This window comes from Winogradskyella psychrotolerans (assembly GCF_018860565.1).
GTDB classification, from domain to species: Bacteria; Bacteroidota; Bacteroidia; order Flavobacteriales; family Flavobacteriaceae; genus Winogradskyella; species Winogradskyella damuponensis.
The window spans coordinates 57,672-115,342 of the sequence record NZ_JAHKPS010000013.1 but is presented as its reverse complement, the minus strand read 5'-3'; the positions used below and the strand labels follow the sequence as shown (position 1 = coordinate 115,342).

The 57,671-nt window shown below is 31.7% G+C and carries 60 protein-coding genes and 1 tRNA gene (2 of these 61 cut by a window edge); 30 read left to right on the top strand and 31 right to left on the bottom strand.

The window, feature by feature from the left end:
- Positions 1-2,439, top strand: the 3' end of a protein-coding gene (locus tag KO504_RS05095; protein ID WP_215925250.1) for an immunoglobulin-like domain-containing protein. Its footprint begins 3,438 nt before the window's first position; the window shows 2,439 of its 5,877 coding nt (coding positions 3,439-5,877); the start codon falls outside the window, past its left edge; its stop codon occupies positions 2,437-2,439.
- A gap of 203 nt (positions 2,440-2,642) precedes the next feature.
- On the opposite strand, the gene KO504_RS05090 is transcribed toward KO504_RS05095, so the two are convergent.
- A complete protein-coding gene (locus tag KO504_RS05090; protein ID WP_215925249.1) occupies positions 2,643-3,314 on the bottom strand; it encodes a hypothetical protein in 672 nt (223 codons plus the stop codon).
- Positions 3,315-3,673: 359 nt separating this feature from the next.
- Between KO504_RS05090 and KO504_RS05085 the strand changes: the two genes are divergently transcribed.
- The 23 genes from KO504_RS05085 to KO504_RS04975 all read left to right on the top strand — a co-directional run bounded on the left by KO504_RS05085 (position 3,674) and on the right by KO504_RS04975 (position 26,590).
- Positions 3,674-3,835, top strand: coding sequence for a hypothetical protein (locus KO504_RS05085; protein WP_215925534.1), 162 nt, complete (start codon positions 3,674-3,676; stop codon positions 3,833-3,835).
- A gap of 322 nt (positions 3,836-4,157) precedes the next feature.
- Positions 4,158-4,559, top strand: coding sequence for a TerB family tellurite resistance protein (locus KO504_RS05080; RefSeq protein WP_215925248.1), 402 nt, complete (start codon positions 4,158-4,160; stop codon positions 4,557-4,559).
- Positions 4,560-4,561: 2 nt separating this feature from the next.
- Positions 4,562-5,827 carry an ABC transporter permease gene (locus KO504_RS05075; RefSeq protein WP_215925247.1) on the top strand — a complete coding sequence of 422 codons (1,266 nt, stop codon included), beginning with the start codon at positions 4,562-4,564 and terminating at the stop codon, positions 5,825-5,827.
- Positions 5,828-6,754, top strand: a complete 927-nt coding sequence (locus tag KO504_RS05070; protein ID WP_252723622.1) for a hypothetical protein — start codon at positions 5,828-5,830, stop codon at positions 6,752-6,754.
- Positions 6,755-6,765: 11 nt separating this feature from the next.
- A complete protein-coding gene (locus KO504_RS05065) occupies positions 6,766-7,626 on the top strand; it encodes an endonuclease/exonuclease/phosphatase family protein (RefSeq protein ID WP_252723621.1) in 861 nt (286 codons plus the stop codon).
- Positions 7,627-7,726: 100 nt separating this feature from the next.
- Positions 7,727-8,107 carry a hypothetical protein gene (locus tag KO504_RS05060; RefSeq protein ID WP_215925246.1) on the top strand — a complete coding sequence of 127 codons (381 nt, stop codon included), beginning with the start codon at positions 7,727-7,729 and terminating at the stop codon, positions 8,105-8,107.
- On the top strand, positions 8,100-8,327 hold the full coding sequence (locus KO504_RS05055) for a hypothetical protein (RefSeq protein ID WP_215925245.1): 228 nt from the start codon (positions 8,100-8,102) through the stop codon (positions 8,325-8,327). The genes KO504_RS05060 and KO504_RS05055 overlap by 8 nt, the downstream gene beginning before the upstream one ends.
- A gap of 191 nt (positions 8,328-8,518) precedes the next feature.
- Positions 8,519-8,926, top strand: coding sequence for a hypothetical protein (locus KO504_RS05050; protein ID WP_215925244.1), 408 nt, complete (start codon positions 8,519-8,521; stop codon positions 8,924-8,926).
- 39 nt (positions 8,927-8,965) lie between these two features.
- Positions 8,966-9,343, top strand: coding sequence for a PH domain-containing protein (locus KO504_RS05045; protein ID WP_215925243.1), 378 nt, complete (start codon positions 8,966-8,968; stop codon positions 9,341-9,343).
- A 98-nt stretch (positions 9,344-9,441) separates the two neighbouring features.
- Positions 9,442-11,070 (top strand): DUF4836 family protein, encoded by a 1,629-nt coding sequence (locus KO504_RS05040; protein WP_215925242.1) that lies wholly within the window; start codon positions 9,442-9,444, stop codon positions 11,068-11,070.
- A 42-nt stretch (positions 11,071-11,112) separates the two neighbouring features.
- Positions 11,113-11,706 carry an ATP-binding cassette domain-containing protein gene (locus tag KO504_RS05035; protein ID WP_215925241.1) on the top strand — a complete coding sequence of 198 codons (594 nt, stop codon included), beginning with the start codon at positions 11,113-11,115 and terminating at the stop codon, positions 11,704-11,706.
- 2 nt (positions 11,707-11,708) lie between these two features.
- Positions 11,709-12,899, top strand: a complete 1,191-nt coding sequence (locus KO504_RS05030; protein WP_215925240.1) for an FtsX-like permease family protein — start codon at positions 11,709-11,711, stop codon at positions 12,897-12,899.
- 45 nt (positions 12,900-12,944) lie between these two features.
- Entirely contained in the window at positions 12,945-14,513 is a 1,569-nt protein-coding gene (locus tag KO504_RS05025; protein ID WP_215925239.1) for a type I restriction-modification system subunit M, read from the top strand.
- Positions 14,497-15,780, top strand: a complete 1,284-nt coding sequence (locus tag KO504_RS05020) for a restriction endonuclease subunit S (RefSeq protein WP_215925238.1) — start codon at positions 14,497-14,499, stop codon at positions 15,778-15,780. Before KO504_RS05025 ends, KO504_RS05020 begins: the two co-directional genes overlap by 17 nt.
- Positions 15,781-15,784: 4 nt before the next feature.
- Positions 15,785-16,957, top strand: coding sequence for a toll/interleukin-1 receptor domain-containing protein (locus KO504_RS05015; protein ID WP_215925237.1), 1,173 nt, complete (start codon positions 15,785-15,787; stop codon positions 16,955-16,957).
- Entirely contained in the window at positions 16,939-17,526 is a 588-nt protein-coding gene (locus KO504_RS05010; protein ID WP_215925236.1) for a hypothetical protein, read from the top strand. Before KO504_RS05015 ends, KO504_RS05010 begins: the two co-directional genes overlap by 19 nt.
- A gap of 2 nt (positions 17,527-17,528) precedes the next feature.
- Positions 17,529-18,221 carry a TIR domain-containing protein gene (locus KO504_RS05005; RefSeq protein WP_215925235.1) on the top strand — a complete coding sequence of 231 codons (693 nt, stop codon included), beginning with the start codon at positions 17,529-17,531 and terminating at the stop codon, positions 18,219-18,221.
- 23 nt (positions 18,222-18,244) lie between these two features.
- Positions 18,245-18,766 carry a hypothetical protein gene (locus KO504_RS05000; RefSeq protein WP_215925234.1) on the top strand — a complete coding sequence of 174 codons (522 nt, stop codon included), beginning with the start codon at positions 18,245-18,247 and terminating at the stop codon, positions 18,764-18,766.
- A 5-nt stretch (positions 18,767-18,771) separates the two neighbouring features.
- Complete coding sequence (locus tag KO504_RS04995) at positions 18,772-19,422, top strand: hypothetical protein (protein WP_215925233.1); 651 nt, start codon at positions 18,772-18,774, stop codon at positions 19,420-19,422.
- Positions 19,404-20,567 (top strand): PD-(D/E)XK nuclease family protein, encoded by a 1,164-nt coding sequence (locus KO504_RS04990; protein WP_215925232.1) that lies wholly within the window; start codon positions 19,404-19,406, stop codon positions 20,565-20,567. Before KO504_RS04995 ends, KO504_RS04990 begins: the two co-directional genes overlap by 19 nt.
- A gap of 18 nt (positions 20,568-20,585) precedes the next feature.
- Positions 20,586-22,376 carry a GmrSD restriction endonuclease domain-containing protein gene (locus KO504_RS04985; protein ID WP_215925231.1) on the top strand — a complete coding sequence of 597 codons (1,791 nt, stop codon included), beginning with the start codon at positions 20,586-20,588 and terminating at the stop codon, positions 22,374-22,376.
- A gap of 28 nt (positions 22,377-22,404) precedes the next feature.
- Positions 22,405-23,430, top strand: a complete 1,026-nt coding sequence (locus KO504_RS04980; RefSeq protein ID WP_215925230.1) for a hypothetical protein — start codon at positions 22,405-22,407, stop codon at positions 23,428-23,430.
- Positions 23,431-23,446: 16 nt separating this feature from the next.
- Positions 23,447-26,590, top strand: coding sequence for a type I restriction endonuclease subunit R (locus KO504_RS04975; RefSeq protein WP_215925229.1), 3,144 nt, complete (start codon positions 23,447-23,449; stop codon positions 26,588-26,590).
- On the opposite strand, the gene KO504_RS04970 is transcribed toward KO504_RS04975, so the two are convergent.
- From KO504_RS04970 to KO504_RS04955, 4 genes are all read right to left on the bottom strand, one after another.
- The gene (locus KO504_RS04970; RefSeq protein ID WP_215925228.1) at positions 26,587-27,006 is read right to left on the bottom strand and encodes a hypothetical protein; all 420 of its coding nucleotides are present in this window, start codon (positions 27,004-27,006) and stop codon (positions 26,587-26,589) included. The genes KO504_RS04975 and KO504_RS04970 overlap by 4 nt on opposite strands.
- A gap of 40 nt (positions 27,007-27,046) precedes the next feature.
- Positions 27,047-27,703: a hypothetical protein gene (locus KO504_RS04965; protein WP_215925227.1), complete on the bottom strand. Its 657-nt coding sequence runs from the start codon at positions 27,701-27,703 to the stop codon at positions 27,047-27,049.
- Positions 27,700-29,070 (bottom strand): tyrosine-type recombinase/integrase, encoded by a 1,371-nt coding sequence (locus KO504_RS04960; protein WP_215925226.1) that lies wholly within the window; start codon positions 29,068-29,070, stop codon positions 27,700-27,702. The genes KO504_RS04965 and KO504_RS04960 overlap by 4 nt, the downstream gene beginning before the upstream one ends.
- A gap of 52 nt (positions 29,071-29,122) precedes the next feature.
- Positions 29,123-29,196, bottom strand: a tRNA-Met gene (locus tag KO504_RS04955).
- A gap of 181 nt (positions 29,197-29,377) precedes the next feature.
- Here KO504_RS04955 and KO504_RS04950 point away from each other — a divergent pair.
- Both KO504_RS04950 and KO504_RS04945 read left to right on the top strand, forming a co-directional pair.
- Complete coding sequence (locus KO504_RS04950; protein WP_215925225.1) at positions 29,378-29,770, top strand: START-like domain-containing protein; 393 nt, start codon at positions 29,378-29,380, stop codon at positions 29,768-29,770.
- A 66-nt stretch (positions 29,771-29,836) separates the two neighbouring features.
- Complete coding sequence (locus tag KO504_RS04945) at positions 29,837-30,691, top strand: aminotransferase class IV (protein WP_215925224.1); 855 nt, start codon at positions 29,837-29,839, stop codon at positions 30,689-30,691.
- A gap of 130 nt (positions 30,692-30,821) precedes the next feature.
- On the opposite strand, the gene KO504_RS04940 is transcribed toward KO504_RS04945, so the two are convergent.
- The 5 genes from KO504_RS04940 to KO504_RS04920 form a co-directional block, all read right to left on the bottom strand.
- Complete coding sequence (locus tag KO504_RS04940) at positions 30,822-31,376, bottom strand: YqgE/AlgH family protein (RefSeq protein WP_215925223.1); 555 nt, start codon at positions 31,374-31,376, stop codon at positions 30,822-30,824.
- A 185-nt stretch (positions 31,377-31,561) separates the two neighbouring features.
- Positions 31,562-31,834 carry an HU family DNA-binding protein gene (locus KO504_RS04935; protein ID WP_179006479.1) on the bottom strand — a complete coding sequence of 91 codons (273 nt, stop codon included), beginning with the start codon at positions 31,832-31,834 and terminating at the stop codon, positions 31,562-31,564.
- Between the two features lie 197 nt (positions 31,835-32,031).
- Positions 32,032-32,991 carry a methionyl-tRNA formyltransferase gene (gene fmt, locus KO504_RS04930; RefSeq protein WP_215925222.1) on the bottom strand — a complete coding sequence of 320 codons (960 nt, stop codon included), beginning with the start codon at positions 32,989-32,991 and terminating at the stop codon, positions 32,032-32,034.
- Complete coding sequence (locus KO504_RS04925; protein ID WP_215925221.1) at positions 32,988-34,883, bottom strand: RecQ family ATP-dependent DNA helicase; 1,896 nt, start codon at positions 34,881-34,883, stop codon at positions 32,988-32,990. The genes fmt and KO504_RS04925 overlap by 4 nt, the downstream gene beginning before the upstream one ends.
- Complete coding sequence (locus tag KO504_RS04920) at positions 34,883-35,425, bottom strand: AAA family ATPase (protein WP_215925220.1); 543 nt, start codon at positions 35,423-35,425, stop codon at positions 34,883-34,885. Before KO504_RS04920 ends, KO504_RS04925 begins: the two co-directional genes overlap by 1 nt.
- 168 nt (positions 35,426-35,593) lie before the next feature.
- On the opposite strand from KO504_RS04920, the gene KO504_RS04915 reads away from it, so the two are divergent.
- From KO504_RS04915 to murA, 3 genes are all read left to right on the top strand, one after another.
- Positions 35,594-35,887 carry a DUF493 family protein gene (locus KO504_RS04915; RefSeq protein ID WP_215925219.1) on the top strand — a complete coding sequence of 98 codons (294 nt, stop codon included), beginning with the start codon at positions 35,594-35,596 and terminating at the stop codon, positions 35,885-35,887.
- Between the two features lie 92 nt (positions 35,888-35,979).
- Positions 35,980-36,639: a DUF4290 domain-containing protein gene (locus KO504_RS04910; protein WP_215925218.1), complete on the top strand. Its 660-nt coding sequence runs from the start codon at positions 35,980-35,982 to the stop codon at positions 36,637-36,639.
- A 5-nt stretch (positions 36,640-36,644) separates the two neighbouring features.
- Positions 36,645-37,961: a UDP-N-acetylglucosamine 1-carboxyvinyltransferase gene (gene murA, locus KO504_RS04905; protein ID WP_215925217.1), complete on the top strand. Its 1,317-nt coding sequence runs from the start codon at positions 36,645-36,647 to the stop codon at positions 37,959-37,961.
- A gap of 77 nt (positions 37,962-38,038) precedes the next feature.
- On the opposite strand, the gene KO504_RS04900 is transcribed toward murA, so the two are convergent.
- The 17 genes from KO504_RS04900 to KO504_RS04820 all read right to left on the bottom strand — a co-directional run bounded on the left by KO504_RS04900 (position 38,039) and on the right by KO504_RS04820 (position 49,967).
- Positions 38,039-38,398: a nuclear transport factor 2 family protein gene (locus KO504_RS04900; protein WP_215925216.1), complete on the bottom strand. Its 360-nt coding sequence runs from the start codon at positions 38,396-38,398 to the stop codon at positions 38,039-38,041.
- A gap of 208 nt (positions 38,399-38,606) precedes the next feature.
- Positions 38,607-39,911, bottom strand: coding sequence for a cryptochrome/photolyase family protein (locus KO504_RS04895; RefSeq protein ID WP_215925215.1), 1,305 nt, complete (start codon positions 39,909-39,911; stop codon positions 38,607-38,609).
- A 64-nt stretch (positions 39,912-39,975) separates the two neighbouring features.
- Positions 39,976-40,443 carry an SRPBCC family protein gene (locus KO504_RS04890; protein WP_215925214.1) on the bottom strand — a complete coding sequence of 156 codons (468 nt, stop codon included), beginning with the start codon at positions 40,441-40,443 and terminating at the stop codon, positions 39,976-39,978.
- A gap of 68 nt (positions 40,444-40,511) precedes the next feature.
- The gene (locus KO504_RS04885) at positions 40,512-40,976 is read right to left on the bottom strand and encodes a TspO/MBR family protein (RefSeq protein ID WP_215925213.1); all 465 of its coding nucleotides are present in this window, start codon (positions 40,974-40,976) and stop codon (positions 40,512-40,514) included.
- Positions 40,977-40,983: 7 nt separating this feature from the next.
- A complete protein-coding gene (locus tag KO504_RS04880) occupies positions 40,984-41,148 on the bottom strand; it encodes a Lacal_2735 family protein (RefSeq protein WP_215925212.1) in 165 nt (54 codons plus the stop codon).
- Positions 41,149-41,154: 6 nt separating this feature from the next.
- Complete coding sequence (locus KO504_RS04875; RefSeq protein ID WP_215925211.1) at positions 41,155-41,643, bottom strand: glutathione peroxidase; 489 nt, start codon at positions 41,641-41,643, stop codon at positions 41,155-41,157.
- 31 nt (positions 41,644-41,674) lie between these two features.
- A complete protein-coding gene (locus KO504_RS04870; protein WP_215925210.1) occupies positions 41,675-42,361 on the bottom strand; it encodes an SDR family NAD(P)-dependent oxidoreductase in 687 nt (228 codons plus the stop codon).
- A gap of 8 nt (positions 42,362-42,369) precedes the next feature.
- Positions 42,370-42,603: a hypothetical protein gene (locus KO504_RS04865; protein WP_215925209.1), complete on the bottom strand. Its 234-nt coding sequence runs from the start codon at positions 42,601-42,603 to the stop codon at positions 42,370-42,372.
- A 3-nt stretch (positions 42,604-42,606) separates the two neighbouring features.
- Positions 42,607-43,290 (bottom strand): GTP cyclohydrolase I FolE, encoded by a 684-nt coding sequence (gene folE, locus KO504_RS04860; protein ID WP_215925208.1) that lies wholly within the window; start codon positions 43,288-43,290, stop codon positions 42,607-42,609.
- Positions 43,291-43,345: 55 nt separating this feature from the next.
- Positions 43,346-43,618 (bottom strand): TIGR03643 family protein, encoded by a 273-nt coding sequence (locus KO504_RS04855; protein WP_215925207.1) that lies wholly within the window; start codon positions 43,616-43,618, stop codon positions 43,346-43,348.
- A gap of 318 nt (positions 43,619-43,936) precedes the next feature.
- A complete protein-coding gene (locus KO504_RS04850) occupies positions 43,937-45,358 on the bottom strand; it encodes an SDR family oxidoreductase (protein WP_215925206.1) in 1,422 nt (473 codons plus the stop codon).
- Positions 45,359-45,387: 29 nt separating this feature from the next.
- A complete protein-coding gene (locus KO504_RS04845) occupies positions 45,388-46,698 on the bottom strand; it encodes an ABC1 kinase family protein (protein ID WP_215925205.1) in 1,311 nt (436 codons plus the stop codon).
- Complete coding sequence (locus tag KO504_RS04840) at positions 46,699-47,355, bottom strand: TetR family transcriptional regulator C-terminal domain-containing protein (RefSeq protein ID WP_215925204.1); 657 nt, start codon at positions 47,353-47,355, stop codon at positions 46,699-46,701.
- 97 nt (positions 47,356-47,452) lie between these two features.
- Positions 47,453-48,505: an ACR3 family arsenite efflux transporter gene (gene arsB, locus KO504_RS04835; RefSeq protein WP_215925203.1), complete on the bottom strand. Its 1,053-nt coding sequence runs from the start codon at positions 48,503-48,505 to the stop codon at positions 47,453-47,455.
- Between the two features lie 5 nt (positions 48,506-48,510).
- Complete coding sequence (locus KO504_RS04830; protein ID WP_215925202.1) at positions 48,511-49,125, bottom strand: low molecular weight phosphatase family protein; 615 nt, start codon at positions 49,123-49,125, stop codon at positions 48,511-48,513.
- Between the two features lie 23 nt (positions 49,126-49,148).
- Positions 49,149-49,619, bottom strand: a complete 471-nt coding sequence (locus KO504_RS04825; RefSeq protein ID WP_215925201.1) for a DUF6428 family protein — start codon at positions 49,617-49,619, stop codon at positions 49,149-49,151.
- Positions 49,620-49,634: 15 nt separating this feature from the next.
- Positions 49,635-49,967 carry an ArsR/SmtB family transcription factor gene (locus KO504_RS04820; protein ID WP_215925200.1) on the bottom strand — a complete coding sequence of 111 codons (333 nt, stop codon included), beginning with the start codon at positions 49,965-49,967 and terminating at the stop codon, positions 49,635-49,637.
- 180 nt (positions 49,968-50,147) lie between these two features.
- Here KO504_RS04820 and KO504_RS04815 point away from each other — a divergent pair, with 180 nt between their 5' ends.
- Positions 50,148-50,993: a DUF2911 domain-containing protein gene (locus tag KO504_RS04815; RefSeq protein ID WP_215925199.1), complete on the top strand. Its 846-nt coding sequence runs from the start codon at positions 50,148-50,150 to the stop codon at positions 50,991-50,993.
- A gap of 330 nt (positions 50,994-51,323) precedes the next feature.
- On the opposite strand, the gene KO504_RS04810 is transcribed toward KO504_RS04815, so the two are convergent.
- The 4 genes from KO504_RS04810 to corA all read right to left on the bottom strand — a co-directional run.
- Positions 51,324-53,132: a sodium:solute symporter gene (locus KO504_RS04810; RefSeq protein WP_215925198.1), complete on the bottom strand. Its 1,809-nt coding sequence runs from the start codon at positions 53,130-53,132 to the stop codon at positions 51,324-51,326.
- Between the two features lie 186 nt (positions 53,133-53,318).
- On the bottom strand, positions 53,319-55,838 hold the full coding sequence (locus KO504_RS04805) for a PIG-L family deacetylase (RefSeq protein ID WP_215925197.1): 2,520 nt from the start codon (positions 55,836-55,838) through the stop codon (positions 53,319-53,321).
- A gap of 151 nt (positions 55,839-55,989) precedes the next feature.
- The gene (locus KO504_RS04800) at positions 55,990-57,213 is read right to left on the bottom strand and encodes a DUF4272 domain-containing protein (RefSeq protein ID WP_215925196.1); all 1,224 of its coding nucleotides are present in this window, start codon (positions 57,211-57,213) and stop codon (positions 55,990-55,992) included.
- A 57-nt stretch (positions 57,214-57,270) separates the two neighbouring features.
- Positions 57,271-57,671, bottom strand: partial view of a magnesium/cobalt transporter CorA gene (gene corA, locus KO504_RS04795; RefSeq protein WP_215925195.1) — the final stretch only. It continues 679 nt past the right edge of the window; the window shows 401 of its 1,080 coding nt (coding positions 680-1,080); its start codon lies off the right edge, out of view; its stop codon occupies positions 57,271-57,273.

Genomic DNA, 57,671 nt, shown 5'->3' with positions numbered 1-57,671 from the left:
GCAATTGCGACAGATAATATAGAGGGGGATTTATCAGAAAATATAATTATAGATGCTTCAGGAGTAGATACTAGCATTTTAGGTAGCTACAGCATAACTTATAATGTTTCTGATAATGCAGGTAATACAGCCACAGAGGTAACAAGAATAGTAAATGTGCAAAGTTGTGTTAGTGATTATTTAGGCGTTATAGAAAATCTAGAAGAACTACAAGATTATAATGAAATAAATATAGAACTACCTGATAATTATCTAGTTCAAACTTTTACAGTGCCAGAGGATATAACTGAAGTAGATGGAATTCAGGTTAATATGAAACCTAGTATACATTCTGATTTTGTATTTACTTTAGATCTATACGAAGGTATTGCTGAAGCAATTGTGCCAGTTAACCCTGTTGCTTCTACACATGCTATTTATTTTAATTCAGATGATGGGACTCAACCTATTTCTATTGGTGGTAATGGGCTAGATTTTAAGTTTAGTGATTCAGTAAGCTTAACTCCTGGTAATTCTTATTATTATATAATTACACCATTCGAAAAAAAGAATCATGTATATGTAAGCTATCCAAAAACAGAGAATTATGAGGGTGGATCACTTTCATGGGTTGGTATAAGTGTACCATATCTATACCCATATGAAAATGCTAATCTCAGATTTTCGATTTATAGAAATAATGAAATTCTCGATACTGATGGCGACGGTGTTTGTAATGAGTTTGATGTTTGCGAAGGTTTTGACGACAACATAGACCTTAATGAAAATGGCATCCCAGATGGTTGCGATATCGTAATTGCAGACAACGACCCAAATGAAAACAGCAACTTAGCACTTTTAGATGAAGCTATTTTATCTGGTTCTGTTTCTAACGGTCGTGGTACACCACAGGCTATACTTTATGATCCTTTAATTAATGATTATCATATAATAACCGATTACAATGAATACGGAGTTGGTTTTGGTGAGAATCTAGGGCGTCCAGATGCAGATAATGGTTTTAAATGGCAAGTAGATTGGTCTACTCCAAAAGCGATTAATTATGTTACTTTTGGTGGCGCGTATTATAATCAGCCACAACCCAATGCGATGTGGAGAATAAGTTACCTCAATAATGAGGAATGGATAACGTTAGACGAAGGCCAAGGAGGCTGGATAGATAGTGGTATTTATGAATGGGATGGTACAGCATCACCAGCAATAACAGCAGATGCATTACGTGTGCAGATTTATAGCGATGGAGAAACCGATTTAGTAAGTATTCATCTTAGAGGCCGTGGAGGTATTTCTAATAGAACAAATGATAGTAATACAGCTACAAAGGCAACACTTATTCAGTATTTGGCTCCTGTAGGTACACCAATAGCCAATTTTACGGCTGCTACAGATGCACTTAATGTTACTTTTGATAGTAGTACTACTATAGAAGATGGTAGTATAGTAAATTACCAATGGAATTTTGGTGATGGTAATACTTCTAATTCTGGACCAATAGTAGTGCATAATTATGCATCTCCAGGGATTTATGTAGTAACGTTACAAGTTACAGATAACGATGGTTTAGTAGGTACAATTTCTAAGGAAGTCACGGTAAGTGATGGTACCGCAGTAAATGAACCAGATGAGAGTATCAACTTAGCACTCTTGGAAGATGCAACCGTAACAGGATCAACACCTGATGGCCGTGGCAGACCACAAGCTATTTTATATGATCCGTCTATAGATGATTATTTTATAAGAACAGATTGGAATGAGTATGGTGTAGCATTTGGGCAGAATTTAGGACGTCCAGAGGCAGATAATGGTTTTGTATGGCAAGTAGATTGGACAGTACCAAAAGCCATTAACTATGTTACTTTTGGAGGTACTTATGCTAATCAACCACAACCTAATGCGATGTGGAGAGTGAGTTATTTAAACAATGACGAATGGATCACGATAGAAGAAGGCCAAGGTGGCTGGATTGATAGTGGTATCTACGAATGGGATGGCAGATATGAGTCAACCATAACTGCTGCTGCATTACGAGTACAAGTGTATAGTGATGGAGAAACCGATTTGGTAAGTATTCATCTTAGAGGTCGTGGAGGTATATCTAATTATAGAAATGATAGTGGTACCGAAACTAAAGCCACACTTATACAGTATTTACCAGAGGCATCACAAGTTCCATTAAGACCAGAAAACACTACAGATCTAATGAGGCTCTCGCCAAACCCTACGTCAGGCTATACATTGCTTAGTTTTGAAGTGGTCACAGCGATTGAGTTTATCGAAATTCACGATTTAACAGGAAGATTAATGAGCCGTGTTAAAGGAGGTGAAATAGATAAAGAAGGTAAACAAATTTCTGTTCAAGGCTTGCCTAATGGTATTTATACCGTAAAAGCAATGTCAACTACAGGAACATTATATCAAAAAAAGTTGATAAAAATATAATTTTAAGTAGAGCTTAAATAGTTCTTAAACCTAACAAGTAAGATGTAATATGGTCTTATTTGTTAGGTTTTTTTATACTTACCCGTTATAACATGAGTTTCATAGTAAAAACACAAAAAGAGTCCGGTACTTTCGTACTGGACTTTTACTATTGTAATTAGAACGAGATTTCAACTTGTAAGGGTTTGTCGTTTAATTGATAGTTATGGGCAAGTAATATATTTGTTTATCATATATTGAGTTATTGGTTTTAGTGTTTTGCTAGTCTCAGGATGAAGTCCTAGAGCAGTGAAATATTCTAATTCCTTATCCTTATTTTTTCCATACCATATTAAAACACTTCCATTCTCATTAAAAAAAGAGTAATCACATGTTGGTTCAATTTTTTTAAAATAAAGTATACGTTCTTCTTTGTATATTTTTAGTTGATTAACATTATATTTTTTTACATCGAAATCAACTTCTACATAATGATCATTTTGCCAAACCATCCAGCGCTGTCTTGTTGTGTAATTATAGATAAGCATACTAGAAATTAGTAGTAGGACTACTAGAATTATAACTCTATGCTTTTTTAAAAATGCAAATGCATTTTTTTCAGAAGATGCTTCTTCATGGTTTTTTGTGAATTCATAATAATTGTCATAATCCAAATATTTACTTAAAGCATCCAATACCTCTTTCCTAAGGTTAATATCGCTTTTTGGATCACTATAGATTACTTTATATTTTTCTGTTAAACTCCTTTCTCCATACGTAAATTGATTTATCTCATAAATCTTTTCCGATAAATGTCTTGCTCTCGTAAAAATTTTATCTGAATTCACTTCGCTCTTTGCTTTTTCAAAAGCTTTTAAAAGTAATTTTTCTTGCATGTCATTTATTTTATTTCCCTGTTAAATCTACAAATTAGCAATGGAAATAGCATGGAAATTCTTTTCCAAAAAGTTTCTATGCTATTTCCATACATTCCATTATGAACTTTATTCTTTTGCTTTAGAATTGAATACCACCTTAGGTGTAATAAGGTTTACAAAATTCAATTTTATTAATGGAGAAGCAAAGTGAAATAGTGCTATTCTTTGGGAAGAAATAATTCTGTTTTACTTCTGCTCTCCAATCTTCCCAGCGAAGAGACGTCTCTTCAAAAATTTAGTAAGTGTTGCTAAGCAACTATAGCTCTGAGAATTTCTCGGACAGCAACACTATTGTTTAATTTTTAATCTAATACAAAATGAAAAAAATATATGTAATAGTTTTTACGGTTTTCCTCAGTACAGCATTCTTTTCGTGCAACCCTGAGAGTTTAGTTGATGAAATAGCTCCACAAGCTTGTTGTGATGAAGGAGAGGATATTCCGCCACCACCTCCGCCACCAGATCCAGTAGTTACTTAAAATGTTATTGTTGGCTGATGTTAAATTAATTATGATTTTAGAGGAATGATTTTAACCAAAATATCATTCCTCTTTTTATTATTTACAATTAATCATATCAGCAATATATGAAGACTTTGTTTTTATTATTTGAGAGTGCTTACGGAAAACCGTAAGGTGAATATTGTTATTTCAGTTAGGTTTGTTTACCATGAGAAAAATCATTTAGTATGTGATTACAAATTCTTTAAGGTCATTTTTTTTGATGGATTACGGTTTACCGTAAGGGTTGGTTCTTAGTTTCATATACATTTGATTATTAAACTGAAATTAAAAGAGTATTATGAAGGAAATATCAAATAAATTAAAAAGTCATTTCCTACGGCTTTATCAAATTGCATTTTCTGATGACAATTTTGATATACTTGAATTAAAAATGTTGTACCACTTTGCAGAAGAAAGAGGAGTGTCTGAAGAACAATTGCAGCAAGTTCTGCTAAACCCACTTACAAGTGATGCTCAAATACCTGACACATTAAATCAGAAAATAGAATACCTCAATGATTTAGCTAAAATGATTTGGGCTGATGGTATTGTTACTGAAGATGAGCGTAATACATTGTCTAAATATTGTAAGAGATTTGGGTTTTTGGATGAAAACCTAAAACAATTAGTTGATTTTTTACTAGAATGTGCTAAACAAAATCTGTCAGTTGAAGAAATTCTGTTAAAAATAAACGAGTAATTATGGAAAAATTAAGAAGCCTTTTTGCAGTAAAAAAAGAAAAGTTAGAAGATGAGGATCTAAGTTTTGACACAAAGAATCAAGATAATATAAGAATAACGTATTATCAAAGTGGTTTTGCAGCAGCTCAAAAAGCATCAGGTAAACCTATTGTGTTAAAAGCTTGTTTACAGAATGTTTACAATAGTTTTGAAGATCAATGTAGAAACCAAAAGATAGAGCAAGAAAAACTAAAAAAACCTTATTATGAAGAAATAGAGAGGCACAATTCCGAAATTAAAAAACTAGAAACAGCAAAGGAAATTAATGAAGAAAAGCAAGTTGAGTGTAAAAATCAATTGTCACAAATAAAAGAGGATATTATTGATGTAAGAGTAAATCCAGATAATCATGGACTTATTATAGAGAGAAATCCAAAAGTTAAATTTTATATAGGACTTGCACTTTTGTTGCCTATAACACTTTATTTATTAGTTTTTTACATTTCTGCTTCCTATTCAGTGTTTTTTAAAGAATTTAATGATGATAGCCTATCGTCTGCAATATTCGATGCACAAGCTTTTACAAAAGCGATGCAAGACGGTGCATTAGAGGCAATACTTATAGTAACTATCCCTTTTGTTTTTATGGGATTGGGCTATATCATACATATGATGCAGAAGGTATCTGGGATAGCTAGTAAAATTAAATTGTTTTTACTATTTGTAGTTACTTTTTTATTCGATGGATTACTGGCTTATGTTATTGAAAAAAAGATTTATGAATTTAATAGAACTCCGTCATCCCCAGATTTTGATCTATCTATTGCTGTTAAAGAATCAGAGTTTTGGGTGATAATTTTTGCAGGATTTATAGTTTATATTATTTGGGGGTTAGTATTCGATTTTGTTATGAAGGAGCATGAAAGTTTAGATAAAATTAATGTCTTTATTAATGCGAAAAAGAAAGAGATGGCGAATATAAGAACACAATTAAAAGAGCTTGTTTTGAAAAATGATTCTTTAAAATCAAAAATAACTGAATTTAAAGGAAAAGCTTCTGAAGCTCAAAGTAAAATTGACGGATTTATTTTTCCAATAAAAAAATATCTTCATTACCACCATCAATATGTAGAAGGGTGGTTTCAATCAATTGGAACTGAAATAGCACTACCTAAAAAGCAAAAAGACGAATTATTAGAAGATTGTCAAACGGTTTGCAATGAGCATCTTATAAAACTGAATCTTAATGAGGATTCAACACAAAATACTATTTATTCAAAAAGTTAGATGATGAAAAAACTATTTGTATTTGTAATTACTTCAGGAATACTTCTTGCTTGTGCTTCTGAACCTGAAAATAAAAAGAACCTTGTCAAGGGTAAACCTCATACAACTAATAATCAAAATAAGAAATCGGCTAATTTAAATATTAGTATTCTTCTTGATTTATCAGATAGAATTGATACAATAAAATATAATAATCAAAGTATGCAATTTTATCGAAGAGACGTTGGGTATTTAAAGTCTGTTGCCGAAGCTTTTGGAGATGAGATTAAGTATAAAAAATCCAGACAATTGGATGATAAAATTCAATTGTATTTTGATCCAGAACCTTTAAACCCTAAAATTAATGATTTATCTAATCAGTTAAAATTCCATGTCACTAGAGACAATGGTACAATAGATTTTATAAACGAAATAAGTTCTACCTATGCCTATTTTGGGTTAGAAATTTATAAACAAGCCTTAAAGGATGCAAATCACGATAATGGGTCTGATACTTGGGGCTTTTTTAAAAACAAAGTAAAAGATTACTGTATTGATAAAGACTACAGAAATATTTTAGTAATATTAACCGATGGCTATATTTTCTATGAAGATAGTAATTTGAACGAAGGTAATTTATCTTCATACATTACACCTAAAAAAATAAGACAGAAAAAATTGAATACATCTAATTGGAAAGAAGTAATGGAATCTAATAAACACGGATTTATTCCGGTTGGTCAAGATCTGTCAAATCTCGAGATTTTGGTTTTAGGTGTAAATCCAACTAAGACAAATAATAATGATTATGACTATGATGTACTTAAAAAATATTGGTCTGACTGGTTGTATGGCATGGGGTTAGAAGAAGGTAATTTTGAGTTTAAAATGGCAGATTTACCAGCGAATATGGATAAAATTATTAAAGAATTTATTAAAAAAAAATAGGGGATTAACGGATGAAAAAACTTCTTTTTATAAGTTTATGTTTTACATTAATTAGCTTTTCTAAAACTACAAGTAAGTTAATATCATCAGATAAAAATTCCTTAAAACTTATCACCTGGAACATCCAAGACCTCGGCCAAACTAAAAATGCAGAAGAAATTGCCTTCATAGTAGATGTTTTAAAAGACTTTGATATCGTTGCCATTCAAGAGGTGGTGGCTAAACATCCTGCTGGTGCACAAAAAGTGGCACAAATAGCAGATGAATTAAATAGAAAAGGTGCTAAATGGGATTATAGAATAAGTGATCCCACAAAAAGTCCATCTGTTTATATGAGTGAGCGCTATGCTTATTTATGGAAAACGAGCAAAATAGATATACAAGGACGCGCTTATTTAGATAAGGAGTTAGCCGAAGAAATAGTGAGAGAACCATATATTGCAGAATTTAAGGAAAAAAGCACAGGTTATAAGTTTCATGTTGTTAATTTTCACTCACGGAAGCACGACGATAATCCAGAATTAGAAATCATTCATTTTAAAAATTATCAAGAGCGATTAAATACAGATAAGCTATTAATTGTAGGCGATTTTAACCTTAATGAAAAACATGAGGTATGGAACAACCTATACGTACAAGGTTTTAAATCTGCAGTAATAAACCAAAAAACAACTTTAAAACGAAAATGTGGTTATGGGAGTTATCGGAGTCATGCAATCGATAACATTTACTATTCCAAACAAGTTAAAGCAGTTAACACGGGAGTTGTGGATTATATTCAAAATTGTGAGAACTTAGCTCCAGCAAGAAGGATTTCAGATCACTTGCCGGTTTTTATAGAATTTAATATAGAAAGTAATAATAATGATTAACTTTTAAAAGTATTGGTGTATTAAGAGATATACCGAAAAAGAATAAACTTAATAAATTAATTATTGTTATATGCGACTTTTTAGAAACATATGTCTGCTTTTGCTACCATATATTATAATGGTAGTTGTAAATGAATCTTATCGCTATTCTATAACGGAAAAACCTTATACTGCTTACGGTTTCACGGCGATAAACTCAGATGTTAAGAGTCCTCAAAAGTGTAGTTGGATAGCGCATAACAATACAAGTTACTGTAAACAACATCATGTTAAGTTTTTAAAAGATTACTTTTATATTACTGATAAAATATATTTTGGAGCCATTCAAACTTTACATTCTACAGGAAATTATATGGCTGCTAATATTCTTTTTTTAGTTATACTTTTTCCATTTATTATGTGGTATTCACTGGTGAAAATTATAGACTACACCATAGCAATTAGAAAATTAAAAACCAGCAAAAATCAGCGAAATGAGTAAGATTGATTCATTAATAGATTGGATGATTTATGTAGGTGGTAATTTATATGTCTATTGTACTGATTTCACCATAAATCTGGCGAACCTTACAGGCACTTTATATTACGAAGTGAATTTCTTTTTCTTTTGTATACTATTTCCATTTTTATTGGTTGTTTTACCTATAATGGCAATAGTATTAAGATTTCGACTTCAACAATTGTCTAGGATGTATAAATAAGCAATAAACAATTAGAAAACATTACTGTTAATTGTTAAAAATATCACGTTTATGTTATTAAAATTATTGAATACGGTTTACCGTAATCAAATGATATTTTAATTATTTAGCTTTATAATTTAAAATAAAACTGAATAATTTTACAGAGAAAGTGCTATCATATTTAATTAAACATAAAACCTTTATTTTTCATGAAAAATGTAATCACATTAATAATTTTAATATTTACAACATTAACCGTGAGTGCCCAAATAGGAGTATCTAAATCTAAGATAATTCAAAATAACAGTGACTACATATTAGATGTTACAGAAGATGGAACTGAATATATCACCTATGTTGTAGAATTTGATAATTATGATAGACATGTAGCATGTTATCTTACAAATAAAGAAGATGATGAAGAGCAGATATGCTATCGTGTGGCATATATAGAGCCTAGTTCAGAAACCGATAATTGGGTGAGATACTTTAATAATGAAAATTTTATAAAATTAGAGGGTATGACCTGGAAAGATTACGAGCATTCAATGCTGTACGAAGTTGTAGTGAAAGATGGCAGTTGTTTGGTTATAAAATCTTATGACGAAAAACTTTAACTTTCAATATTAGAGCTTTTAAAAAAACAACCAAAAACTATGGGACTACTTAACAAAATACTTGGTAACGCAAGCCAAGCTTCAACGGAACAATTAACTACAAAATACGGACGCTTATTAACCAATAACGAGCAAATAGAACTTGGTTTTAAACTCTTTAGAGACGTGTTTATGTTTACCAACAAGCGTCTTATTCTTATAGACGTGCAAGGTATTACGGGGAGTAAGGTAGAGTACAAGTCCATGCCGTACAAAAGTATCTCTCGGTTCTCTTTAGAAACTTCTGGGACTTTTGATTTAGATGCCGAACTAAAAATTTGGATTTCAAGCGAGAACATTCCATCGGTAAGCAAAAAGTTTAATAAGAGTATTGATGTATATGAAGTGCAGAAGTATTTGGCAGAAAAGGTGATGTAAGTTCCATTTTCTTATTTAAAATAATTTAGAAAAATTATTATAGCAGCACCGATTTTTTATCTTTAACGCGTAAGCAATTAAAAAAAACAATTTAATACATGAAATTATTACAACCTACCCAATTCATTAAAGTTATTATAGTAAGTTTAGCTCTTATAATGCTTGCTTCATGCAGTAGTAAACCTAGTAGTTTATCTATTATACCAGAGAGCACAAATGTCGTTACAGTTGTTGATGTTTATAGTTTAATTAAAAAAGGAGAATTAAATGAGTTAGAGCAATTTGATTTATTTAAAACCTTTAAAAAAGAAATTAGAAACGAAAACAAAAAAGTGTCACGAATGATGCAAAACGTTATAGATGATCCTACAGAAACGGGATTAGATTTCACCAACGATTTACTCATGTTTTATGTTAACGAGGCTAAAGACGAGCAATATTATGCGATGGCACTGGATCTCAAAAATGAAGAAAAATTCACAGTTTTCATTGAAGATTTATTAGATAAAGGAGGTGTTTCTTTTGATGTGGAAAATGAAAAATCTTACAAATACATCATCGTAAATAAAGATGTCGCTTTTGCTTGGGATAAAAATAAGGTGATTTGTTTGACTTCAAAAAACTATGAAAGTCGAAAAAATTTCGATTTAACCATAAATACACTTTTTGGGTTAAAAGAAAATAATCAAATTACACAAAACAAAGATTTTACTACATTTTACAATAATAAAAAAGATATTAGTCTTTGGTTTTCAACCAACCTCTTAGAAGACAATTACCAATATAAACGTATGATGCGTGAATTAGATTTTGATATTGCAGATAATTATGTGGCTGCTCATCTAAATTTTGAAAACAATAATATGTCTATGCAATGGAAACTATTTCCTAACGATGATGTGAAAAAAATGGTAGAAGAAGATCCAATTCTTAACACTAATTTTAATTCTGATTTATTAAGTTTTTTACCTGAAAATAGTTTGGCAAATGCGAGTGTATCAATGAACCCTATGGCATACTATAATATGCTAAAATCAGAAAATGATTTTGATAAAATGGAAAATAAGTTCGAAAACGAAATGGGTTTTACACTTAAAGAATTTATTGGAAGTTTTAAGGGAAGTGCAGTTTTTAATTTAATAGATATTAAGGAAGTCGAATATACTTATCAAAATTACTACTCTGATACTGTCACTAAAACAGAACCTTTACCAATTATGGGATTAGCTTTTGATATATCTTCTAACACGTATATAAAGCAAATTATTGAAAAACTTCCTGAAAATGATTTACAAAAGCGAAGTGATTATTATGAAATTAAAATTGATAATAGATACGACATGTACTTAGCTTTTAATTCTAATACGTGTTATTTTACTAACGATAAAGCAAGTGTAAAAGCGTTTAAAGATGGCGGATTAAAATCAGGTAGTTTGTTAATGTCAAATCAAGTTTCAAATTTCAAGAATAATGCGTTTTATGCCTCTATGAATTTAGATTTTGATACTTATCCAAATACCATAAAAAAAGAACTTACTAAAGCTCAGAATAGTAGAGAAGGTAGGGTTTTTGATATGTGGAGTGAATTTGCTTCATCTTTAGAGTTAAAACAAATTGATAATTACACGATGCAATTAGATTTAAAAACGAAAGACAATAATAAAAACAGTTTAAATAATATGTTAAGCCTTATAGATAGAAGCTATAATAGTTATATGGGATTATAATTTTTTATGACTATTATTTTAAATAACATAAAACCATCTTATATGTCAGAGGACGAAGTTTCTACCTCTGACATATACATGCAACCTAATGTTGTTTTTAATAGTGGAAAAAACTATTTAATAAAGGCAAATTCGGGTCACGGCAAAACATCTATTTTAAATTTTATTTACGGAAGCAGTACTAATTATGAAGGAAAGATAAACTACAATTCTGATACAGAAATTAACGTGATTAGTTTACGAAAAACAAAACTAAGTTATGTTTTTCAAGATTATAAATTATTTCCTAGTCTTAGCGTATTTCAAAATATAATACTCAAAAATAATTTAACACACCATAAGACTCAAGACCAAATAGATGCGCTTATTAACCATCTTAACCTTGGACATAAAAGAGATAGTTTAGTAGAAAATCTGTCGTTAGGGCAAAAGCAACGTGTTGCTATAATTAGAGCCTTGTGCCAACCATTCCATTTTATATTGTTAGATGAGCCTTTTAGTCATCTCGATCCTACCAACATTAAAATAGTCTCAGCTTTAATTCAAAAAGAAGCCAAACAACAAAATGCAGGTATAATAATGACGGCTCTAGATGAAGTATTTGCCTTTAATTTTGATACAACAATAAATTTGTAATTATGCTCAAAAAATTACAAAAAAAAACGCTCGTAAAAACACAATTGTTTGGTTATATGTTAACCTTACTCATTGGTGTATTTATTATTGTATCTACTATTCAATTATTTATAGATGTTAAACCTTTAATAAACGAAAAAACCGATGTTTTTAATGCCAAAACCGCTGTAATTAGTAAACAGGTTTCGGTATTTAAATCTATTGATAAACAAAAAATATACTTTAAACCGAACGAGTTAGAGGAATTAAAAGCACAACCATTTGTCAAAAATATATCTGTTTTTAATAATGCTAATTTTAAAATAAAAGCATTTTCTAATCAATCGGAAAGTATACCTCTTTTTCAAACCGACTTGTTTTTTGAAAGTATACCAGATGATTATCTAGATGTGAAATCTGAAGATTGGCAATGGAACCAAACAGAAAATTTTGTACCCATAGTTATTCCAGAATCTTATTTAACGCTCTATAATTTCGGATTTGCAGAAAGTCAAGGTTTACCAGTATTATCTAAAAATACAATTTCGCAGATAGCATTTAACCTTAAAGTGTCTGGTAATAGTAACACAGAAGTTTACAGTTCAAAAATTGTGGGATTTTCAAATAAGATAAATTCCATATTAGTGCCCGAAGCATTTTTAAGTTATGCTAATACAAAATTCGGTCGTGCAGATACGTCACGGATTAGTAGAGTTTTAGTTGAATTTAATAATCCTTCAGACGAGAACATACTTCGCTATTTTAATGATAACAATTACGATATAAGTAAAGAGAAGTTAGAATTTAGCAAACTCTCATTCTTTTTTAAATCAGGATTAATATTTATAACTGGTATTGCTTTGGTCATTATAGCATTGTCAATCGCTTTCATTTTATTGAGTTTTAATCTTATAATTCAAAAAAATAAAGACGTCATTGTTAACCTTTATACCATAGGTTACACGTACCAAAGTATTGCTAAATTTTACCAAATTGTTATAAGTGTAACAACTGTAATAGCAGTTGTTTTTGGTATTGCTATTAGTTATTATATACGTTCTGAGTATATTAAAAAATTTAATACATTTTTCGATTTTTCAGAAAGTAATAACCAAATAGTGATAATTGGTTGTGTGCTCGCTATTATTTTAGTGAGTATTTATAATGTTTATATTATTAATAATATAAAAAACACCGTAACAAAAACTAGGTAGAAATAAAGCTTTTAATTAAAGCAATAAAAAATACAAACCCATTAAATGGCTAAAAAAGCAACACCAAAAAAAACAAAATCTATAGAAGAAACCCTTTGGGATTCTGCAAATAAACTTAGAGGAACGGTAGAAAGCTCAGAATACAAACACGTTGTTCTAGGTTTAATATTCTTAAAATTTGCGAGTGATAAATTCCAGAAACGTCGTCAAGAATTGATAGACGATGGCAAAGAGAAGTTTCTAGATATGGTAGAATTTTATGCGCAAGACAATGTATTCTATCTAACCGAAGAATCGCGTTGGAGCTACATAATCGCCAATGCCAAACAAGATGACATTGCTTTAAAAATAGATACTGCTTTATATACCGTAGAAAAAAACAATCCATCGCTTAAAGGCGCATTACCAGACAATTACTTTTCGCGTTTAAATATGGACGTGAGCAAGCTAGCCGCTTTATTAGATACCATAAACAATATAGACACCCTAAAAGACCAACAACAAGATATTGTTGGGCGCGTGTACGAGTATTTTTTAAGCAAGTTTGCTATTGCAGAAGGAAAAGGAAAAGGCGAATTCTACACACCTAAAAGTATTGTAAACCTTATTGCAGAATTAATAGAACCTTATAAAGGGAAGATTTACGATCCTGCTTGTGGTTCTGGTGGTATGTTTGTGCAGTCTATGAAATTTATAGACAGCCACAATGGTAATAAAAAAGACGTTTCTATTTATGGGCAAGAATACACAGCAACCACTTATAAGTTGGCAAAAATGAACTTGGCCATACGTGGTATAGCTGCCAATTTAGGAGATGTACCAGCAGATACCTTTGCCAAAGACCAACACCCAGATTTAAAGGCAGATTATATTATGGCAAATCCACCTTTTAACCAAAAGGATTGGAGAGCCAGTGACGAGTTACTAGACGACCCACGTTGGCGAGGGTATGAGGTACCACAAACAGGAAATGCCAATTATGGTTGGATACTCAATATGGTGTCTAAACTCTCAGACAATGGTGTTGCTGGTTTTATACTAGCCAATGGTGCTTTATCTGGTGGAGGAACCGAATACGACATACGTAAAAAACTCATTGAAAATAAATTAGTAGAAGCCATTTTAATTTTGCCACGTAACTTGTTTTATACCACAGATATTTCGGTAACGCTTTGGATTATAAATAACAATAAAAGAGAGCGTCAAGTTAAACTGAATGATGTAGAAAAAAACTACAGAAACAGAGAAGACGAAATCTTGTTTATGGATTTAAGGCAAACAGGAATTCCGTTTGAAAAAAAATACACACAGTTTTCAGAAGATAATATTAGTGATATAAGTGAAACCTATCACAAATGGCAACAAGTTGAAAGCGATTATAAAGATATTCCAGAATTTTGCTATTCCGCTTCTTTAGAAGAGGTGCGTAAAAAAGATTACTCTTTAATACCAAGTAAATACGTTGAGTTCGTCAACCGAGACGAAAACATCAATTTTGACGAAAAGATGAAAAGTTTACAGACCGAATTTGCGGAACTCTTAAAAGAAGAAGCAGAATCTAAAACCGAATTGCTAAACGTTTTTAAAGAATTAGGTTATGCCATTAAATTATAAACGTTTAGGTGATTACATACAACCGATAAATCAGAGAAACGTTAACCTTGAAGTTCAAACTTTATTAGGTGTAAGTATTAAGAAAGTACTTATGCCATCCATTGCAAATACTGTGGGTACAGATATGTCTCGCTATAAAATTATCAAGAAAAACCAGTTTGCTTATGGACCTGTAACGTCTAGAAATGGAGATAAAATATCTATTGCACTTTTAGAAGAACATGATAAAGCATTAGTGTCTCAAGCTTATACCGTTTTCGAAATTATAGATGATGAAGCATTAAATGCCGAATATTTAATGATGTGGTTTAGACGACCTGAATTTGACCGTTATGCACGTTTTAAATCGCATGGAAGCGCAAGAGAAACGTTTGATTGGGATGAACTAGAGGATACAGAACTACCCATCCCATGCCTAGAAAAACAACGCGAAATAGTAGCAGAATACAACACCATAGTAAACCGTATTAAACTAAACGAAACCCTAAACAAAAAACTAGAAGACACAGCACAAGCCTTATATAAACATTGGTTTGTAGATTTCAACTTTCCAATTACAAAAGAAAGTTGTCCTGAACTGGTTTCGGGATCCCCTGAATTGGAAGGAAAACCTTATAAATCTTCTGGTGGTGAAATGGTTTATAATGAAGAGTTGGATAAGGAGATTCCTGAGGGGTGGGAGGTTAATAAAGTTGGAGAGCTGTTTGAAACTTTAGGTGGAGGAACACCATCAACAACTGTAAAAGAATACTGGGAAAATGGCGATATTTTATGGTATTCACCTACTGACGTAACAGGTGGAAATGGGATTTTTTCAAAAACAACAACAAAAAAGATAACCGAGTTAGGTTTAAATAAAAGTTCGGCAAAATTAATTCCTGCAAATTCTTTATTAATGACAAGTAGGGCTACAGTCGGTAAGTTATTGATTAATGAAACTATAGCTTCTACAAATCAGGGTTTTATATCGATAATTCCAAATGATAAATTTAGTTCATATTATTTGTATGATTGGATTAAAACTCAAATGGAGGAAATATTATCATTAGCTAGTGGGAGTACATTTTTAGAAATTAGTAAGTCAGATTTTAGAAATTTATCATTTACCGAACCAACAGATTTAATCTTATCTAACTATCAGAAAAGAATTGAACCCTTATTCGATTCTATAAAAAATAATATTAGTCAAATCAATTTATTATTAGAGTTGAAAGATTTAGTCCTTGCCAAAATGACAAAAGTTGAAACCAGAACTTCAGTAGTTTAAAATTATGAAATATAAATATCAATTAATTGTTTTAGGAAATCTTGGGAGCTTTTCAGATAAGATAGTGGATTTATTCTATAAAAAAATAGTAGAACTAAAACTAGTACAAGACTATTTTAAGATAATAAATCAAGAAAATTTTAATTCAGAATATAATGGTAATCAGCCAGCATTCGCAATATATTTTGGTGATGAAAATGGAAGTTTTAAAGACTTAACAATAACGGAGACTTTAATAAAAGATGGTACTTTAATACTACCTGTCTATTATACAGAAAACAGCTTCAATGTTGAGATACCTAAAATACTTGAAAATCAAAACGGTCTTTTATATGATGCTACAAAAGATATAAAAATTGTTAATCTAGCATTAGAAGCTTTTGAATTATTGCGGTCTTCTAGAAAAGTATTTGTGAGTTATAAGAGAAGCGAATCTTCATCTGTGGCAATTCAATTATATGAAGCTTTAGAAAGAAATAATTTTGATGTCTTTTTAGATACACATTCTATAAAGCCTGGAGAACCTTTTCAAGAAGAACTTTGGCATAGAATGACAGATTGCGATGTTATTGTGTTGTTAAACACACCAAAATTTTTAGAAAGCTATTGGTGTACAGAAGAAATTGCAGAAGCTAACGCAAAACAAATAGGTATAATTCAATTGGTATGGCCAACCCATAAATTGGAAGCTATGGCTCATGTTTGTCTGCCTATTCAACTTAAAGAGAATAATTTTGAAAATGATGTATTTGATAATGTAAATACATCTAAACTAACGGAAATATTTGTTAATGATTTGGTAAAAGAGGTAGAGTCAATGAGAGCTAGAAACTTAGCCTCTAGACAAGATAGTTTAATTACAGAGTTTACCAATTTTGCATCTAAACATGGTAAAAAAATAAACTTACAACCAGAACGCTTTATTTCTGAAGAATTGCATAATGGAAAAAGAAGAATTTTTATTCCCACTGTAGGAGTCCCGCAATCGGTAAATTGTAATCAGTCAGAAGAAATCATTAAAGAAATAAAGGACTACGAAGTGGATAGTGTTCATTTAATTTATGATGATTTAAAAATTAGAGATAAATGGCTAAATCATTTAGACTGGTTAAATGAATATTTAAAGGTACAGACTATTAAAAAACAAAATTTTGACGAATGGCTAGAGAAGAATTAAAAAACATATTTCTTTCAGCAAGCATACCACTTCCAGAAAGAGACGCAAAGTATTATCAAACAGCAGATATTATTGCTATTCGTGATGCTGTTATTGCGTTATGTACAACAGTATTACCAAATCACAGATTAATTTGGGGAGGACACCCATCAATTACCCCTTTAGTAAACTATGTTTTGCAAAAGATGAATATGGATGTTCAAGACCATGTCACAATGTATCAATCTAAATTTTTTGAGAAATTTTATCCTGAGGATAATAATAAATTCGAAAACGTAATACTTACGCCTACTTTGGAAGATAGAGATAATAGTCTAAGGCTAATGCGAGAATTAATGTTAGGTGGTAAAGAGTTTGCTGCTGGTATTTTTATTGGAGGAATGGACGGTGTGGAAGACGAATATAAAATGTTTAGAGAATTACATCCAGAAGCTCTAATAATTCCACTAGCTAGTACAGGAGCAGCTGCAAAATTTATATATGAAAATAGCATTAATAGAAATGAAAGATTTCAAAATGACTATGCGTTTTCTTCAACATTTCAAGAACTTCTAATTGATAAAATATAGTTATGGGAAGAAAAGTATTTGTGTCGTATAAATATGGAGATACACATGTGCCAGATTTATATAAGGTAGATGAAATTGAGATTTTTGGAAGAACTTATAGAACGGCGAGAGCAACAAGAGTTAGGGATTATGTGGATGAGTTACAAGAAATAATTGGTAAGGATAATATTAATTTAGGTGAAAAAGATGGGGAAAGTCTTCAGCATTTTGCTGATGAAACTATTAAGTCTGCTTTAAAAGATAAAATTTTTAATAGTAGTGTAACAATTGTTATGATTTCAAAAGGAATGAAAGAAACATATAAAGCTGAAAGCGACCAATGGATACCATGGGAGATTTCTTATTCTTTAAGACAAACGACAAGAGCAGATAGAACCAGTAGAATGAATGGAGTTATTGCAGTGGTTTTACCTGATGAAAATAACTCTTATGATTGGTATATTACTCATGATTCAGAATGTAATTGTACTAACTATAATACTTCTAAATTATTTCAAATTATAAAAGCGAATATGTTTAATGAGAAAAAACCGAATAAAAGAGTCTGTAACGGATATTATGTGTATTCAGGTGAATTTTCTTATATATTAAATGTTAAGTGGGAAGATTTTAAAGTAGCCCATAAATCATATATAGAAAGAGCTGTTGAAATTAGAGATAACAAAGAATTATATGATACGCACATAAATATATAGCTTAACGAAATAATAGTTTAACTATGCAGACTGAACAACAACAAGCCTTTTTAATAGAAGAAATTTGGTTACTTACCTTTGGTGGTGCGTTTCAGCACACAGGTATATATAAGCCAAAAACCAAAGAAATAGACCGTACCCGTTTTAGAAACAAGCTTAGAGGGTATGTAGAGAATACCATTTTAAGCCAATACAAAACATCAATAACGGAGGATACCATTCATCTAGAAAATATACAAGCTATTGGTCAGTTTACAGAAGTTTTTACAGAAGTTTTAAAAGCACCCATAAATATTGGTGTAAGCCAAAAACTACTTAATCTGGCTTTGAAATATTACTGGTGTTTGGGTATCATACCAGAACCACCACATTGCCCAGTGGATAGAATTATACAGCAACGCTTATACAAGCAACCTTTAGTGAATTGGACGCAATTAAATTGTGCAGATACCTATATGCAAATTATACATGAGATAAGAAGTAAAGCTAAAGACAGTCAGCAAAGCATAGCACAATGGGAGTTGGTTAATTTTGATAGACGATAATAATTATGGAAAACGTATTTAAAGTTTTTGAGAAACTATTTACAGAGCGTTGTAATCATATTCCTTTATTAGATATGGGAGAGGACTCTGTTCGCTATGATTTTTTTACAGCACTTACTTTGGATAAAGGCTTAAAAAATTATGAAATTATTTTAGAAAGTGGAATAGATTCTCGCTGTTATATACCGAGAGCAAATATACGTGCTTATAGAAAAGAAAAGCCTAAAATGGACTTAGTGGTAGATAAATTAAATATCTGTGCGGAATTTGGTTTGTTTCGCCAAAATAGTAATGAAGAAGGAACAATTAATAAAACAAATAGATTAATTAAAACCCTAAACGATATGATTCGTTTAGGGTTGGAAACCTACTTCACTAAACGTAAAGCGTATTTTATTTGCGTTGCAGATGCTAAAATGTTAGGGCACCAATTACAATCTAAACTTTTAGAGCGATTTCCTGCAGATTATAGAATCACACCAAATTTAGTAACAGAGCTATGTGAAATGAAAACTTCAAATTTTGATTTTCGTTTTGTAGATAAAATGAATGAATTAAATCTAAGTTTTAATGCTAATATTTTGCATAACGAGCCAATTTTAGCGGATAAAATTAATATGGAAACAAGACTTATAATTTGGGAAGTAATATGTTAGAAGGAAAAGAAAAGATTGATTTAGATTGGTTACAAACGTTTTTAGATGAAAACGAAATCCCCAAAATAAAAGGTAAGCCTAAAACCTTTTTAGGTATTGCGAAACAACCACATTATGAAAATGTGTTGTCTAATATCTATGCGTTTTATTTTAATGTAAATGAAGTGCATAAATTTAAAGACTTGTTTATTAGTAGTTTATTGGAATGCGTATATAAAACAAATCTTGGTAAACAAAAAACAGGATTAGAAAATTTCTTTGATTTTGTGTCAGAAACGGAATATCCAACAAATAAAGGAGGTAGAATAGATTTGATATTAAGTAACAAAGAACAAGCCATTATTGTTGAAAACAAAGTATACCATAATCTTAATAATGATTTAAATGATTATTGGACAAGTACAAAAAAACAGGAAGAATATAAAATCGGTATTGTATTATCAATTCAGCCAATTTCTAAAATTAATCACCTTCATTTTATAAACATTACGCACTTACAATTACTAAATCAAGTGATGCAAAATATTGGAGGATATTTGTTAGAGGCGAACGAGAAATATATAGTGTTTTTAAAAGACTTGTATCAAAATGTTATTAACTTAAGTACAGATATAATGAATACCAAAGAAATTGAATTTTATTTAAAAAATAGAGATGAAATACATTATACAGCACGTTTTTTAAATAGATTTAAAGACCATATAAAGCAAGAAGTAGAACAGGCTTGTCATATTTTAAATGGTGACACACCTTTTTTAAAGTTAAATAATACAGGGAATAGATTTAGATACTATAAAAGTATCAAAGTGCCCAATTTAATGTTTACAGTAGTCTTTGATCAGTTATATATTGATAGTAAAAAGAGAATTTGGATCGTTGTAGAGCTAAATGGCGAGGCTTTAATAGATGTTGGTATGTATAAAGAGATTGATTTTACAATTGAGGAAAAGCAATGTTTTACACAGGATTTTTATACTAGAAAACATTCTGGCTGGGCCCATTTTGCAGGTATTGGTTTCTATCTTGTAAAAGATGAATTACCGCTTAATAATTTGGCTGAGTTTATTGCTGAGAAAATTGAAACAGAACATTTATTGTCCATATTTAAAAAAATAGAAGATTTTTTAATTGCTAATAAAAAATAATAAAACACGTTTTAAACTATGGCAAAATATTCAGTACACCAGCAACCTGTAGAAACCTTATTAAGTTGGATAAAATCTGGCGAAATAGCGATACCTGAAATACAACGCCCTTTTGTTTGGAAAAGCGCAAAAGTTAGAGATTTAATAGATTCTTTATATCAAGGTTATCCTGTGGGTTATATTATAACATGGCGTAATCCAGATGTAAAATTAAAGAATGGTGAATTGTCTGCAGGTAAAAAAGTTTTAATAGATGGTCAACAACGTATTACAGCATTAACAGCTGCTGTGGTTGGACAACGAGTATTGAATAAAAACTACAAAGAGATTAATATTCGTATTGCTTTTAACCCACTAACCGAAAAGTTCGAGGTACTTAATAAAGCTTTTGAAAAAAGTCCAGAATGGATAAATAATATTAATCCAATAATTAATGATGAGATTTCTATAACCAAAGCCATTAGAGAATATCTAAAATTAAACCCAGAGGTAGATGAGGATTTAATAGAAGAGCGTATAGAAAGCTTAAAACGTATTAAAAACAAACAAGTTGGTATTATAGAATTAGATAGTTCATTAGATATAGATACAGTAACCGATATCTTTATTCGTATCAACCAAAAAGGGGTGGTGCTGAGTAATGCAGACTTCGTGATGTCTAAAATAGCTTCCGATGAGGTTTATGGCGGAAATAAAATGCGAAAATTAGTCGATTACTTTTGTAGACTATTAGTGGATAAAGATTTCAATAAACACATTTTAGATAACGATACTGTATTCGCTAATAGCGACTATTACAAAGCGTCTAAATGGATGGCAACAGGTAGTGACGATTTGTACATTCCAGATTATATAGATGTGTTACGTGTGGCATTTACCTATAAATTTAGTCGTGGAAAATTTAGCGATTTAGTAGCGTTGCTGTCTGGTCGTAATTTTGAAACTAGAACGTATGAGAGCGATATTGCAGAATGTAGTTATAATCTGCTATCAGAAGGCTTAACAGATTTTGTTAACCAAACCAGTTACCAACGTTTTATTATGTTGGTAAAGTCAGCAGGTTTAATAAGTCAGAAGTTAATCGCTTCAAAAAACAGTTTAAACTTTTCCTATGCTTTGTATTTAAAACTACGGAATGAGCGTATGCCAGAATCGGAGATTCAACACTATGTTAAGCGTTGGTTAGTAATGTCATTACTTATTGGTCGTTATTCAGGGTCTGTAGAATCTATGATTGATGAAGACATCAAACAAATTAATGAGAAAGGTGTTAAGGTATATTTACAGCAAATGGAACAAAACCATTTGGGACATGGATTTTGGGAATTTTCACTGGTAAATCAATTAGAATCTTCTAGTGTTAATAACAATGCCTATAATGTGTATTTAGCAGCGCAATGTTATGGTAATGCACCAGCATTTTTATCAAAAAGCATGAAAATTAGTAGCTTAATTGAGCAGCGCGGCGATGTACATCATATTTTTCCAAAAAAATACTTAGCACAAAATGGGTTTATACCAAAGCAATATAATCAAGTAGCAAATTTTGTGTACACAGAACAAGCTACTAATATTAAAGTGGGCATGTTAACACCACAAAATTACATAGCTAAGGTTGCAACACAAATTGAAGATGGCGTTTTTGATATTAGTACTTTAGATTCTAAAATAGGATTAGAAGAAAACCTTTTGCTAAATGATATACCAAAAACATTACATAAGGCAACGCATTTAGATTATAATGATTTTCTTGTAGAACGACGTAAGCTAATGGCTGCTAAAATTAAAACTTATTACGAACAATTATAAACTTAATACTAAAATTAAATAATTAAAAATGAAACAGATTTACCTACTGTTACTATTACTCACCTTTTCAACCCAATTAAAAGCAGAAACAAGCCCAATAAACGTTGCTGACTTAAATTTTAGAATAGCGCCAATGTCAACGCATCAAATGGCTTATGGTTTTGCAGAAGGGGATAAGATAATTATTAATTATTCTGAAGAACGTGGTAAAAAACTCAAGAATTTTGAAATAATTGAATATAAGGCTTCTAAAGTGTACTCAGACTTTAATGTTATAACTATTAATCAGAAGGAGGTTGTGATAAAAAGGACTGGGATTTATATTTTTAAATTTGAAAATACGTCATTAGCAAGGCGTATATGTAACTTTAAAATAGATAGAATTCCAGTTTCAGAAGATTTAATTTCATTTAATACCACAGTAAAAGAACGTACTTTAACAGATACAACATATACGATTAGACAAGAAGAATATGTTAAAAGCGAGTCATATAAAGTAAAGGAAGTGACTAAAAATCAGCATTTCTATGTGAATAGTGGTTCTAATGCTATGTTTAAAGGAGGCAAGTCTAGAGTTACACTGCCTTTTGTTTTACCTCAAAATACAGTAAAATGGTATTATACAGTGTCGTCCTTTAGAGATAATGATTTGATAGAAAGCACCAATGAACAAATTAATTTAGTTTCAGATTTAAGTAGTTTAGTGGATAGTACAGGAAGCCTAGGCTTTGCTATAGATCAATTAGCTACTCCACCAGGAGCAGATTATTGTGATGTGTATTTATTAGATCATTCAAATAATAGTCTCTTTTTAAATAAAGACGCTTTTAAACATTATCCTATTGGCACAAGAGAAAATATCATAGCTGCTAATGTTGAGATTACAAGTGAATTTACTCAACAGATGTATTTAGGAATTAAAAACCCAGATAGTATGCATGGCATTAATGTTTTGGTGAGTATTGCTGCTATTGTAAAAGAACAAGAAATAGGCATTAAAGAAATTAAAGAGCCTCATATAACTTCTACAAAAGAGTTATATTTAGAGAACTAAGTTAGTTATAGTTAAAATGAGCAAATTCACAGAAGCACAACTAGAAAACGTTTTTATAGAGTTATTAGGTCACGAAGGTATTCCACATGTGTTAGGAAATACCATTGAGCGTAAGCCTGAAGATGTGCTTATTAAAGCAGATATTATAAGCTATTTGCAAAGCCAATATAAAGACGATAATATTACAGATACCGAAATTAATTCTGTTATCCGTAAGCTAGAAGTATTTAGCGCTTCAGATTTATATGAGTCTAATAAGCAAATCATGAAACTGATCTCTAATGGGTTTCAGCTAGAGCGAGAAGACCGTTCTAAAAAAGACTTATATATTCATCTTATTGATTACTCAAATTCAGATAACAATACCTATAAAATTGTAAACCAGTTAGAAATCAACGGCTATGAAAAGCGTATTCCAGATGGTATATTATACATCAATGGATTGCCTTTAGTGGTCTTTGAGTTTAAAACTGCTATTAGAGAAAACACTACAATACATGATGCTTATGTGCAATTAACCACACGTTATAGACGGGATATTCCCGAACTATTTAAGTACAATGCCTTTTGTATCATTAGCGATGGTGTAAATAATAAAATGGGCTCGTTTTTCGCTAATTACGAGTTTTATTATGCTTGGAGAAAAGTATTAGGCTTAGATAAAGAAGTGGATGGTATCAATAGCATGTATACCATGATCCAAGGCTTGTTTAATAAAAATAGATTAAGACAAGTTATACATCATTTTATATATTTTCCAGATTCTAACAAGCATGAGTTAAAAATTGTGTGTCGTTATCCGCAATATTATGCGGCTACTAAGTTGTTAGAAAACATAAAGCAGCACCAAAAACCAGAAGGGGACGGTAAAGGCGGAACCTATTTTGGAGCTACAGGTTGTGGTAAAAGTTTTACGATGTTGTTTTTGTCGAGACTGTTAATGCGTAGTCCACATTTTAAAAGTCCTACACTAATTATTATAACTGACCGCACCGATTTAGATGATCAATTATCAGCGGAATTTACAAATGCAAAACAATATATAGGTGACAACAATATTATAAGTGTAGAAAGCCGAAAAGAACTAAAAGAATTACTGAAAGGCAGAAAAAGTGGAGGTGTATTTTTAACAACTATACATAAATTTACAGAAGACTTAGAGGTTTTAACCGATAGAACTAATGTGATTTGTATCTCAGACGAAGCTCATCGTAGTCAAATTAACTTAGACCAAAAAGTAACGGTTACAGAAGATGGCGTAAAAAAAACCTATGGATTTGCTAAGTATTTACACGATTCCTTACCAAATGCAACCTATGTTGGGTTTACAGGTACACCAATAGATGCGACTTTAAATGTGTTTGGAGACATTATAGATTCATATACCATGACAGAGTCCGAAAAAGATGAAATCACGGTACGTATTGTTTATGAAGGTCGTGCTGCAAAAGTAGTTCTAGAAAATAAAAAGCTTTACGAAATAGAAGAGTACTATAGATTGTGTGCAGAAGAAGGAGCTAACGATTATCAAATAGAAGAAAGTAAAAAGGCATCAGCAAATATGAATGCCGTTATTGGTGATCCAGACCGTCTAAGAGCGGTAGCTGAAGATTTTGTAAAGCACTATGAAACCAGAATAGAGGAGGGGGCAACCATAAAAGGTAAAGCTTTGTTTGTGTGTAGTTCTAGACCTATAGCGTTTCATTTATATCAAGAGATCGTAGCTTTAAGACCGCAATGGGCAGAGGTAAAAGCCTTTGAGGAAGGGTCTACACTTACCGAAAAGGAGAAAAAGGAAATCAAACCAATGGAGCGCATTAAAATGATAATGACACGAGGTAAAGATGACCCAAAAGAAATGTACGATTTACTAGGTACAAAAGAGGATAGAAAAGAATTAGACCGACAATTTAAAAACGAAAAATCGAACTTTAAGATTGCTATTGTAGTCGATATGTGGTTAACTGGTTTCGATGTCCCTTTTCTAGATACTATGTATATAGATAAACCCATACAACAGCATAATCTAATTCAAACGATATCTAGAGTAAATAGAAAGTACAAGACCAAATCTAAAGGTTTAGTTGTCGATTATATTGGATTTAAAAAGCAGATGAATTTAGCGTTAAAGCAGTATTCTGCGGTTGATGGTCAGAATTTTGAAGATATTGAAACGTCTATCGTAGTTGTAAAAGACCAATTAGATTTGTTAGCCAAACTGTTTCATAAGTTTGATGCTTCTAATTATTTCTTAGGAAAAGGAGTAAAACAGCTAGAATGCCTAAACTTAGGAGCTGAGTTTGTACAGCGTACCAAGAATATAGAAACCCGTTTTATGAATATTGTAAAACGCTTAAAAGCAGCTTACGATATCTGTTGTGGTGCTGATGCATTTACGGAAGAGCAGAAAGACCATATTCATTTTTATTTAGCTATACGTTCTATTGTATACAAACTTACCAAAGGAAACGCACCAGATACAGCACAGATGAATGCTAGAGTGCGCGAAATGATAAAAGATGCGTTGCAAAGTGATGGCGTTGAAGAGATCTTTAAATTAGGAGAAGACCAGCAGAATGAAATAGATATTTTTGATGAAGCCTATTTATCAAAAATCGAGAAAATAAAATTGCCCAATACTAAGATTAAACTCTTGCAACAGCTGCTACTGAAAGCTATTGATGAATTAAAGAAAACAAATAAAATGCAAGGGGTTGATTTCTCTAAAAAGTTTAAATCTATAGTAGATAAATATAACGAGCGTAGCGAACAAGATATTCTGCAAAGTAACGTTCTGGAAGATTTTACAGATGAAATTATAGATTTATATCATGAGCTTAGAAAAGAAAAAGAGTCGTTTCAAGACATGGGTATCGATTTTGAAGAAAAAGCATTTTATGATATTCTAAAGGCTATAGCACATAAATACGATTTTAATTATCCAGACGATAAATTAATACACTTAGCAAAGGAGGTTAAGAAAGTTGTGGATGATAAAGCAAAATATACAGACTGGAACCAAAGAGATGATATTAAAGCAGAGCTAAAAGTAGACTTAATAATTCTTTTAGCTGAAAACGATTATCCTCCGATCACTAAAGATGAGGTTTTTAAGGAGATCTTTGAGCAAGCTGAAAATTTTAAAAAAAATAATATCTAATTGTTCCTCATATAAACAACCACCCCCTCAACCATATCAAAATAAGGGTACTGTCCAAATTCGTTAGGTTGCATATTTTTTATAAAATGATAACGACTATTTAATTTTTCCAATAATTGAGTAAGATCCCCTTTAGTGGCAGGTTTGTTAGATTCTTTCGTTAAAAGGCTTTTAATAGCATTAGCAGCGAGAACTCCAGCGGCAGCATTTCCAACACCTGCTAATGACATATTCTCATTGTGTGGAGTAGGTGTAGTTACTTCTGAGGATGGTGTTGTAAGTACTTGTGATTCCGTTTTTCGGGCATGATATGCCTTAGAACGACAAGTATTGCTACAATATCGCTGTACACGTCTCCGTTTTGGCTCAAATTCTTTAAAACAATACGCGCAAGTGTAAAATTTATTGTCTCTCATTTAGCGTAAAATAAACGTTTGTTGTACGTAAAATTACGATTTATTTCGGTTTTTTATTGTTTATTTTCAATAAATCTAATCCGAAAACGGTTTCTAGTAGGTAATTATCAATTTCATCGTCACTAGGTAAAACCCGTTTTTTTCTTCCTTTTTTAGGTTTTTCTGAAGTTTGAGACTTAGGGACATTTATATTGGATTTTACAAGTACTTCAGTTTGTAACGGTTTAAATATAACGTTAGCAAAGCGTTGTTTCAATTCTTGATGATGTTGTTTTAAATTGTCGTATTGCAATTGAAGGTAAGGTTGAATCTCCTTAAAATAATTTCTAGCTTCGGTTTTAGCATTTAATCTAATATAATCTGAGGCTTCTATCCAAGCTTCTAAATCATTGATGTATTCTTCAAAATGATATTTAAAGGCTTCAATATCATATTTAGCCTTAAATTCAATAAGTTTTAATGTATTCGATTTTAGTACTTTTTCTTTTTTTAGAAGTTCTATATGTTCAATTTTATTTTCAAAGAAAAGAGGATCTCCGTTAATATCAAGGAGCATTAATGAATTTGTGAGTTCTATTTTCTCCAGTATTTCTGCATGTTCCGTTTCTAAACCTTCTAACATTTCTTGTGAAATATAAAAGATAATAGGACGCAATATTTGAGTACTTAATTCTAATATGTCGTTAGTTTGGCTCATAATAAATCAGAATAGTCATCAGGTAATTTAGCATCAATGCCTCTTAAATATTTTTCTAAAGCACTCATGGTAGTATGGCCTGTTATTTCCATTAACTTACTTTTAGCAGCAAAAGGAGATGAGTCTTTAAGTAATGCATGGTATAGTATAGATATAAATGTATGTCTAAAGCTGTAAAGCGTTTGGTCTTTATCTAATTTAAAGTGATCTTTTACAACAGTTTTATAGCGCTTAGAAAAATAATTTGTTTTGTTGGTTTCATTAGTATTCCATTCCCCTCCAATTTTTATAGGTGTAAATAAATAAAATTCTGGGTCTAATTTAGACAAGTCAGGTAGTTCTTGAATTATTTTTTTTGGAATAAGCTTCTTTTTAAGAGGCTTGTTCTTAGCTTTAAACTGTAAGGTCTGGTCTTCAATATTTATATCTTTAATTTTTAGACGACAGACTTCAACGGGTCTTAAAAAATTATAACTGATAAATTTAATATAGAGTAGGAGCAGTGGATCTTCATTTTTTAAATACTCGAAAATCTTTTTATGTTCTTCTGTACTATAGGATTTATTACGTTTAGGAATACTACGTAAAGCGTTTATTTTCTTAATGGGATTATATGTGATAATCTCATTATCCTCTAAGACTTGAAATAAACTACTTAAATTGAGTCTATAATTATTTCTGTTTCTTGGACTCGTTTTACTTAGAATATGATTTAAGAACTTCTGCGCTACTTTTTTATCAAACTGATCTATGGTTTTAATTGTAGGGCAATTTGTATTTACCCATTTCACTAAGGCATTTGTAGTATATTCATAATCTTTAAGTGATCTATTGCTAATTTGATTCTTTTTTAGATTTAAACTAAAATCAAAAGCTTCGCGTAAAGACATACTAGCCTCTTTAGGTTCTTCTTTTTCTATTGTAGGCGTTGAGGTTGCTAAAGTTTCTTTCTTATTTATTTTTGAAGGAAATGCTATAGGCTGTGCATATTCTTTCTTAATTGCTGGTTGAGGTGTTATTGTGCTTTCTCTTTTTTTTAGTTGCGCTTTGTAAAGCGCTGTATTATCTATATATGGATTGTAACCATTTTGCAAAAGCCTTAATAGTCTTTTGCGATAAAGCGATAATAAAGCTAAACGATCTTCTTTATTTGTAAAGGCATTTGCTGTGCCGTAAATGTTTATTTGACGTTTTAACTTGTTAGTCTTAGGATCTCTGAAAGAAAAATAAACATACCAACGCTTATTTAAATCGCCATTAGCTGTATAAATTTTAGGGATAGAAAAATTTTTTTTGTGTGCCAAAACGTGTTCCAAATCGTGTTCTAAATCGTGTTCAAAGGTAATAAATTCATTAATTGTATGCATAAAAAAACGGTTTAGAGTGAACTAAACCGTTTATTTGCAACCTATTAAGATGTAGCGAGAAGGAGATTTGAACTCCTGACCTCTGGGTTATGAATCCAACGCTCTAACCAACTGAGCTACCTCGCCATAATTCGCAATCCACATATAATAGTTTAAAAAGGTGATTTAAACATGTGCGATATTGCGGCTGCAAATATAAAAACAAATTCCACTACAGCAAACAATAAAAACTAAAAAAAATAATTTTAGTTTAATCTTTAGAACTCACCTATAAAATGTATATATTGAGCACATAATACAATGTAATATGGACGATAAAGAAAAATACGAAATGGAGTTTGTGATTCAGGCATCACCAGCACTTATATATACTTACATATCAACACCTTCTGGTTTGTCGGAATGGTTTGCAGATAATGTAAACTCTCGTGGAGAACTATATACTTTTATTTGGGATGGCTCAGAAGAACAAGCTAAATTATTAAGTAAAAAAAGTGGAGAACGTGTTAAATTTAGGTGGATAAGTGACGACGAAGATGGAGCTGCATACTATTTTGAAATTCGTATTCAAGTAGATGAAATTACAAAAGATGTCTCTTTAATGATTACAGATTTTGCAGAAGAAGACGAAATTGACGAAGGAAAGATGCTTTGGGAGAACCAAATTTCTAGCCTTAAACAAGTTTTAGGTTCGGCATAAGTAAAACAACATATTCTATTATATATTTGTCTCGATTTAATTTTAAAACTAAATCGAGATTTTTTTATGATAAATTTTAACGGTAAACTGCTTTCTCAATTAGATTCTAAACTTAGAGTAGATAATAGAGGGTACAAGTATGGAGATGCACTTTTTGAAACATTAAAAGTCATTAATGGCAAAATCTTCTTTTGGGAGGATCATTATTTTAGACTCATGTCTTCAATGCGAATTCTTAGAATGGATATCCCTATGAATTTTACAATGGAGTTTCTAGAAGCCGAAATTTTAAAAACGATTGAAGCTAATAATTTATCTGAGGCGTCTGCACGTGTGAGATTAAATGTAGATAGAGGTGAAGGCGGAAAATATTTACCATCAAATGAATCAAAAGTGCAATTTAATATTAGTTTAGAACCACACGATAACCCTTTTTATACTATTGATGTTAATGCCAACTATACTGTAGATTTATATAAAGATTATTTTGTAGCACCAGGATTATTATCTGGATTAAAATCTAATAATAAAGCTATTCAGGTTATTGGTAGTATTTATGCAAAAGAAAATGATTTTGATAATTGTTTGGTTTTAAACACGAACAAAAGTGTTATTGAAGCATTAAATGGCAACTTATTCTTAGTTAAAGATGGTAAAATTAAAACCCCTCCTTTAGAGGAAGGTTGTCTTAAGGGAGTTATGAGAAAGCAGATACTAGAACTATTAGCAAAGGATGTTAATGTGATTGTAGAAGAGGCTTCTATTAGTCCGTTTGAACTTCAAAAAGCAGATGAATTGTTTATTACTAATGTTATTAAAGGGATTGTTCCAATTACGAAGTATCGTAAAAAAGAGTATGGCAGTACTTTTGCTCAGGGCTTAGTTGCTAAGCTTAATGCTAAGCTGCGTTTACTATCTTAAAATTGCGGGCATTAGTATTTTGCACTAGTGAAGTATTTTTTTTGATCGAGGTATGATGCATAAGGAGCTTAGCCTCAATAAGAAAAACGTTCTTGAAAATCTATTTCAACTTCAAGTTCAGCTTTAATCTCTAATTATAACTAGGATTTTCTGGGGCATTAGACCAAATACTATAGTCGCCACCGAGTTCTAACATTTTATCGCGCCAAAAAGAATTACAAGGCTTAGATATAATTTCTTTATTGTAGATGTTTTCAGATACTAACCAAGCGTTAGATTCTAATTCGTTATCTAATTGCTGCTCATCCCAACCAGAATATCCTAAAAAGAAGCGAATATCGTCAGTTGAAATTTTCCCTTTATTTATTAAGTTGAGTACCACACTAAAATCTCCACCCCAAAATATACCATTGGATATTTCGATACTATTTGGAATAAGCTCTGGTGATTTATGAATAAAATAGAGGTTATCTTGCTCTACTGGTCCGCCATTATATACCGGAAATTCAGATTCTGTTCCTTCAATAAGGTCTCTAAGGTTATAATCTAGAGGTTTATTTAAAATAAACCCAACTGAACCTAAATCGTTATGATCTGCTAAAAGAATCACGGCACGATTAAATGAAATATCTCCGATAATAGATGGCTCAGCAATTAGTAAATTGCCTTTTTCGGGTTTGTTCATTTTTAGTTTTCAGTTTTAAATATTATTAAATCTATGTTTTTTTTGTTAAAAAAACAACTTAATAGTAATATAAATGTGTAGTAGTATATAATAAGATGTTCATTTTTGGGGTTGAAATTTTTTAAAAATTGGATAAAAAAAAACCTGCTCAATGAGCAGGTTCTGTATTTTAAACAAACAAAATCTTAGTTTACAGCATTACTTAAGTCAGAACCTGCCTTAAATTTTACTACATTTTTTGCTTTAATTTTGATAGTTTTTCCAGTTTGTGGGTTTCTTCCGTCTCTTGCAGCTCTTCTAGAAACTGACCAAGAACCAAATCCTACTAAAGATACTCTATTACCTTTTTGTAAAGATCCTTCGATATCAACTAATAAAGAGTCTAATGCTTTTTTTGCAGCTGCTTTTGTAATTCCAGCATTCTCTGCCATTCCGTTGATTAAATCTGTTTTGTTCATAAAATATTAAATTTAAATTGTTAAAAATTCGGTTTTAAAATTATTGTTCTTAAAATCCTTAGACAAAATTATTAGGAAAATTCAGCTACGCAAGTAATAGCAAGGGAAATACGGGTTTTTGTTAATAACTTAGGGCATTTGTTAATAAAGCGAGTGTATTTCATCGGATTTTTTGTAAAACCAATGATAATAAGGGTTTACAGCAGTTTTGCGGATTCAGAAAAATTAAACCCATTTAAAAGTGATTTTACATCCATCTTTCGCTTTCCAGGAAGTTGAATTTCTAAAATATTTAGGTAACCTCCTTGACATGCGACTTTTAGTTCATCTTTACTAGCTATTAATTGTCCTGCTTCAAGGTTGTGTGTTTCTTCTATTTTTTCGACACCATAAATTTTTACAGATAAAGGTTTTTTATCATCATTTTCTAAATAACACCAAGCTGTTGGAAAAGGGTTTAAGCCTCTTATTTTATTATATATAGTGTTAATTGGTTGTGACCAATCAATTTTGCAATTATCACGATTAAGTTTATATGCTGTTTTTAAGTCTTCCTTTTGGGGTTGAATGGTTGTGTTTACGGCATCTGCTTCTATCTGTTTAACGGTTTTAATAACTAGCTCGCTACCAATAGCCATTAACTCATCATGCAAATCGCCTACAGTTGTTTTATGGCCTATATGTGTTGCTTCACTTAAAATCACAGCTCCTGTATCAATTTTTTCATCTATAAAAAATGTGGTTACGCCTGTTTTTGTTTCTCCATTAATAATGGCCCAATGTATTGGTGCTGCACCTCTATATTGAGGTAATAAGGAGGCGTGAAGGTTAAATGTTCCGTATTCTGGTATCTGCCAAACTACTTTTGGAAGCATTCTAAAGGCTACAATAATTTGCAGATTGGCATTTAGAGACTTTAATTCTTCTAAAAAAGATTCTGCTTTTAAATTTGTAGGCTGTAAGACATTCAAATGATGTTCTATAGCAAATTGTTTTACCGCAGATGCTCTTAGTTTTTGGCCTCGTCCTGCAGGTTTGTCTGGTGCAGTAATGACACCAACAACATTATAGTTATGGTCAATTAAGGCTTTTAATGTGGCTACCGCAAAATCTGGAGTACCCATAAAAACAATTCGTAAGTCACGTGTTTTCGTCATACAAGTGTGTAAGTATTAGCTGGTGTTAGTTTAATTTTATTTAGTTCAATAAGTTCTGAAAGACTTTGTAATAATATTTTTTCAGAACATTTAATATGTTGTAATAACTGTCTTGAAGATAAGGTTTTTGTTTCTAAGGCTTTTGTAATTTGAAGCGAAACCGTTTCAATTGAAGTTTTTTCTATGGGCGTTGTTTTGGCTAAACAAACCGAACACTTACCACAAACGTTGTTAGTTTCTTCTCCAAAATAGCGTAAGAGTTGTTGACTTCTACAAACGGAATCATTCTTAATATAATTTAAAACAGACTCAATCTGTTGGTGTTTTAACGTATGTTGCTGTTCTATAGTTCTTGCAATTGGGTTAATGGTTATATCATCTTCACGAGGTTGTAAGAAGGTAATTTCAGAATCTGTATTTGTCATCTGTAAACTAATGACCTCGTCTTTTTCTAACCTTTGTAATTGGGCTATAACTTGTTTTTCTGACAGATTTGCTTTTTTAACGATTAAACTGAGATTTACTTTTGTTTCATAATCAAAAATACCTCCATAAGTTCTTAAAAGTACCTTAACCAAAATATTTAAATCTAGATGTGTTTCTAAATATTTAAATAAAACAGCATTTGTGGTTATAAATTGAATTTTTGTTCTAAAATTAAATAGCTGGGTTAGTGTAATAATAGCATTTCTGTCTAACAGCAATAAAGCATTGTAAGTAATATTGGCGTTTAACTTATATTGATTACAAAAAGACTTAAAATCGAATTGATGTAATGTGTTTTCTCCTTCTCCGTAAGAAATCTGAAAATAATTACATAACTTATTATACACTGTTTTTACAAAAGCAACAGAAGGTAAGGTGCTTAAAAACTGATTACGAAGACGGTCTTCATCTATATGTTGTTTTAAAATAATAGCATAAGATAATGTGCCATCTCTTCCTGCTCTTCCTGCTTCTTGATAGTAACTCTCTAAACTTTCTGGTAAATTAAAATGAATAACGGTTTTTACATTAGCTTTATCAATTCCCATTCCAAAAGCAGTGGTAGCAACCATAATCTGTTTTTGACCATTAGCCCATTCGTATAAGCGTTCTTGCTTTTCTTTATTTGTTATACCACCATGGTAAAACGTTGAAGAAAACCCCTTGGCATTAAGAAAATTATGAATATCAGTTGTTGCTCTTCGGGTTCTAACATAGATGATAGAAGATCCATGATGCTTTTTTAATAAATGTTCGAGTTGAAATAATTTATCATCAGTATGAATGACATTATAGGCAATGTTTGGTCTTGCAAATGAGGCTTTATATATTTTAGGGCTTATAAAATCGAGATTTTTAATAATATCATTTACAACATTATGTTTTGCAGTAGCTGTTAACGCTATACAATTAACATGTGGATGCATTTGTCGTAATATTGAAATGTTTTTGTAAGCAGGTCTAAAATCATTTCCCCATTGACTAATACAATGTGCTTCGTCTACAGCAATTAAGTTCACTTTCATTTGCTGAATGCGATCTTGTACTAAAGTTTGTTGCAAACGTTCTGGAGAGAGGTATAAAAACTTGTAATTGCCGTAAATACAGTTGTCTAGTTGTGTGTCTAAATCTTTGTAAGACATACCAGAAGCTAAAGCAATGGCTTTGATGCCTTTAGCCTTTAAGGTGTTTACTTGATCTTTCATCAAGGCTATTAAAGGAGAAATAACAATACAGATGCCATCTTGCATTAGAGCAGGAATTTGAAAACAAATCGATTTTCCTCCTCCGGTTGGTAATAGCGCAAAGGTATCTTCACGGTTTAAAACCGAAGTAATAATGTCTTCTTGATACGGTCTAAAAGACGTATGATGCCAATACCGCTCTAAAACTTCTATAGGATGCATTACTGCAAATTTAAGGACTCTATAATAAAATTAGCCCTAGTTTTAACATTTCCAAAAGGAACATCAATTAATTGATAACCAAATCGCTTATATGTGTCTAATAAATGATGATGAATTTCTATGGCTTCTTCAAAATTTTCATAACGTTCACTATCGCTAGTAAAAATTTCTTGCCAAGGAGCTAAAATAAAAATGGCATCGTAAGTATAAGTTTCACATGCTTTTACAAAATGCTCAGGATAAGTATCTCCAATATAATCCATATAAGCCAAAACATCGGGAATGCCTCTGTCTAAAAAAACAATAGGATTAGATTCTTTAGTCGCATCTTTAAATTGTTGCGTTCTGCCTTCTAAAAGTTTTTCGCTAAAAAGTAAAGGCTCTGTAAGAAATAACTGTTCTATACCATCTTTTCTTGCTTGTAAAGTGATTTGCCTAGATATTTCATCATAACATAAAAAACCGCGTTTTTTTAACTCATTAATAATGGTGGTTTTTCCTGTGCCAGGACCACCTGCGATGACAATTTTTTTTGGACTCAAATTGGTATTTTTTTGAAATAAAACAGAGGATAAAAGTAAGGTATTAAAAATAGAATATAAAAATCTGTTATGTATTTTGATTTTTTTAAGTTGAAAATTGTATCGAGGATAGATTTAATCTTTAGTTTTTAAGTTTTAAACGTATCTTTACATCTGAAAAATGTCATTATGGATAATTCTAAAAAAACAGACGCGTTTTACGAAAAATTAAAATCACAACTTTACGATACAACCCTTTGGCCTTCGGAATACTTATACAAATTTATTATACTATCTGATGGTTCAGGAGTTAATCATATTGAAGCCCTTTTTGATAATTTAGGAGCTGTTATTACGACTACAGAATCAAAGAATGGAAAATACACTAGTGTATCTATAAATGTAAGAATGAAAAATCCCGAAGCAGTTATTGCTAAATATAAGGAAGTCGCCGAAAATGTTGAAGGAGTAATTTCCTTATAAAATTACTATTAAGCTTCGTATTTTTTTGTACTTTGCAACAAAACCTAAAACGACTACAGGTTTACAAACTATACACTACACATTTTACAATTTTGATTGACGATTTAGAATACAACACAGAGCGCGAGCATTTAATTATACCTGAATATGGACGTCATCTACAAAAGATGATTAATTATGCTAAGTCTCGCGAAACAAAAGAAGAACGTAATAAAATAGCCAAAGCAATTATAGCTGTAATGGGAAATCTACAGCCACATTTAAGAGATGTGCCAGATTTTCAGCATAAATTATGGGATCAATTGTTTATTATGGCCGATTTTGATATTGATGTAGATTCTCCTTATGGCGAACCTTCAAAAGAGGAAATACAAGCAAGACCAGAGCCTTTAAAATACCCGCAAAATCATCCTAAATACCGTTTTTATGGTAATAATATAAAAACGATGATTGATGTTGCAGTGGGATGGGAAGAAGGAGATTTAAAAGAAGCTTTAAAGTTTACAATTGCAAATCACATGAAAAAGTGTTTCCTTAACTGGAATAAAGATACCGTTGAAGATGCTGTAATTTTTAATCATTTGTATGAGCTTTCTAATGGAAAATTAGATCTAAAAAATAATGAAGAAGATTTAAGTGATTCTTCTAGTTTGATGCGTACCAAGTCTAAATATGGAGGTAAAAACAATTCAAACAAAAAGAATAATCATTCAAATAAGAAAAAATATTCTAATAACAGAAAACGTTACTAAAACGTATGAGTACATTTAAAATTGAAGGCGGTCATCAATTAAAGGGGAAAATTCAGCCTCAAGGTGCAAAAAACGAAGCTTTACAAATCTTATGTGCAGTACTTTTAACTGCCGAAGAAATTAAGATAGATAATATTCCGGATATTATTGACGTAAATAAACTTATTGCTTTATTAAAAAAGCTAGGGGTTAAAATCAATAAATTAGGAAAAGGGTCTTATACCTTTAAAGCAGACGACGTAAATCTAAAATATTTAGAATCTGCAGAGTTTAAAGAAGACGGAAAAGGATTACGAGGTTCTATTATGATTGTAGGGCCATTATTAGCACGTTTTGGAAAAGGATATATACCAAAACCAGGAGGTGATAAAATTGGTCGTCGTCGTTTAGATACCCATTTTGAAGGCTTTATCAACCTTGGAGCAAAGTTTCGCTATAATAAGGAAGATTTGTTTTATGGAGTAGAAGCAGAAAAACTGAAAGGGACATACATGCTTTTAGACGAAGCTTCTGTAACTGGTACTGCTAATATTGTTATGGCTGCTGTTTTAGCAGAAGGAACAACAACGATTTATAATGCCGCTTGCGAACCGTATTTACAGCAGCTATGTAAAATGTTGAATCGCATGGGGGCTAAAATCTCTGGTGTTGGTTCTAATCTGTTAATTATTGAAGGTGTTGATTCATTAGGCGGAACAACGCATAGGATGTTGCCAGATATGATTGAAATTGGTAGTTGGATTGGTTTGGCTGCAATGACAAAAAGCGAATTAACCATTACAAATGTAAGTTGGGATGACTTAGGTCTAATACCAAATGTATTTAGAAAAATAGGTATTACTGTAGAACGCCAAGGTGACGATATTCATATTCCTGCACATACAGAAGGTTACGAAGTACAAAGTTATATTGATGGCTCTATTTTAACCATTTCAGATGCTCCTTGGCCAGGATTTACACCAGATTTGTTAAGTATTATTTTAACGGTTTTAACACAGGCAAGAGGAAGTGCAATTGTACATCAAAAAATGTTTGAAAGCCGCTTGTTTTTTGTTGATAAATTGATAGATATGGGAGCAAAAATTATTCTTTGCGATCCACATAGAGCAACTGTAATTGGTCACGATTTTAAATCGACATTAAAGGCAACAACCATGACGTCTCCAGATATTAGAGCAGGAGTTTCTTTATTAATTGCAGCATTATCTGCAAAAGGAACATCTATAATTCATAATATTGAGCAGATCGATAGAGGTTATGAAAATATTGATGAGCGTTTAAGAGCTATTGGAGCAAAAATTGAACGTGTAGACGGTAATTAATCCTTTTTAATTAAAGTATATAAAAAAGCTTCAAGTATATCTTGAAGCTTTTTTAGATTTAGGATATAAATACTATTTTACATGGTATAAAAATATTGCTCACTTGTAATTTTGCCATCTTTTACTTCATATACGCAAACTTCCTCCATTTTTTGCCTTCCGCCTTCTTTAAATGTACAGTCAAAGTCCATTTTTGCTGTAAAAAAATTACCAGCTACAAGAGGGTTACTAATACTGCTGGCGTGAATATTTTCAACACTATCAATCCATTCTTTACTTTTGTTCCAAACATTTTGCTTTCCGGTTACAACTTCACCAGGCATACCAGGCATTTCTTTGCTCACTACATTTTCAGCATAAAGCTCGTTAATGCATTCTAAGTTTTTGCCTTTCTCACACATTTCTTTCCATTTTTTTGCAACTCCCCAAGTATTCATAATGTTCTTGTTTTTGAATTAGTGCTTTAAAGTTAACAAAAAGTTTGAAGTAATATCTTATTTTTTAGCCATTAAAATAAAAAGCTCTGAAGACTAGTCAGAGCTTTTAAAATTGTTTGTTGAAATGGTTATTTCGGTTTAAGACCTTAGTAGTCTTATAATTAGTAACGCATTTTATATTGTTTTATTGTTTGAAGGAATTAAAATTTTAATTTAAAGCAGATTTATATGTTTCTAAGCAGCGTTCTCTTGCAATTTTATGCTCTACTATAGGCGCTGGATATGTTAATTCCTGAAAATCAGGAACCCACTTTTTTATATAGTCTAAATTTTTATCAAATTTTTGAATTTGCGTTGTTGGATTAAAGATTCTAAAATAAGGGGCTGCATCTACACCGCAACCAGCAACCCATTGCCAATTACCAACATTACTTGCCATTTCATAGTCGTGTAGCTTTTCTGCAAAGTAAGCTTCTCCCAATCTCCAGTCTATTAATAAATGTTTACATAAAAAACTACCAACTAGCATTCGTACTCTATTGTGCATAAAACCAGTTTCATTTAATTGGCGCATACCTGCATCTACTAAAGGATATCCTGTTTTGCCTTCGCACCATTTTTTAAACTCGTCTTCATTGTTTCTCCAATCTATGCGATCGTATTTTGGTTTAAAGGCCTTGTCTATAGTATGTGGAAAATGCCAAAGAATCTGCATAAAAAATTCGCGCCAAATTAACTCTTGCCAAAAGATTTCATTCTGTTCTGCAATTGCTTTTTTTATTGTTTTTCGGATGCTAACAGTTCCGAATCTTAAATGTGGTCCTAAATGTGAAGTCGCATCTTTTGATGGAAAATTTCTAGAGGCTTCATAATTTTGGATTAAAGTAGGAGTGAGAACATAAGGTAAAATCTTTTGGTTAGATTTTTCAAACCCAATATCTGATAGACTAAGATTAGGCAACCTACTATGTGTAATTAAATTCTCTAAATGTGAATTGGTATCGTAAATTTTTAAGTCAATAGTCTGAAACTTTTTTTTCCAAGTCCGCATATAAGGTGTGTAGACCAAATAAGGATTTCCGTCTTTTTTTACAACTTCATTTTTTTCAAAAATAACCTGATCTTTATAGGTGTTAAGTTTAATTGAGTTGGTTTCTAATAAAGACTTGATTTTATGATCACGTTCTGTTGCATAAGGTTCGTAATCATGATTGGTATAAACCGTTTCAATGTCATAGTCTTTAATTAACTGTTTAAATATTGTTTCAGGTTTACCTTTAAAAATGGCAATACTACTATCGTGTTCATCTTGTAATATTTGTCGCATCGATTGAAGCGTTTGATGAATAAATGCCACGCGAGCATCGTTTTTGGTTAATTTGTCTAATATTTCAGAATCAAATATAAAAATGGGAAGTACCTGATGTTCGCCTCTTAAAGCTTCATAAAATCCAAGATTGTCATCTAATCTTAGATCTCTTCTAAACCAAAAAATATTTGTTTTTTTACTCATTTAAAATGCCGATTTAATTTTTAATTGAAGGCTGTAAAAGTTTTTTTGTGCTATAAATTAGTTTCTAACCTTTATGTTTTCCGAATAATTCTTCTAATTTTTGGGTTCTGTAATTAAATATCTCTTCCAATTTTGGCTGCACTAAAAACGGATGCACGATTTGTCCTAAAATTCCCAATGGTAATTTATAATCTATAATATCTTCCATTTCAACTCCACCTTCAATTTCTTTTATAAAATGCTTATGATGCCATAGAGCATAAGGCCCAAAGCGTTGTTCATCTACAAAATATTCAAGATTTTTAACATGTGTAATTTCTGTAACCCATTTGGTTTTAATACCTAAAACAGGTGTGACAATATATTGAATAATTTGTCCCGGAAACATTGGTCTGTCTGCTCCTGAAAGAATGTTAAAACCCATATAATCTGGAGTAATCACTTTTAGATTTGCAGGACTGGATAAAAACTCCCAAGCTTGTTCCACTGAGATTGGTAGGTTTTGTTTTTTATGTAAAGTATATATTTTCATGATATGTTATAGGTGTATAAAACTAGTAGAATTGTGTCTATAAACACAAGAGTGAAATGATGTTACAACTAATTATTAAAAACAACGTAACCATTTAGGGATGTTGCAATACAGAGCCAAATAATATAAGGAAGTAATAGGTATTTTAACTTACTTAATTCATCATCACAAAACGTGATAAAGAAATATATTATGACTAGTGTTAATAGTATAATGTTGACTAAAGCCAAGTTTGTGAGCTGTTGATTAAAGAATATATAATTCCAACTTACATTTAAAATCACAGCGATAGCATAAACAAATATTACAAATTTAGAATTTCGGATAGAGAACAAAAAGCTAAGATATACTGAAAAACAAATCATTATTAGTGTCCAAGTCACTCCAAAAATCCAGCCAGGAGGTGTCCAAGGTGCTTTATTTAAATTGGTGTACCATTCGCTTGAAACAGCATCTCCCATAAACCAATTGCCAAGAGCAAGTCCGCCAAAATTAATAACTAGAAATAATATGAAAAGGTAGATTTTTTTCAAGGTAAGATTATTTTAATTTATTAATCTTATCAGCAATTAATTGAGCTTCAGTATATTTTTTATCACTTTCAGCTCTATTTGTTGTAGAAAGCTTATGCCATTCAGCCATAAGTTTTTCATATTGTTTTTGAAGTTTTTCCGTCTCCGATGTTTTTTTAAATAATCCGAACATAGTAATCTATTTTAAGTATCTTATTAGTCTTGTACTTGTAGGGCTTGTGATAGAATAGTAGTAATTTAAAAATTCACCATCGTCGTCTATTAAATATTTTTGAAAATTCCATTTTACGGTCGAATTTTGTTTACCGTTAAGAGATTTTTTAGTCAGCCAAGCATATAAAGGGTGTTGATTCTCACCCTTAACGGCAATTTTTTCAGTAATTAAAAATGTGACACCATAATTAATTTCACAAAATTCTTGTATTTCGTTAGGGGTTCCTGGTTCTTGTTTTCCAAATTGATTGCAGGGCACTCCAATAATAATTAATGTGTCTTTGTAGGTGTCTTGTAAATGTTGTAAATCTTTATATTGTGATGTAAATCCGCATTTAGAAGCGACGTTTACAAACAGCATTTTTGTACCTTTAAATTGTTGTAAATCTATAGGTTGACCTTGAAGGCTGTTGATCTTTATATCGTACACGGATTGCGTAGCAGTTGCTATCATGATAGTTTAGTATTAAATATTTAATAGGTATTTACAATTTGAAACTTACGATGCCGCAGTCCATTTCAAATATTTGTCCTGACATAGAAGCCGCTTTTTCTGACAATAGAAAGCCTGCCATATCTGCAACTTCTTTGGGTTGAAGATATTTTTTTAAGGGATGACGTTCATTCATATTTTCAATCATCCGTTCATTACGCAATAATTTTGAAGCCAACTCTGTACCTGTAACCGTTGGCGCAATAGCATTGATGCGTATGTTTGGTGCTAATTCTGCACCTAGAGATTTTGTTAAGCCTTCGATTGCCGATTTTGAAGCGGCGACGCTAGCGTGAAAAGGCATGCCCAACTTAGCAGCCACTGTACTGAATAATACAATTGATGATTTGCTACCATTTTTTAAAGCTGGTAAATACTTTTGAATGGCTTTAACAGCTCCAATAACATTAATGTCAAAATCATTTTTAAAGTCATCAACACTAAGTCTTTGTATCGGTTTAAGATTAATACTTCCAGGACAATACACTAACCCGTCGGCTGCATCTAAGTCTGGTAATTCATCAGTTAGAATATCACAATCGTAATGTTTTAAATTAGAATGTGAATCTTCTGGTGATGTACGACTGATATTTACAATCTCATCATAAGAAGAAAGCAAAGAAGAGATAATTGCTTTACCAATACCTTTGCTTCCTCCAATAATAATTAATCTTTTCATTACTAGACTTAAGAAGTTGCAGTTAATGGTCTGCCTTTTAAGCGCTTTTCAATCTTTTGCTTAATTACCGTAAGACGTTTCATTAAATCCATTAATTTGCTGTCTTTCTCTTTCTTATATAATTCGTTGACCTCTAAAATTAAATCTTTAGCCTCTCTTGCTGCTAAAATTCTGTCACTTGTTGTTTTAAATGAAAACTTTCTGTTTTCAAATTCTAAAGCTTTTTCTATTGTTGTTTCCATAGCTTAATTGTTTAAATAGTTTTGTAATTCTAAAATTTTTGAAGCGTTATTAAATTCGCCTCCATAATATGTTGTAATTGTGGTAGATGTGTCATCTTGAACACCTCTGGAAGAGACACATAAGTGTTTGGCATCAATAATGACCGCAACATCTTCGGTTTTTAAAACCGTTTTAAGTTCGTTTGCAATTTGATTTGTTAAACGTTCTTGAACTTGTGGACGTTTAGCATAATATTGAACTATTCGGTTTAATTTTGAAAGTCCAATAACCTTTCCAGATGATTTATAAGCTATATGTGCTTTTCCAATGATTGGCACAAAATGATGCTCACAATTTGAGTAGAAGGTAATATTTTTTTCTACTAACATCTGATTATATTGATATTTATTATCAAAAAGTGCAATCTCAGGCTTATTTTTAGGGTCTAAACCTGAAAATATTTCTTCAACATACATTTTTGCAACACGATCTGGTGTACCTTGTAGCGAGTCGTCTGTTAAATCGAGCCCTAAGACATCCATTATTTCTGAAAATAATATTGAGATACGTTCTTTTTTCTCTGTATTAGACATTTCAAAAGCATTAGCTTTCATAGGTGTGTCTAGACCTGTAAATAAATGGTCGTCACCTATATCATCAATACTGAGCTTTTGACCATTGGTTTTGGAAATTGTTTCTGTAATCATAGAATCTTTTTAATGTGCTGTCTTTAAGTACTCCAAACTTAAATCAAAGCACGTGTTAACGTTTTGAAATAGAGTTGTTTGTTATTGTTCTTTGTCTAGAGCATTTAAATCTGCCTTCGTCAAACGTTCTTTTTTTACTGTGTTTAGTTGATCTTCCTTGAACTCTTGTTCGCCACAATCTAAAACTGCTTGGTTTTAATTCTTTTCGCATTAAATTAATAACCTCTTGTTCTTTTAGACCAAATTGAAAAGTAATAGCGTCAAATGGTGTTCGGTCTTCCCATGCCATTTCAATAATCCTATCAATTTGTCTAATATCTAAATTCATTACCTCTTATAAGATAAACGGTTTTATTTAATAATTGTTATCTAATATTACGGTTAGAATCTCATATGTTAATTTCAATTTCTATACCAAAATTAAATATTGTCAATTTTGTCAGTTGCGATACTTTTATAGTCTTGCTAAATACTACTCAGTATAGTGTATCAAATCTACAAAATGTTTAACGTTTTAATGCTATGTCTAAACAAAAATTAACAGAGTATTAGCGTTTTACACGTTTTATAGGTGGTAATATGTGATGAAATTGTTAAATATATGTCGTTTTAATATACGAGAACTTTCGTCAACGGCACATATATTTCAAGATTTATTAGCTAAGGCATTAATCATACCATTGAAAACAAAGGCGTGAAACGGTAAGACCATGTACCAATATAAACGTCCCCAAAGTCCTTTTGGTCTAAAAACAGCTCGTTGATAAAGGATGCCTTTAACAATCTTAAATTCTAACCAAGCTTCGCCAGGAAGCTTCATTTCTGCAAAAAGTAATAGGCGTTTTTCTTTTTTATCGGCAAGTAATACTCTCCAAAAGTCAAGAGGATCTCCAGCTTCTAAATCGGTATCATGTGTGCGTCCTCGTCGTAATCCAACACCACCAAAAATCTTATCCATATACCCACGGATGCGCCATAAGCCATTAAAACTATACCAACCATTGCGTCCACCAATACTCCAAATTTTGTTGAGTGTATATGCTTCGTCTTTTACAGGACGATGTCTTAAATCTTCGAAACAACCAAACTGAGGCAATTCTATATGTTTCGATAATTGATCTTTAAAAACACCACTGCTTACAGCATCCTTCCAACTCGAAATCACCGCATTTTGTTCAATTTTTTGAAAAGCTAAATCTACAGCTGTTTTGTAAGCCATTGGTTCTATCTGTATATAATCATTGATGTCGCTAGGTTTTCCAATGACTTCCACTTTCATACTATCTACCAATGCCGAAGCTAACTGAAAAGAAGTTGATGTTACAAAATACAGCCAAAACGATGATAGTTTTGGAGACAGAACAGGCAAGGTGAAGATGTAACGTTTTAAGCCTCTAACTTCCGCAAATTGAAGTAACATTTCTTTATAAGTTAAGATTTCAGGACCAAAAACATCATACGCCTTATTATAAAGCTCTGTTTTACCTAGTGCACCAGATAGATAGGTAAGGATATCTCTAATGGCCAATGGTTGTGTTTTAGTGTTTAACCATCGTGGTGTTACCATTATAGGTAATTTTTCTACAATATCTCTAATAATTTCAAAAGACGCACTGCCACTACCAACAATAATACCTGCTCTAAATGTGGTTAGGGCATAGGTTTTAGAGGTTAAGGTTTGTTCTACTTGAAGTCTAGATTTTAGATGTTTAGATAGTGAGTTGTCATTTACAATACCACTTAAGTAAATTACTTGTTGGCAATTGGTGGACGCCATTAAATGTTTAAAATTTAACGCACAACGTTCTTCTAAAGTTTCAAAATTATTAGACGATGTTGCCATAGAATGAATTAGATAATAGGCAGCGTCTATATCTTTTGGAATTTGAACATGGTCAGGTTCTAAAAAATCAACCTTTATAAAAGAACAATTAGGATGGTTTTGTAATTCGTCTGGAGTTCTATTTAAATCGCGGACACAACAAATCAATTCATGCTTTTGTTCTAATAATTGAAGCGCTAATCGTTTGGCTATATAGCCTGTTGTGCCAGTGATGAGTATGCGCATTATAGATTGGTTTTTACGAATTGTTGCATCTAAAGATTTTTGAAATTATTTATCTTAATATTTTGAGCCTTAAGGTCGAACATTAAATTGTAAAGTCCAAAGAACGTTCTATTGATATAAATAAAATGTTTAGAACCTCGGTTTCCATTCATATTTCTTAGCTCTGTACTTTTAGAATAGCGCTGCCCCATTTCTGTAATTTGATTAAAAAATGCAGGGTCTGAAAAATCAAAGCTTTCAGAGTGAAAAGGTTGTGTAAATAAGCTTAATAGCTCGTGAAACATTGCACTAAAGAATTTGATTTCTTCTTCAGAATCATCTTGTCGTAAAATTTCAAGTTGATAAAGTTTCTCGGTAAACCGTGTTGGATTTTCGATACAAGTTTTGTCTGCTAATTCAAAATAAGGAACGTAAAAATCCTCAGGAATCATCTTCATACATCCAAAATCTAAAGCAATAAGTTTAGCGTCTTCAGCGATTAAAAAATTTCCAGGATGAGGATCGGCATGTACTTTCTTCAACGTATGAATTTGAAACATATAGAAATCCCATAATGCCTGACCCAGTTTATTTGCTTTAACTTGGTCTGTGTTATGTGCTGTAAATTCAGAAAGGTGTTCTCCTTTCATAAAATCCATAGTAATAATACGCTCAGATGAAAATGCTTCGTAATACTCTGGGAATTCTAAATTTGGAATATGTTTACAAGCTTCTGCAATTTCTTTACTCTGCGCAATTTCTAAAATATAATTGGTTTCTTCGGTGAGTTTGTTTTCAACTTCTTTAAAATACTTGTCGGAGTCTTTTCCTTTAATATTGAACATTTTAATAGCAATGGGTTTTACCAAAGCTAAATCTGATGCTATACTTTCAGCAACTCCAGGATATTGGATTTTCACAGCAAATGTTTTCCCATTCTTTTCCGCCATATGAACTTGGCCTATACTGGCAGCATTTACTGAAGTTGCGTTAAAAGTATCGAATAAATCTTCGGGATGTTTTCCGAAATATTTTTTAAATGTTTTTATAACTAAAGGTGGCGAGAGTGGTGGCACCGAAAATTGAGACAACGAAAATTTCTCAACATAAGCCTGTGGCAATATGCTTTTTTCCATGCTCAACATTTGGGCTACTTTTAGCGCACTTCCTTTTAAGGTTTTTAAGCTATCGTAAATATCCTCGGCATTATTTTGATTAAGGCGTTCTTTGGCATCTTCTTTAGAATTTACCATTTTGTCGCCATAATACTTTAAATAATTCACACCAACTTTAGCTCCAGTTGAAACTAATTTTGAAGCTCTAGATATTTTAGTCATTGGAATACTATCTATTGTTTTCATCTAGTTGGAGTGTATTTTTTCTTTGTATAAGAATTTACCAAAGTCTATAAGACTTTTTAAAGGAGTGGTATCTATTAAATCAAAACTTGCCTGAACTGACTTTTCTATAAACACATCTGTTTTTTCAAAGGCTAGTGAAGTGTCATCTAACCAAAATTTTAGGGTGACTAATAATTGAAACCAAGCGGATTCTTTGAGACCTCTATTTTTTAATTTTTCGAGTTTTTCTTCCTTAAGATCAATGGTTTTAATGTCTAAATGATCAATGTAATTGGTAAAGCTCTTCTTTAAGTGCGATAGCGTTTTTAGAGACTTTAATTGGTTTTTATCCGTGTTTAAAGCATGGACCACATAGCTTCTATTAGCCGTTAATATTTCAAAAAACGTATAATAAAAACTGAGGAGTTTGTTTCGTGCATCAAAAGATTGATAATCTTCGCTTTTTTCTAAAACAGCTAATGTGTTATCAAAAAATATTTTGAATATGGATTGTTCTAAAATTTCGAAGGAACTAAAGTATTCATAGAATTTTTGTTCTTCAAAATTGTGGTCTTTAGCAAAGGCATATACCGAATTGGGTTCGTGATTATGTGTTAGGACATAATCCATGTAAAATGATATAAGATCAGATGCTTTTATGTTTTTCTTTTTCGCCATTGTAATTAATTTACAATGTAAAGATACGGTATGTTTAATTATTTTTAATTATAGTTAAACAAAATTTAACACCAATTTCTGAGACTTGTGCGTTTTGTTACGTTGTTTGAGGTAAATAATATTTTTTACGCAACCAAAATGCGACTCTAACCAAGAGAATTAAAGCGGGTACTTCTACTAAAGGACCAACAACACCAGCGAAGGCTTGACCAGAGTTTAATCCAAAGACAGCGATGGCTACAGCAATGGCTAGTTCAAAATTATTTCCCGCAGCAGTAAAAGCTATAGCGGCTGTTTTATCGTAAGTTGTTCCCATGGCTTTACTGACAAAAAAGCCAATAATAAACATTAGCGTAAAGTAGATTAATAAGGGAACCGCAATAATGAGGACATCCATGGGGATTTCTACAATTAACTCGCCTTTAAGTGAAAACATAACCACGATGGTAAATAACAAGGCAATTAGGGTCATAGGAGAAATGGCTGGTATAAATTTCTTAGTATACCAGGTCTCACCTTTGAGTTTTACCAATATTAAGCGTGAAAGGATACCGAGTAAAAACGGAATACCTAAATAGATCGCTACACTTTCGGCAATCGTAACAATGGAAATATCTACTATAGCTCCTTCAAAACCAAAATAGGGTGGAAGTACCGTAATAAATAGGTAAGCATAGAAACTATAAGCAAAGACTTGAAAAATACTATTGAGAGCCACAAGTCCGGCACCATATTCACTACTACCTTCAGCTAAATCGTTCCAAACTAATACCATGGCTATACAACGGGCCAAACCAATAAGGATTAAGCCAACCATGTATTCAGGGTAATCTTGTAAGAATGTAATCGCTAAGATGAACATTAGTACTGGGCCAACAATCCAATTTAATACTAAAGATATAGATAGAATTTTCACATCTTTAAACACCTTTGGTAATAAGGCATAATTAACTTTCGCTAATGGAGGATACATCATTAAAATTAAACCAATAGCAATAGGTATATTGGTAGCTCCGCTACTGTAAGATTCTACAAGCTCTGGAAAAGATGGAGCAAAAAAGCCAATACCAACTCCAATAGCCATAGCTATAAAAATCCATAAGGTAAGATAGCTATCTAAAAAGCTTAATTTTTTTTTGATTGCAGTCATTATAATTAGTTTACGATGTTAGAAAACACATATTTTAGTTCAGTAGCAATTTGAAAGCTACGCTCGTTATATTTTTCTATTTGCAGAGGCGTATTATCAAAGGCCTTTGGGTCATCATAAGTTATTGGAATACGCTTCTCTGATCCACCAATAAAGGGACAACCTTGATCTGCGCTAGAGCAAGTCATTATTGCAGCAAATTCAGAAGTCGGATTAAATTCATCATCAAACGTTTTAGAAAACCCAATAATTGGATGTGCATTTTTTGAATGTTTTATACTGTACACCGGATTGCTTCCATTAGAAAGCGTTTCAATCAGAAACCCTGTGTTTTCAAGCGTTTTAGCAACCACAGGAAATAAGGCTGTGGCTTCAGTACCACCAGAATAACAAAACACATTTTTAATTTCAAAATAAGATGCCATAGCCTGCGCCCAGACTTGTGACAAATGGCTGCGACGGGAATTATGTGTGCAAATAAAATTTAAGTTAACCCTTGATTTATTAGTTACTTTTAATTGTACAAAATCTATAAGTGGTTGTAAAATAGTTTTGCGTTCTTTGGAAATAGAATTTGTGTTTAGCTGTTCTATTTGGGTTTTAATAGGTTGGTATAACATAGCTTTTTACGAAATATTAACGATTAACAACATCCTGAACCAGGCGCACAAGACGGAGCTTCTTTTTGTAATTCTGATAGTTTAAGTTTTGGTTTCTTTTCAGGAATACCACATTTGTCTTTTGCTAAACAATCGGTCAATTTTGAAGTCAATAAAAAATGTGTGCCATCAAAGTCTAATCCATATTTTCCAATCGTGTCACCTTGGTATTCTACTTCAATTTCTAAATCTTCAATGTTTAAGACTTTTTCAGAAAGTTCAATAATGCTTAGTAGTTTTTCAGGGTGTAACCTATGGTCGTAATCGTCTGCTTCCCAAAGCTGAAAGTTGGCTACGTTTTCGGTTCTTACGGTGCCTCCACAGTCAATAAAATGCTTCGATATTTTACCGACTTCTGTTACATGAAAGTGATTTGGAACTAAAGTGCCGTTTGGTAATTGAAACGCTATAGTGTCTAAGGTTTGTAATTTTGATTTAATTTCTGATAATTTCATAAGGCAATATTATATTTAACAACAGTTATTGTTTTCATTTATATCTTGATTAAGGAATACAGAAAGTACGGTTTTCATCTGTGACCAATTATCTTTATCAATACAGTAACAAATACTGGTACCTGTAATGTTTCCTTTTATAAGTCCTATTTTTTTTAACTCTTTTAAATGCTGAGAAATGGTAGGTTGTGCTAAACCAATTTCATCAACCAAATCACCACAAATACAAGAATCTATTTTAAATAAATGCTGAAGAATAGCCACTCTCGCCGGATGACCAAAAACTTTAGCGATACTTGAGAGCTCATTTTGTTCTGGCGTGAAAATTTCTGATTTCGTTAAACCCATTAGTCTTTATATTATTATATTGCAATATTACGATTAATACTGTTGTTATCCTAAATATTGCGTGTTAAGAAATCGTTATTAAGAATGTTAGTTTTCATTTTAAGGATTCCTTAACATTTATAGCATAGCTTAAGTTGTAATTTTACAACAGTTAAAAACAAACACTTAACACTATAAAAAATGAAGAAATTAGTACTATTTACATTTGCTTTAACTTTAATGTTTTCGGTAGATGCACAAATTAAAACACCACAACCAAGTCCTTTTACAAAAATTGAACAAGTCGTTGGTTTAACAGATGTTACTTTAGAATATTCTCGTCCAAGCATGAATGGGAGAACTATTTTTGGAGACCTTGTACCTTATGGTAAATTATGGAGAGCAGGAGCTAATAAAAACACAATGATTACATTTAGTGATGACGTAGTTGTTGCTGGTAACACTTTAAAAGCTGGTGCTTACGCTATTTTTATTACACCTTCTGAAAAATCTTGGGAAGTTATCTTCTATAATGACACTAATAATTGGGGAGCGCCAAAAACTATTGATGCTGCAAAAGTTGCTGCTAAAGTGAAGATTGAAACCATGCAGTTACCAATGAAAGTTGAAACATTTACGATTACTTTTGATAATTTAAAAAGTGGTTCTGCAGAATTAGGGTTTATCTGGGAAAATACTATGGCTAATTTAAAATTTGAAGTTCCAACTGCTAAGACAGTAGCGGCTTCTATTGAAAAAGCAATGGCAGGACCATCAGCTAACGATTATTATGCTGCAGCGGTTTATAACTTATCTGAAGGAAAAGATTTAGAACAAGCTAAAGAATGGATGGATAAGGCGATGGCTATGACTAAAGACCCTAAGTTTTACCAATTGAGAAAACAATCATTATTGTACGCTGCTCTTGGAGATAAAAAGAAAGCAATTTCAATAGCTAAAGAATCTTTAGCTAAAGCAGAAAAAGCAGGTAATGCTGATTATATAAAAATGAATAAAGATTCTTTAAAAGAATGGGGAGCTAAGTAATTTACTAGCTATCAGACATAAAATAACAAACGCAGCTTTTGGGTTACTTATAGTAAACAAAAAGTTGCGTTTTTTTTGTTTGAATTGATGTTGATTATAATCTAAGGCTATTATTAAAAAAGTGTTGTGGCATTCTTTACTTGCTTTATAATAGGGAAACTTAGCCTTGGTTTCTTCTTGTCATCCTAAAAAGATAAAAGTGCTATCGTAGCATAAAACTATAGACTAAAAGTTTTAACTTTTTTAGGTTTTATAACGCAGCTATAGTGTAGAATTAAAATTTAGAACAGTAGGTAAGTCAGACGTAAACGTAATAGCTTATGGGACTAGTTATACAGCTTTTTTGGGTAATAGGATTTGTAATAGATGGGCAATTGTAATGACAACAATACAACCAAATAAATTCAGCCATAAGTAAGGCATCCAATCTAGCCACCAGCCAATAACGACAATAGCCTGTGTTATTAGTGCACCAAAAAATACAGCGTTCCCTTTTATATATTTAAAGAAAAAAGCGAGTAAAAAGATACCCAAAACATTGCCGTAGAAAATAGAACCTATAATATTAACAAGTTGAATTAGATTCTCAGCAAGATCTGCAAAACAAGCAATAATAATGGCTACAATTCCCCAACCAAACGTAAACCATTTGGTCATTTTTACCATGTGTTCTTCACTTTTGTCTTCCTTTTGATTTCTGCCGTATAAATCAATAGACGTAATGGTTGCCAATGCGTTAATTTCTGAAGCTGTTGAAGACATTGCTGCAGATAATATAACAGCCAATAATAAACCAATTAAACCTGTTGGTAGGTTGTTTAAAATAAACCTAATAAACATGTAATCTCTGTCGTTGGTTTGTGTGTCTTTAGCGGCATCTTTGTATAGTGCTGTAAGTGCAGCCGATTTTGTAATGTATGCTTCACTTTTAGGGTTAGACTTTAAAGCGTCTACTTCACTTTTAAGCTTATTGTATGCTAAGGTATAATCAGAATCAATAGCTTTTTTTATTAAAAACTTTGATTCAGAGCGGTAGGTTTTTTCAATACTGTCTAATTGAAATAGTTCGTTTTTTAAACTGTCATCAGTGCTTTTAGATAATGCCAAACTCACTTTTTGTTTTTCAGTAAATAATGCGGCTTGTTTATCTTGAAGCCTTCTATAATCGTCACCAAATTCAGAGACTAAAACAGTCTGTTCGGATTTGTCTATAAAGTTTAAGGGCGAAGGATTAAATTGATAAAACACAAATACCATTACACCAACAAGTAGTATAAAGAATTGCATAGGTACCTTTAGCATACCATTAAACAATAAGCCCATTTGCATTTCTTTCATAGATTTACCAGAAAGATAACGTTGCACTTGACTTTGGTCTGTACCAAAGTAGGATAGCATTAAAAATGTACCTCCAATTAAACCAGTCCAAACGGTATATCTATTTTCTAAATCGAATGAAAAATCTAAGACTTTCATCTTTCCTGTAGCACCAGCAATATCAATGGCGTCTATAAACGAAACTTCTTCTGGGATTAAATTAATGATGATAAACAAAGCGGCTATCATTCCCGCAAAAATGACAAACATTTGTTGTTTTTGTGTTACGGTTACGGCTTTTGTTCCACCAGAAACCGTATAAATAATAACTAAAACACCAATAATGATGTTAAGGGTAATAATATTCCAACCTAGGACAACAGAGAGTATAATAGCAGGAGCAAAGATGGTAATTCCTGCTGCAAGACCTCGTTGAATTAAAAAGAGAATGGCTGTAAGACTTCGGGTTTTAAGGTCGAATCGATTTTCTAAAAACTCGTAAGCTGTGTAAACTTTAAGTCGATGATAGAGAGGGATAAATACCAAGCAAATTATAACCATGGCAATTGGAAGTCCGAAATAAAACTGGACAAAGCCCATGCCATCAGAAAATGCCTGACCTGTTGTAGAAAGGAATGTAATTGCACTTGCTTGAGTTGCCATTACAGATAGACCAATGGTCCACCATTTAGAAGTATTACCTCCTTTTATGTAATCTTGTGCATTTTTTCGACCTCTAGTTTTCCAAGTTCCATAACCAACAATCGTGGCTAAAGTTGCTATTAAAACCGTCCAATCAATCCAATCTAAAGTTTGCTGCATTATATGTTTTTATGCGAATGAAGCGGTAATAAAGTAAAATAAGACAATGTAAAGTGCATTTGCTATTAAAACAGCAGTATACATTTTACTCCATTTTTGCTTTGGTTGTGGTTGGTTTTGGTTGCGCATCTTTTTAGTTTTTAGTTAGTTGTTAGGGGTTTGTTATCTAATATTAGCTAAAAATCATCAGTTTTTAAATGACGGTTTATCGGCTTTTTCTGCGGATAGTAAGTTAGCAAAAATTCTGAAAGCACCCGACACTCCAGCAGGAAATTCTCTAAAAAAACTTAAACCTGTATAAATATAGTTGCCTTTACCGTATTTAGCAACCAATAGTGCTCCCTTTTTTGAACTTTCGCCTTTGTCGTTTGATGCCAGTAATGGTGTGAATTCTTTAGACCATTCATTAGGAAAATATAAGCCGCGTTCTTGTACCCAACCTTCAAAATCTTTACTCGTAATTTTATTTGGAAAATTTAAAATTGGGTGATTTGGTTCTAAGATTTGAATGGCTGCATTTTCATCAGTAACTCTGTCTCTAGACAATTTTAAGTTATAAGGCGCTAAGTTATCTATTTTAATGCCTCTACTGGTATTGTATTGAATGATTAAATTACCACCTTCTTTTACGTACTCTAACAAGAATTTTTGTTTAAACTTTAAGTCTTCAACAATGTTATAAGCTCTAATGCCAACAACAATAGCATCAAAATTAGTTAAGTTTTCTGGTGAAATTTGTTCTGGTTCAATATTAGTCACATTATAACCAATTTGTCTTAAACTTTCAGGGACTACATCTCCAGCGCCTTCAATATACCCAATGTTTTTACCTCGTGTTTCAATGTTTAACCTTACGACTTTACTTTCACTTGGCATTAAAACCGTTTGAAATGGTATGTGAGCATAATCGATTTCTATGAGTTCGTCGGTATAAAATTCACCATCAATATTCACCATTGGTGTAATTAAACCTTCGCTTTGGTTTTTTGGAGGTATAACTGTAAATACCACTTTTTGAATATCATCTTTATTAGCGATTTCAACTTTTTGCTTTTCTGGATAGACACTCCAACCTTTAGGATATGCCATTTGTACATAACCTTCAATATTATTCTTTCCAGCTTTAACAGTAACTTCAATTTCTTTTTGTTGGTCGTTTTCAAAGATGAAAACCTTATCGCTTATACTTGCTGAAGCTATTGGAATAATTTCGAAAGGTCTATATAATTCGCCTTTATCTGGTTTAGAATAACGATAAATTACAGGTTTTCTAATGCTTAAAGGTGTGCCTTCAATCATTAAGTTAAAATCAACAAAAACGGCTCTTGGTGTTTCTGGTAAACCGATTAAATTTTGGTTTTCCACATTATACATGCCTAAGGTGCTTTTTTTGTTTAGCCAATATGGTGTTGTGTAATTTTTATTGTTTGAAATTGTTATGCTTTCTTCAAAGTTTAGCTTTTGGTTTGAAGCCAAAGTTATATTTTTAGTAATGCCTCTTTCTAATGTTGAAAGGCTATAAGAGACCAAATTAATATTGGCATTGCTTCGGTTTAAAACTTCCATATCTAACGTTATATTAGAATTTGGTGCTGCATTTGGGGTTTTAGCTGAAACTTCAAGGTACAATCCAGAGCAAGCTTCGATAATTGTTTTTAATTCTTTTGTTTTAACGGTTTTCCAGTGCTCGTCTTTTACATTTTGAAGCAATTTATAAGCTTCTAAAAGTTGTGGTAAATGTGATGCTGGGTTTTTAAAGTTAAAATGCGTTTCTATCGACTTTAAAATGTTTCCAATGGCTTTTCCGCCTTCAATTCTGTTCCAAGACACATCTATTCCAGAGAAGATATCTTCATTTTTTTGAAGTGGTTCACCTTTTAGAAACTCAATATATTCTTGTTGAGAGCCTCGTTGTGACAAACGTCCAAAACCTTGACATAAATGTTGACTACTTGCCAAAGCCGCCACTTCGTTATTAGACATGCCTTTGCTTGGGTAATAAACACCAACGTCAAAATTTATCATATTGCTTTTGTCTAATTTGTCAAATGCTTCTTGACTTCCGTATCTCCACCAAGAGGTATTGTAAAATAAGCGTTTAGGTTGCCACGTTTGGGTTAATTCTAATTGTGAGGTGTATTTAGAAGCATCATTTGCTAAATCAAAAGCTTCCATACTTAACATGGCCGAAGCGGTGTGATGACCATGCGTACGACCAGCTCTTCTATGATCAAAACGGTTAATAATAATATCGGGTTTAAATTCACGAATAGCCCAAACAACGTCTGATAATACATCGTCTTTATTCCAGATTTCTAAAGTTTCGTCTGGATGTTTCGAATATCCAAAATCATTAGCTCTAGTAAAACGTTGTTCCCCACCATCAACACGTCTGGCAGCTAGTAATTCTTGAGTTCTAATAACTCCCAAAAGTTCTCTGATTTCAGAACCAATTAAGTTTTGTCCTCCATCTCCTCGAGTTAACGATAAATAAGCTGTACGTGCTTTAACTTCATTAGACATATAAGAAATTAAACGCGTGTTTTCATCATCAGGATGCGCTGCAATATAAAGTACTGAGCCTAAAACATTGAGTTTTTGAACCGCTTCGTAAATCTCTGAAGAATTGTATTTTTTAGGTTGTTGCGCTTGTAATGAAACGATGGAGCTTATAAAAAGCAATAGACAAAGTCTAAGTTGGTACATGAGGTTATTAGTTAGTTTCGTTTCAAATATAGAAAAGTTAGTAGGTTCTGAACTTTGTTTTAGATTTTTTTAACGTTGCGATTAAGATACTAACGCTTTTGATATGAACGGTGACAAATGTCTCAATAATGACTCCTGTAGACTTTAATTTTTAGGTGTCACATGTTACATCATCCCAATCAGAACTCATGTAGTTAATGAGCCAATTGAGCGCATAATGTCTTTCATAGACAATTCCGTTATGAATTTCTGTAATTTCTTTACCGTTTATCCTAGCATCTACACAAGCCCAATCCATTCTGTAGTAGAGGTCATTAGCGTTTAGTATTTCGGTTTTACTTCTGACCTCTGTTTGTGCATTAATAAAGTCGTTTGGATTTTTACCTGGACCAATTGGGTAGTTTTCGAATGGAATATTGTTTAAATCGGCCATCTGATTTGGGAAACCAAGATCGTCTACAATTTTTAATGCCCACATTAAGGTCCAAATGCACTCACATTTCCATGTTTCTTGGTTTTTCTTTTGGTCAGTAGGATTCTCTAGAAATGATTTTTCATCAGGTGTTACTATATCTAGTAAATCAAAATCAGTAATCATTTTTAGTGCGTCTTCACCTGAAATATTATTAAAAGCAACCAAGTTGGTAATGGTTAAAATGGTTACTCTTTGCGCTATTTCTTTTGCCGTTCTTATGGTGGTGGCATTTTCACTTTCTATAAAGGGAAGGTTGGCGTTAATTTTTATGTGGTGATTTTTTAGGATGAGTTCACTTTTTTCTTTTCGAGATTTTTGGTCTTCTGTAATTTCTTCTATTTCACCATCGTAATATTTAGAATCTATGGCAACTTTAAGCTCTTTTATTTCACAATTTCCGTTTAAATCACTAATTAAGTTTAGGTGTTTGTCTAAAAAGTGTTGCCCCTCTGCTTTAGAAATTATGGTTTGTGGTTGAGCAAAAACAATGGCGTCAAATTCATCTGCTAATTGACTAATGATGTCTTTAAGGTTTTTGGTTTTACCTTTTTCTTGAAAAATTGAAAACTCAGAATTAAGGGTTTGGATTTTTCTTAAAAATAAACTTTTAATGTTTTCATTGGTTGTAGGAAGCGAAGACGCAAAGCCATAAAGTCCTTTTAAATTCTCGTTTAGCGGGCAGTGTTCTGTATCGCTGATTTGATAATCAGGTTGAAGCCGTTCTCTGTATGAAATTTTTACAATGTGGTCTGAAGAGAACAGGCCACCTTTTGTTTGTATTTCTGCGATTTTAAAGCCATCTAATTCTGAAAAGGTGATTTGTCCTTTGGGAATATTAGTTTTTAAAATAGTTATGATTTTATCGAAGCCTAATTGGTGTGCGTATAATGTGCAGATCATTCTATTTAATTTTTAAAGATGCGTTTAAATAAAGGGAAATTTGATTTTGTAAAGCTTCTATAGCCATTTTTTACGTTTAAAATAAAAGAGTAATCCAATAAACAGAACAAACATTACACCTAGAAGTATAAAATAACCGTTTTTATATTTTAGTTCAGGAATGTATTCAAAGTTCATTCCATATATGCCTGCAAGAAAGGTTAATGGGATAAAAATGGAAGACATTATGGTGAGTACTTTCATTACTTCGTTCATTCGGTTGCTAATGGTTGTCATATACATGTCCATTAAACTCCAAATCATTTCACGGTAGATATCTATGTTTTCAGACACTTGAATTAAATGGTCATAAATATCTCTGTAATAGGTAATAGTGCGTTTGTAGATTAAAGGGTGTTCCCCTTTTTCAATACGATTAATAATTTCACGTAGCGGAAAAATAGCACGACGTACTTTTA

Bases quoted from the DNA above. Each gene is read 5' to 3' on its own strand.
- KO504_RS04985 (WP_215925231.1), top strand. From the start codon at position 20,586: ATGGCAAAATATTCAGTACACCAGCAACCTGTAGAAACCTTATTAAGT.
- KO504_RS04865 (WP_215925209.1), bottom strand. From the start codon at position 42,603: ATGGAAACAACAATAGAAAAAGCTTTAGAATTTGAAAACAGAAAGTTT.
- KO504_RS04890 (WP_215925214.1), bottom strand. From the start codon at position 40,443: ATGAAAATATATACTTTACATAAAAAACAAAACCTACCAATCTCAGTG.
- KO504_RS04950 (WP_215925225.1), top strand. From the start codon at position 29,378: ATGGACGATAAAGAAAAATACGAAATGGAGTTTGTGATTCAGGCATCA.
- KO504_RS04945 (WP_215925224.1), top strand. From the start codon at position 29,837: ATGATAAATTTTAACGGTAAACTGCTTTCTCAATTAGATTCTAAACTT.
- KO504_RS05070 (WP_252723622.1), top strand. From the start codon at position 5,828: ATGATGAAAAAACTATTTGTATTTGTAATTACTTCAGGAATACTTCTT.
- KO504_RS04840 (WP_215925204.1), bottom strand. From the start codon at position 47,355: ATGGCGAAAAAGAAAAACATAAAAGCATCTGATCTTATATCATTTTAC.
- KO504_RS04810 (WP_215925198.1), bottom strand. From the start codon at position 53,132: ATGCAGCAAACTTTAGATTGGATTGATTGGACGGTTTTAATAGCAACT.
- KO504_RS05065 (WP_252723621.1), top strand. From the start codon at position 6,766: ATGAAAAAACTTCTTTTTATAAGTTTATGTTTTACATTAATTAGCTTT.
- arsB (WP_215925203.1), bottom strand. From the start codon at position 48,505: ATGACTGCAATCAAAAAAAAATTAAGCTTTTTAGATAGCTATCTTACC.
- KO504_RS04975 (WP_215925229.1), top strand. From the start codon at position 23,447: ATGAGCAAATTCACAGAAGCACAACTAGAAAACGTTTTTATAGAGTTA.
- KO504_RS04875 (WP_215925211.1), bottom strand. From the start codon at position 41,643: ATGATAGCAACTGCTACGCAATCCGTGTACGATATAAAGATCAACAGC.
- KO504_RS04845 (WP_215925205.1), bottom strand. From the start codon at position 46,698: ATGAAAACAATAGATAGTATTCCAATGACTAAAATATCTAGAGCTTCA.
- KO504_RS05015 (WP_215925237.1), top strand. From the start codon at position 15,785: ATGAAATATAAATATCAATTAATTGTTTTAGGAAATCTTGGGAGCTTT.
- KO504_RS05045 (WP_215925243.1), top strand. From the start codon at position 8,966: ATGGGACTACTTAACAAAATACTTGGTAACGCAAGCCAAGCTTCAACG.
- KO504_RS04980 (WP_215925230.1), top strand. From the start codon at position 22,405: ATGAAACAGATTTACCTACTGTTACTATTACTCACCTTTTCAACCCAA.
- KO504_RS05010 (WP_215925236.1), top strand. From the start codon at position 16,939: ATGGCTAGAGAAGAATTAAAAAACATATTTCTTTCAGCAAGCATACCA.
- KO504_RS05085 (WP_215925534.1), top strand. From the start codon at position 3,674: ATGAAAAAAATATATGTAATAGTTTTTACGGTTTTCCTCAGTACAGCA.
- KO504_RS05000 (WP_215925234.1), top strand. From the start codon at position 18,245: ATGCAGACTGAACAACAACAAGCCTTTTTAATAGAAGAAATTTGGTTA.
- KO504_RS04855 (WP_215925207.1), bottom strand. From the start codon at position 43,618: ATGAATTTAGATATTAGACAAATTGATAGGATTATTGAAATGGCATGG.
- KO504_RS04925 (WP_215925221.1), bottom strand. From the start codon at position 34,883: ATGCATCCTATAGAAGTTTTAGAGCGGTATTGGCATCATACGTCTTTT.
- KO504_RS04940 (WP_215925223.1), bottom strand. From the start codon at position 31,376: ATGAACAAACCCGAAAAAGGCAATTTACTAATTGCTGAGCCATCTATT.
- murA (WP_215925217.1), top strand. From the start codon at position 36,645: ATGAGTACATTTAAAATTGAAGGCGGTCATCAATTAAAGGGGAAAATT.
- KO504_RS04815 (WP_215925199.1), top strand. From the start codon at position 50,148: ATGAAGAAATTAGTACTATTTACATTTGCTTTAACTTTAATGTTTTCG.
- folE (WP_215925208.1), bottom strand. From the start codon at position 43,290: ATGATTACAGAAACAATTTCCAAAACCAATGGTCAAAAGCTCAGTATT.
- KO504_RS04805 (WP_215925197.1), bottom strand. From the start codon at position 55,838: ATGTACCAACTTAGACTTTGTCTATTGCTTTTTATAAGCTCCATCGTT.
- KO504_RS05005 (WP_215925235.1), top strand. From the start codon at position 17,529: ATGGGAAGAAAAGTATTTGTGTCGTATAAATATGGAGATACACATGTG.
- KO504_RS05035 (WP_215925241.1), top strand. From the start codon at position 11,113: ATGTCAGAGGACGAAGTTTCTACCTCTGACATATACATGCAACCTAAT.
- KO504_RS04995 (WP_215925233.1), top strand. From the start codon at position 18,772: ATGGAAAACGTATTTAAAGTTTTTGAGAAACTATTTACAGAGCGTTGT.
- KO504_RS04870 (WP_215925210.1), bottom strand. From the start codon at position 42,361: ATGAAAAGATTAATTATTATTGGAGGAAGCAAAGGTATTGGTAAAGCA.
- KO504_RS05025 (WP_215925239.1), top strand. From the start codon at position 12,945: ATGGCTAAAAAAGCAACACCAAAAAAAACAAAATCTATAGAAGAAACC.
- KO504_RS04880 (WP_215925212.1), bottom strand. From the start codon at position 41,148: ATGTTCGGATTATTTAAAAAAACATCGGAGACGGAAAAACTTCAAAAA.
- KO504_RS04830 (WP_215925202.1), bottom strand. From the start codon at position 49,125: ATGTTATACCAACCTATTAAAACCCAAATAGAACAGCTAAACACAAAT.
- KO504_RS05090 (WP_215925249.1), bottom strand. From the start codon at position 3,314: ATGCAAGAAAAATTACTTTTAAAAGCTTTTGAAAAAGCAAAGAGCGAA.
- KO504_RS04970 (WP_215925228.1), bottom strand. From the start codon at position 27,006: ATGAGAGACAATAAATTTTACACTTGCGCGTATTGTTTTAAAGAATTT.
- KO504_RS05075 (WP_215925247.1), top strand. From the start codon at position 4,562: ATGGAAAAATTAAGAAGCCTTTTTGCAGTAAAAAAAGAAAAGTTAGAA.
- KO504_RS05080 (WP_215925248.1), top strand. From the start codon at position 4,158: ATGAAGGAAATATCAAATAAATTAAAAAGTCATTTCCTACGGCTTTAT.
- KO504_RS04820 (WP_215925200.1), bottom strand. From the start codon at position 49,967: ATGGGTTTAACGAAATCAGAAATTTTCACGCCAGAACAAAATGAGCTC.
- KO504_RS05055 (WP_215925245.1), top strand. From the start codon at position 8,100: ATGAGTAAGATTGATTCATTAATAGATTGGATGATTTATGTAGGTGGT.
- KO504_RS05050 (WP_215925244.1), top strand. From the start codon at position 8,519: ATGAAAAATGTAATCACATTAATAATTTTAATATTTACAACATTAACC.
- KO504_RS04850 (WP_215925206.1), bottom strand. From the start codon at position 45,358: ATGCGCATACTCATCACTGGCACAACAGGCTATATAGCCAAACGATTA.
- KO504_RS04960 (WP_215925226.1), bottom strand. From the start codon at position 29,070: ATGCATACAATTAATGAATTTATTACCTTTGAACACGATTTAGAACAC.
- fmt (WP_215925222.1), bottom strand. From the start codon at position 32,991: ATGACGAAAACACGTGACTTACGAATTGTTTTTATGGGTACTCCAGAT.
- KO504_RS05030 (WP_215925240.1), top strand. From the start codon at position 11,709: ATGCTCAAAAAATTACAAAAAAAAACGCTCGTAAAAACACAATTGTTT.
- KO504_RS04800 (WP_215925196.1), bottom strand. From the start codon at position 57,213: ATGATCTGCACATTATACGCACACCAATTAGGCTTCGATAAAATCATA.
- KO504_RS05020 (WP_215925238.1), top strand. From the start codon at position 14,497: ATGCCATTAAATTATAAACGTTTAGGTGATTACATACAACCGATAAAT.
- KO504_RS04965 (WP_215925227.1), bottom strand. From the start codon at position 27,703: ATGAGCCAAACTAACGACATATTAGAATTAAGTACTCAAATATTGCGT.
- KO504_RS04825 (WP_215925201.1), bottom strand. From the start codon at position 49,619: ATGAAATTATCAGAAATTAAATCAAAATTACAAACCTTAGACACTATA.
- KO504_RS05040 (WP_215925242.1), top strand. From the start codon at position 9,442: ATGAAATTATTACAACCTACCCAATTCATTAAAGTTATTATAGTAAGT.
- KO504_RS04915 (WP_215925219.1), top strand. From the start codon at position 35,594: ATGGATAATTCTAAAAAAACAGACGCGTTTTACGAAAAATTAAAATCA.
- KO504_RS04895 (WP_215925215.1), bottom strand. From the start codon at position 39,911: ATGAGTAAAAAAACAAATATTTTTTGGTTTAGAAGAGATCTAAGATTA.
- KO504_RS04900 (WP_215925216.1), bottom strand. From the start codon at position 38,398: ATGAATACTTGGGGAGTTGCAAAAAAATGGAAAGAAATGTGTGAGAAA.
- KO504_RS04935 (WP_179006479.1), bottom strand. From the start codon at position 31,834: ATGAACAAAACAGATTTAATCAACGGAATGGCAGAGAATGCTGGAATT.